The following is a 56,405-nucleotide window of genomic DNA, read 5'->3' on the forward strand; positions in this document are numbered from 1 at the left end:
CTGCAGCTTGGCGGTGATCGTCGACTGGACGTCGGCCGTGTCGGTGCCCTTGACGTAGATCTTCTCCGACTTGTCGAACGTGGAGGCGACGCCCTTGCAGCGGGCCTCGAGGCCGACGTGACCCTGCTCCTGGATGACGCAGAGGGTCTTGCCCGCCTTCTCCTCGGTGAGCCGCTCGCCTGCGGCCTCGCCGGCGAGCTCGTCGTCCTGCCCGAAGAAGGACAGCACGCCCATGTCCTTCCAGTCCTCCATGCCGGCGTTGAGGGCGACCACGGGGATGTCCGCGCCCACGGCGTTCTCGACATTGCCCTTCATCGCCTCGGGCTTGGCGAGGGTGACGGCGATGCCGTCGACCTTCTTGTCGACCGCCTGCTGCACGAGGGTCGCCTGGCGGGCCCCGTCCGGGTCGGCGGTGTACTCGAGCTTGATGTTGTCCTTCTTGGCCGCGTCCTCCGCGCCGGCCCGCACCTGGTCCCAGAAGGTGTCCCCGGGGGCGGCGTGGGTGACGAGGGCGACGGTCATCTCGGGGGTGTCGGCCTTGCCGCCGGCGGAGTCCCCGCCGGAGTCCGTCTGCTTGCCCCCCGAGGAGGAGCAGGCGGCGAGCGCGAGCGCAGCCATCGCCGAGGTCGTCATGACGCCGACGCGAGTGATGCGTGACATGGGATCTGCCTTTCTCTCGTCCGCCGCGCCGTTGCGGTGGACCGTGGAGGGAGGGGTGCCCGGGACGGGCACCTCGTTCAGCTGTGAGTCTGGCCGCTCTCGTCCGGGTGGTGTCGGAGATCGGCAGGTGCGAGATGTGTTCGTTGTGCGGTCTTGGCCTGCTCGTACCCGGTGCGCGCCCCCTGCGTGCTCGCCAGGTGGCTGACCTCCGCCACCGGCACGTCCCACCAGCTGGCGGAGTCCGGGCCGAAGACCATCGGGTCGGTCTCGACGTGGATGACCACCGGCCCGCCGTCGGCCGGCGCGGCCTTGGCCGCGCGGATGGCCGCGGCGAGGCCCTCGCGGTCGTGCACCTCGATGACGTGGCAGCCGAGCGATCGGGCGTTGGCGGCCAGGTCCACCGGCAGCACCTCCCCGTCGAGCCGACCCGACTGCGCACCCCGCGCCCGGTAGGCCGTGCCGTAGCGCTGGGACCCCAGCGACTCCGAGAGCGACCCGATGGAGTGGAACCCGTGGTTCTGCACGAGCACGACGATGACCTTGGTCCGCTCCTGGACGGCGGTGACGAGCTCGGTGGGCATCATGAGGTAGCCCCCGTCGCCGACCATCGCGAAGACGTCGCGCGTCGGGTCGGCCCAGCGGATGCCGATGGACGCGGGCACCTCGTAGCCCATGCAGGAGTAGCCGTACTCCACGTGGTACGCCCGCCGCTCGCGTACCCGCCACGCCTTGTGCAGGTCACCGGGCATCGACCCGGCCGCGCAGAGCAGGACGTCACGTGGGTCGCTCAGCTCGTTGACGAGCCCGAGGACGGTGCCCTGGGTGAGCCGGCCCTCGGCGAGCGCGTCGGTGACCCGGCGCGAAGGGTGGTGGCTCGCCTCGACCTGCACGTCCCAGTCCGCCCACAGGCGGGCCTGCTCCTCCCGGTACCCGTCGTCGACGGACCAGCCGTCCAGGGCGGCGGCGAGGGCGGTGAGGGCCTCGCGGGCATCACCGACGACACCCAGGCCGGAGTGCTTGGCCGCGTCGAAGGAGCCGATGTTGAGGTTGACGAACCGGACCCCCTCCGCCGCGAAGGCCGTGCGGGAGGCGGTCGTGAAGTCCTGGTAGCGCGTGCCGACGCCGATGACGACGTCCGCCTGCGCCGCGACGGCGTTGGCCGCGGTCGTCCCCGTGGAGCCGACGGCGCCGAGCAGCTGCGGGTTGCCGTGCAGCAGCGAGCCCTTGCCGGACTGGGTCTCGCCCACGGGGATGCCGGTGGCCGCGCAGAGGGCCGCGAGCGCGTCCTCCGCCCCCGAGTGGTGGACCCCGCCCCCGGCGACGATCATCGGCCGGCGGGACCCGCGGATGATCTGGGCGGCGGCGGCGATGCGCGCCGGCTCGGCCGGCGGCCGGGCGATGTGCCAAGCGCGGTCGGCGAAGAGCTCGACCGGCCAGTCGTGCGCCTCGGCCTGCACGTCCTGCGGCAGGGAGATCGTCACCGCACCCGTCTCGACGGGGTCGGTGAGCACCCGCATCGCCGCGAGCAGGATGCTCGGCAGCTGCTCGGGGCGGCGCACCTCGTCGTAGAACCGGGAGAGCGGGCGGAAGGCGTCGTTGACCGTGAGGTCCCCGCCGTGCGGCTGCTCGAGCTCCTGCAGCAGCGGGCCGGCCGCGCGGGTGGCGAAGGTCGAGCTCGGCAGGAGCAGCACCGGCAGCCGGTTGATCGTCGCGAGCGCCGCCCCGGTGAGCATGTTGGTGCTGCCGGGTCCCACGGAGGCGGTGCACGCCCACGTCTGCAGCCGGTCGCGCTGGCGGGCGTAGGCGACGGCGGTGTGGACCATCGCCTGCTCGTTGCGCGCCAGCACGTAGGGCAGGGGCGGCTCCCCGTCCGCCGCGAGCTCCTCCTGGAGGAGCGCCTGCCCGACGCCGGCGACGTTGCCGTGGCCGAAGATGCCGAGGCAGCCCTCGACGAGCCGCTGCCGCTGCCCGTCCCGCTCGCTCCACTGGTGCCCGAGGAAGCGCACCAGCGCCTGGGCCACCGTCAGCCGCACCGTCTCCCCACGCTCGCTGCTCATCGCTGCCCCTCCCAGGTCTCCCGGATCGCCCCGTGGGCGGGGTCGTCGCAGATCAGCCAGACCCGGTCGGGTCCGGGACCGGCCATGACGTTGAGGTAGTACAGGTCCGCGTCGGGCGCGGCCATCGCCGGGCCGTGCCAGCCGTGCGGGACGAGGACGGTGTCGCCGGTCGCGACCTCGACGAGGACGTCGATGTCGCGCCCCTGCGCGCCGTAGACCTGCTGGTACCCGACGGGCTGGCGGCCGTCCGCGCGGTCGGTGCCCCGGGTGACCGGCGCGGCCTGGTCCCCGGCGGTCTGCGTCTCGAAGTAGTAGATCTCCTCCAGCCGGCTCTCCTGCCCGGGCCGGTCGGTGTCGTGCTTGTGCGGCGGGTAGGAGCTCCATCCGCCGGCGGGCGTGACGACCTCGCAGGCGAGGACCTGCTCCGCACCGGGCAGCGTGCCCGGCATCGCGAAGCCGCGGACCTCGCGGCTGCACGCCCCGGCCCCGCGCAGCTCGACGGGCACGTCCGCGGCCGGCACGAGCACGATCTCGCGGCCGCCGCCGGTCGGGTCGTCGACCCGGGCACCGCACAGGGCGATCCGCGCGGGGGCGGCACCCGGGTTGGTCAGCGTGAGGGCGGTCCCGGCCGGCAGGTAGAGGGTGTCGCTCGGCCCGGCGAAGACGCTGGGGCGCCCTGCGAGCACGTGCTCGGCACCCCCGGCGGTCACGGTGACCCCGCCCACGAGGGGCACGACGACGCCCTCCTCGCCGACGAGCTCGTGGTCGAGGGTGGCGCCCGGCTCGAGCACGGCGACGCGCAGCGAGGTGTGCTGCCAGCCCTCGACGGCGTCGGTGATCTCGACGACCCAGGCTCCCCCCTTCGGCGCGAAGGGGTGGAACCAGCGCTCGTTGTCCGCTCCGGTGCGGGGGGTGTGGTTCACGCGGCACCCCCGTGGACGAGGCCGGCCGCGATGTCGACGGCGCCGGCGACATCGCCGTCCGGTGGGTAGAGCAGCGCGCGCCCGACGACGAGGCCGCGCACCTGCGGGAGGGCGAGCGAGCGGCCCCACGCGGCGTACGTGTCGTGCGGGTCGCCCTGCGGGTCACCGCCGAGGAGGAGCGAAGGGAGGGTCGTCGCGTCCATGACCCGCTCCAGCTCGTCGACGACGGGCAGCTTGAGCCAGGTGTGCGCGCTGCTCGCGCCCAGCCCGGAGGCGACCGCGATGGATCTGATCGTGGAGTCGGGGTCGAGCAGGTTGACCACCTTGCCGTCGCGGCGCGCGGACCAGAAGGGCTCGACCATGGCCATCGTCCGCCCGGCGGCCAGCTCGGTGACCGCCCGGGCGCTCGCCTCGAGCGTCGCGGCCGTGGCGGGGTCGTCGAGGGCGATGCGGGTGAGCATCTTGCCGCCGTCCAGCCCGCGGGCGACGATCTCGGCCGCCGTGTAGCCGGTGAAGCGGTCGTCGAGCTCGAACGAGGAGCCTTGCAGGCCACCGCGGTTCATCGAGCCGACGACGACCTTGCCCTCGAGCGCGCCCATGAGGAGCAGGTCGTCGAGGACGTCCGGCGTGCCGAGCACGCCGTCGATCCCGGGCCGCGAGAGGGCGGTCGCCAGTCGGGCGAGCAGGTCGGATCGGGAGCCCATCGCGAAGGCGTCGCCACGCACCCCGAGCGCCCCCCGGGCCGGGTGGTCGGCGGCGACGACGAGCATCCGACCGTCGTCGGCGAGGAGCGGGCGGCGGGTGCGGGCCGCCCAGCCGCGCTCGACGGCGCCCGGGTCGGCGGCACGGACGCCGGTGATCGCGGCCACGTCGACGAAGGGGGTGGTGGCGGAGGTCGGCGTGCTCATGCGGGCGCTCCCTCGGTGGTGCGTCGGGCGAGGGCGTCCTCGACCTCGGCGGTGGTCGGCATCGCGGTGCTGCACTCGAGCCGGGAGGCGACGAGGGCCCCCGCGACGTTGGCGAACTCGAGGATGCGTCGCAGCTCCCTCCCCGCGAGCAGCCCGTGGACGAGCGCCCCGCCGAAGGCGTCCCCCGCGCCCAGGCCGTTCACGACCTCGACGGGGAAGGGCGGCACCTCGACCCGCTCGTCGGCGGTGGCGGCGAGCACCCCCTTCGGTCCCTGCTTGACGACCGCCAGCTCCAGGCCGCGCTCGAGGAGGGCGTCGGCGGCGCGGTGCGGGTCGGTCTCGCCGACGGCGACCTCGCACTCCTCACGGTTGCCGACGGCGATCGTCACGTGCTCGAGGGCACGGCCGACCTCGGCGCTCGCCTCCTGGGGCGTGGACCAGAACATCGGCCGGTAGTCGAGGTCGAGCACGGTGTGGCGGGCTCGGCCCCGTGCCGCCCAGGCGACGTGGTGGGCCGCGCGGGAGGGCTCGGCGCACAGACCCGTGACGGTGGCCCAGAAGACCCGCGCCCCGCGGATCTCCTCGAGCGGCAGGTCGGCCTCGGTGAGCATGAGGTCCGGCGCGGTCGGCCAGCGGTAGAAGTACAGCGGGAAGTCGTCCGGCGGGTGCACCTCGCAGAAGGTCACCGGCGTCGGCGGGCCGTCACCCTCGATGGGGGTGATGAACTCGCCCGCGACACCGAGCCGCTCGGCCTCGGCGCGCACGTACCGCCCGAAGGCGTCGGCCCCCGTCTTGGTGACGAGCGCGGCCCGCAGCCCGTACCGCGCGGCAGCGACGGCGACATTGGTCGCGGACCCGCCGAGGAACTTCTCGAAGGTGCGCACCTCTTCCAGCGGCACCCCGTGGTCCAGGGGGTAGATGTCCACCCCGGTCCGGCCCATCGTCACGAGGTCGTACATCAGCGCGTCCCCTCCGCGATCGACGTCAGGTGCGCGACCGACTCCCGGACGTCCGCGACGGGGTCGGCGGCCCCCTTCGCCGTAGCGGGGTCGGCGGGGTCGCCCGCGAGGACCGTGTCCTGCTCGAGCACGTACCAGCCGTCGTACCCGGCCCCCTCGAGCGAGCGGACGATGGCGGCGATGTCGACGTCGCCGCGTCCGAGGGCCACGTACATGCCGGCCGCGACGGCCTCGGTGTAGCCGGCCGCGCCGTCCTGCACCTTGCGCGCCCAGGCGAGGTCGACGTCCTTGAGGTGGACGTGGGCGATCCGCTCGGGGTGCTCCTGCGCGACGCGGACCGGGTCGCCGCCGCCGATGAGGAGGTGCCCGGTGTCGAGGCACAGCCCGATGCGGGACCCGGCGAGCACGCGGTCGGTCTCCCAGCCGGACTCGACCATCGTGCCGACGTGCGGGTGGAGGGTGGCCGTGAGCCCTTGTGCCGCAGCGGCATCCGCGATCCGGTCGAGGTTGCGCAGCAGCGTCGCCCAGCCGGCGTCGTCGAGCTCGGGCCGGGCGTCGTACCCCTCCGCCCCCGTGGCGGCGGCGATGACGACGGTGGTGGCCCGGGCGGCGACGAGGCCCGCCATCGCGGTCTCCACGGTGGGAAGGGGGTCGACCCCCGGGTCGTGCAGGACGACGGGGACGAACTGGCCGACGGCGGCCAACCCGTACCGGGCGAGCGTCCCCGCCTTGTCGGCCGGCGAGTCGGGCAGGAAGCCGTCGGGGCCGAACTCGGTCGCGGCGATGCCGAGCTCGCGCATCTGCGCCAGGACGGTCGCCGGCTCGTGCTGCCAGCCCCAGCCGGGCACCTCGCAGACGCCCCAGGAGATGGGCGCGGCGGCGATGCGCTCGGTGAGTGGGGTGCGGGTCTGGGTCATCGTCACAGTCCTTCGATCTCGGTCAGGTCGACGGGGCGGCGCTGCGTGCGCGAGAGCTCGCAGGCCTCGGCGGTGCGGTACGCCGCGAGGGCGTCGGCGATGGTGCAGGGGCTCGGCACGCGACCGGCGGCCACCTCGCAGAAGGTCGCCAGCTCGGTCCGGTACGCGGGGCGGAAGCGGTCCATGAAGGACCAGTGCTGGGGGCCGCGGGGGAAGTCGACGTCCGCCTCGGCGCTGAACATCGGCAGCGAGTGGTCGAGGCCCACGGCGATCGTGCCGAGCTCCCCCATGACCTCCATGCGCACGTCGTGGCCGCCGCCGTTGTAGCGGGTCGTCGACATGAGCACGATCGTGTCGTCGTCGAGGGTGAGCACCGCGGCGCCGGTGTCGACGTCACCGGCGTCGGCGAAGAAGTCCGCGCCCTTGTTGGAGCCCACGGCGTACACCGAGGCGATCTCGCGCCCGGTGACGAAGCGGATCGCGTCGAAGTCGTGGACGCCGCAGTCGCGGAAGATGCCGCCCGAGGTCGGGATGAACTCCGCCGGCGGCGGGGCCTGGTCGTGGGTCGTGGCGCGGATGGTGTGGACGAAGCCCAGCTCGCCCGAGGCCACCGCCTCGCGCGCCCGGCGGAACCCCGCGTCGAGGCGCCGCTGGTGCCCGATGTGCACCGGGGTGGCGCTGTCGGCCTCCAGGCGGGCCAGCTCGATCGTCTCCACGAGCGAGGCCGCGACCGGCTTCTCGCAGAAGGTGGGGACGCCTGCGGCGATCCCGGCCCGGATCCACTCGGCGTGCCCCGGGGTCGCCGTCGCGATGACGAGCCCGTCGAGCCCGGCCCCCAGGAGCTCGCCCGGGGTCACGGTCTCCACCGTGGCGTCCGGGTGCCCGACCCGCAGGTCCTCCGCCACCCGCGCGACCGTCGCCGGCCGGGCGTCGCTGATGACGAGGCTCGTCAGGGCCGGGAGGCCGAGCAGGGTGTCGGCATGGAAGGCACCGATCCGGCCGAGGCCGATGAGACCGATCCGCATCGCGGGGGACGCTCCTTTGCGTAGGTGGCCGCGCACCGTGGCGCGAGGTTGCGCGCAACTCTTCCCCACCCTTCGTCCTGCTGTCAATGCTTTGTCAGGACATATGTACGTCATGCCTCGCTGACGTCCTGGGCGTATGCTCCCCGCATGCCAGCGCTGCAGCTCGACGTGGTCATCGACCGCGGGTCGCCCGTCCCGCTGTACCACCAGCTCGCGGAGCAGCTGACCGAGGCGATCGACGACGGCCGGCTCCAGCCCGGGGACCCCTTCGAGAACGAGATCGCCCTCGCCGGACGGCTGGGCCTCTCCCGCCCCACCGTGCGCCGCGCGATCCAGGAGATGGTCGACCAAGGGCTGCTCGTGCGGCGCCGGGGGCTCGGCACGACCGTCGCCAACCGCAAGGTGCACCGCCGCGCCCGGCTGTCCTCGCTCTACGACGACCTCGAGGCCGAGGGGCGCGAGCCGCGCACCGAGGTCGTCGAGATCGAGCTGCGCACCGACGAGCGGGCCGCCGCGGCGCTCGACCTCGACGCCGACACCGAGATGCTCTCGATCGTGCGGGTGCGCTCCGCCGGCGACCAGCCGCTCGCCCTCATGCACAACTGGCTGCCGCCGGCGCACGCGGACATCTCGCGGGAGGACCTGCAGGAGCAGGGCCTGTATGCGCTGCTGCGCCGCCGCGGCGTCAAGCCGGTCGTCGCCCGCCAGTCGATCGGGGCCCGGATGCCGACGGCCGCCGAGCGCCGCTCCCTCGGGATGCGCTCGGGCCAGCCGGTGATCACGATGACCCGGATGGCCTTCGACGCCTCCGGCGCCGCCATCGAGTTCGGCGACCACGCCTACCGGGCCGAGGACTACACGATCGACCTCATGCTCGACGAGCGCTGACCGCAGCCCCCTGCATTGCCCTAGGGGAATGCAACTTCTTGACGTCGAGAGAGTGCATTGCCGTAGGGGACTTCAGGTCACCAGGGCTTGTCGACGCCCCCGTCGTTGCCCTTGTCGCGGGCCTCCTTGTCGCGGCGGTTCTCTTCCGACTCCTGCTGGCCGTTCTGGTTGCGCTCCTGCAGCTCCTTCTTCTTCGGGTCCTCCTCCTCGCCCGAGCCGTCCTGCTCGTCCTCACCCTTCTTCGGGTCCTCGCCACCGCCGTCGTCCGGCTGCTTCTGGCCGGTCTGCTCCTCGAGCTTGTCCTTGGCCTCCTGCTGCTTGCGGCCCGCCTCGCCCTCGTTGCCGTCGTCGGACCCGTCGAGGCACCCTTCCGGTCCTTCCTCGATGAGCTTCAGCGCCTCCTGCGCGAAGGCCTTCTCGCCCGCCGGGTCGCCGGCCTCCTTGGCCTTGTCGGCCTGCGCGGAGACGGTCAGCACGAGGTTGGTCCGGACGGTGCAGTCGTCCTGCGGGTCGTCGGTGCGCGAGAGCGCCAGCTCGAGGTCCTCACGACCCCCTTCGAGGTCGCCCTGGACGGACCGTCCGGTGCCCTCGACGAAGGGGGCGCGCCACCGCTCGACGATGTTGAGCACGCCGAGCTTGTCGGCGGCGTCGCGCATGCCCTGCCCGTCGTCGCGGCCGTGGGCGTCCTGGGCCTGCCCGATGAAGACCGGCAGGGTGAGGAAGCGGATCGCGAGGACGATCAGGACGATGGCCGGGAGCACCGTCGCCCAGATGAGGCGCCGCCGTCGTCGCAGTCGGGGTTCGGTGGGTGTGCTCATGCCGTGGCCCTCCGCAGTCGGCCGATCTCACGGGTCGTGATGAAGAGGTCGACGAGGAGCAGCAGGGACATCACCGTGGCGAGGACCCACACGAGCGAGGTGTACGTCTCGATCGCCGCACCGGCGCCCTCGACGGTCGTGCCGGGGTCCGCGTCCTCCAGGGCCGGCCCGATGTCGCCGCCCGTGCGGTGCGTGTAGGGCACGCCGAGCTGGTCGGCGACCTCCTTCAGCCGCTGCTCGTCGATCGTGCTGACACCGGGGTTGCCCTGGGCGTCCTTGACGTCCTCGCCGGGGGTCCCGTCCGCGGACGTCGTCGCCATGCGGCCGCCCTTGTCGCTCCCGTACCCGAGCACGGCGCCACCGTCGACGAGGTCGGGCAGGTCGAAGGGGGCGGGCTCCTGCGCCGCGGTCTGCTCGCCGTCGCCGAGGTAGAAGACGATGCGCGAGCGCTCCGGCTGGCGCTCCTTGGCGCCCTCCAGGGTGGTGCGCAACCGCTCCTGGGCGATCGTGATCGAGGACCCGCCGGAGTACAGGCTGTTCTCCGGGCGCAGGTTCTCGGCGGCGGTCTTCAGCGCCTGGGTGTCCGTCGTGAGCGGCATGACCACGCGGGCCGTGTAGTCGAAGGTGATGATCGAGAAGCGCGCCCCCGGCATCTCCGCCTGGATCTTCGCGATGTCCTCGCGGTAGCCCTCGAGACGCGTGCGCTCGCCGTCGTGGTCGCGGGCCATCGACGAGGTCGTCGTGTCGACGACGAAGAAGACGTTGACGTCCGAGGAGGCCTGCCGCGCGATCGAGCCGCTGACCGCGGGTCCAAGGAGGGCGAGGACCATGACGAGGGCGGTGACCAGTCGCAGGACCCACCGCGGGCGGTGACGCCCGTCGGCGAGGACGCGCCAGCCGGTGAAGCCGACGAGCAGCAGGCCGGCGACCACGACCAGGGGCCACGGGATGACGGGGTGCAGGCTCATCGGCGCCACCACCACAGGAGCGGGTAGAGCACGACGAGGCCGAGGAGGCCGAAGCTCAACCAGAGCGTCGGCAGGTCGGTGCGCACGTGGACCGGTGCGACGTCGGGCAGGCGGGCAGCCTCGAGCTCCTCGATGTTGCTCGTGACCTCCTCGGTCGCACCGGCCTGGTCGAGCCCCCACGTGCGGCCGCCGGTCCGCTCCGTCGCCGCGGACAGCGTGGAGTGGTTGGCGCCGTAGGGCTGCGGGTTGAGGGCGTAGACGCGCACCTTGCGCTCGACGGCCAGGTCGGTCGCCTCGCCGAGCGAGTACACGCCGTCGCCGTGCACCTCGTTGTCCGTGCCGAGGATGATCGCCCGCGGTCGCTCCTGGTCGAGGTGGTCGAAGTTGAGCACGCAGCTGGCGAGACCGTCGCCGACGAGCGAGCTGGCGAGGATCTTCTGGTTGAAGGTGCCGTCGATCGGGTTGTACTCGCCCTCGCCGCCGAAGAGGCTGAACCCGTCGGCGTAGCCCTTGAGCTGCTCCTCGACGAGCTCGTAGTCGTCGGTGAGGGGGAAGGCGGTCACCGCCTGGTTGTTGAAGAGCACGAGGCCGATCCGCTCCCCGCGGAAGCGGCCGACGATCTCGGCGAAGTCGTTGAGCACCGCCTGGTCGGTCGTGAACATGGACCCGGAGACGTCGAGGCAGAGCATGATGTCGCGGTTGTTCTTCTCCGGGTCGATGGTCTCGGTCGTGCCGGGGCGACCGGCGGCGACGGCCAGGGGCAGGACGGTCAGCCCGATGACGGCGGCGATGCCGAGGAGGCGCACCCGTTGGCGCGAGATCGCGGCGCGGTAGGCCGGCAGGCGGGTGAGGCGGGCCGAGTGGGCGACGAGGACGGCGTCCTTGGCCGCTGTGTCGCGCCCGGCCAGCCACCAGCCGAGCCCGGCGACGACGAGCAGGACGAGGACGATGAGCAGGGTGAGCCACCACCAGGTCAGACCCATCACGACCACCCCCCGACGACGTCGCGGGCGGCGCCGGCCGAGCGGGTGAAGCTCGGCGGGTCGGCCTCGTCGGCACCGAACTGGCGCGGGTAGTACTCCTCGATGAGCGCCGCGAGATGGGCGGGGCCGCGCTCGCGCAGGTCGGCCGCGGTCATGATCTCGGCCTTGAGCCCGCTGGCCCTGCTGACGAATCCGCGCACGATCTTCGACAGCTCGTGGTGCCCCCTTCGTGCCGTGATGTCCTCGGCCCGCACCCTGGCCTCGACCTCGTCGATGCGGGTGAGCGCGTCGCGGCGCAGCTTGGCGAGCGCGGACGGCGGCAGGCTGCCGTGCAGCTCGGGGTCCTCCGGGCGGCGGGTGAGCAGCCAGATGGCGACGGCCCAGATCAGCAGGCCGAAGAGGATGAAGCCTCCGAGGACCGGCCAGGTGACCGCGTAGCCCTGGGGCGCGAGGTAGATCGGGTCAGCGTCCACGGCGTCTCTTCTCGAGCATGCGCACGATCATCGGCACGACCTCGTCGGTGTGGCCGGCGCGCGCGGAGGAGACGTCGGTGCGCCGCAGCATCGCGTCGACGTCGTGCCGACGGGTGCTCTCCGCCTGCCGGAAGGCGGTGGCGAGCGCGCGGTCGGCGGCGAGCAGGTCGGGCAGCGGGTGGTCGGACGCGACATCGCGCACGAGGGTCTCGGGGGCGAGGGCCAGCGGGTCGAGGTCGGCGATGTCGACCCACAGCACCTCGTGCCGCAGGCGGAGCGTGCGGAGGGTGTCCTCGACTGCGGCCGGCTCCACCCCGTCGTCGGCGATGACGAGCACGACCTTGCGCCCCTTGACGTTGCGGGTGATGTGCCGCAGCAGCCCCGGCAGGTCCGACGAAGGGGAGTCGGCCTGGGAGAGCGTCATCGCCTCCTGCAGGAGCAGCTCCAGGTGGCCCTCCGAGCTGCGCGCCCGGGTGGCGTGGATGCGCCCGGGAGCACCGCTGATCATCGACACGTCGTCGCCGTGCCGGACGGCGAGCCAGCCGAGCACCCCGGCGGCGAGGACCGCGACGTCGCGCTTGGGCTCGCCGCCCGCCGCGGTCGCGGCCATCTCGCGGCCGGCGGGCATGACGATGATGAGCGAGAAGTGCCGCTCGGCCACGTACCGCTTGATGAGCATCGAGCCGTGGCGGGCCGACGCCCGCCAGTCGATGTCGCGGATGTCGTCGCCGACGGCATAGGCGCGCAGGTCGTCGAAGTCCATCGAGCGACCCTTGTGGACCGAGGCGTAGCCGCCGTCGAGCAGCGCCACCGAGCGTCGCCGGACGTGGATCGACAGCTTGCCCTTGACCTTGTGGACGAGACGCGTCATGGCGTCCTAGGGGGTGCGGACGGCGCGCACGACGGCGTCGATGATCGTCTCGACGCGCACGTCGTCGGCGGTGGCCTCGTAGGTGAGCAGGACGCGGTGGCGCAGCACGCGATGGGCCAGGTGGCGCACGTCCTCGGGGATGACGTGGTCGCGCCCCTGCAGCAGCGCGGAGGCGCGGGCGGCCTTGGCGAAGGCGATCGAGGCGCGCGGGCTGGCCCCGATCTCGACGTAGCGGGCCAGCTCGGGTGGCATGACCTTGCCGGGGGTCCGGGTCGCCGCGACGATGAAGGTGATGTAGTCGAGGATCGCCTTGTCGAGATAGACCGACGCGGCCAGGCGCTGCAGTTCGCGAGCGTCGGCGATGTCGATCATCGCCCGCTCGGGCTGGTCGAAGACGCCGGCGTCGATGCGGCGCACGACCTCGACCTCCTCGGCCGGGCTGGGGTAGTCGAGCAGGTCCTTGAGCATGAACCGGTCGAGCTGGGCCTCGGGCAGGACGTAGGTGCCCTCCTGCTCGATGGGGTTCTGCGTCGCGAGGACGAGGAAGGGCTCCGGCACCTTGAAGACCTGGCCGCCGATGGAGGTCTGGCGCTCCTGCATCGCCTCGAGCATCGCCGACTGGGTCTTGGCCGAACTGCGGTTGATCTCGTCGAGCAGGACGAAGTTGGCGTGCACCGGTCCGAGCTGGGTGACGAACTTGCCCGTGCTCGCGTCGTACACCTGGGTGCCGACGATGTCGCTCGGCAGCAGGTCCGGGGTGCACTGGATGCGCTTGAACGACCCGCCGATCGCCGTCGCGAGCGCGTGCGCCGCGGTCGTCTTCGCCAGACCGGGGACCGACTCGAGCAGGACGTGGCCGCTCGTCAGCAGACCGATGAGCAGGGTCTCGCGCAGCCGACGCTGGCCGACGACCTTGGACTCGAAGCCCTTGTCGACCAGGGCGACGAGGCTGCGAGCCCGCTCGAGGTGGTCCTGGCTGATCCTGCTCGCTGGCGGCACGTACGTCCCCTTCGATCCTGTGGTCCTGATGTCGCGGTCACTCTACGGACCGCGGGCGGCCACGGCACCGGGGAGCACTCCCCCGAGACTCGGCCCATGGCCGCAATGTGGCCCCGATAGCCGACCTGGCCCGAGTCTCGCGGGGCGGGGCGACCTAGGGTCGGGGGCATGACCTCCGAGCCCGGCACCCCGATGACGGTGCGGGCCGGGCCGCGAGAGGTCCTCGCCCTGGCCGTGCCGGCCTTCCTCGCGCTCGTCGCCGAGCCGCTCTTCCTCATGGTCGACGCCGCGGTCGTCGGTCGTCTCGGCGTGATCCCGCTCGCCGGGCTCGGCACCGCGAGCTCCGTGCTCCTCACCGCGGCAGGCGTCTTCGTCTTCCTCGCGTACGGCACGACGAGCGTCGTCGCGCGGCAGTACGGCGCCGGGTCGACGCGCGGCGCGATCGAGCTCGGCACCGGCGGGATCTGGCTCGCGGGAGGCCTGGGGCTCGTCGTCGCGGCGGTCGTCGGCCTCGGGGCCCGGCCGCTCGCCGGTGCCTTCGGCTCGTCGCCGCAGGCGCTGGACCAGGCCGTCGTCTACCTGCGCGTCAGCGCGCTCGGCCTGCCCGCGATGCTCCTCGTGCTCGCGGCGACCGGCATCCTGCGCGGCCTGCAGGACACCCGGACCCCGCTCGTCGCCTCGGCGGCGGGCTTCGGCGCCAACGCCGTGCTGTCGGTGGTGCTCGTCCACGGCGTCGGCCTCGGGATCGCCGGCGCCGCGTGGGGCACGGTGATCGCCCAGTGGGGCATGGCCGTGGCGCTGCTCGCGGTCGTGGTGGGCCGGGGACGAGGCGTGGGGGCCTCCCTTCGCCCCCATGTCGGGCGGGTCGTCGACGCCGCGCTCGACGGCGCGCCCCTGCTGGTCCGCACGCTCGCGCTGCGCGCGATCCTGCTGCTCACGGTCTGGGTCGCGGCCGGCTTCGGTGACGTGCCGCTCGCCGCGTACCAGGTCACGACGACCGTCTGGTCGCTGCTCGTCTTCGCCCTCGACGCCCTGGCCATCGCCGGGCAGGCGCTCACCGGGGCCGCGCTCGGCAGCGGTGACGCGAAGGGGGCGCGCGCCGCCACCGCCTTCATGGTCCGGTGGGGCCTCTGGGGCGGGGTCGGCCTCGGGCTCGTCCTCGCCGCGCTGCACCGGGTGCTCCCCGCGCTCTTCACCGACGACCCGCAGGTGCGCGGCGCCATCGCCGCGGGGCTGCTCGTCGTCGCGCTCGCCCAGCCGCTGTCGGGCTACGTCTTCGTCGTCGACGGGGTGCTCATCGGCGCGGGCGACGGCCGCTGGCTCGCCGGGTCGATGGCCCTCGTCCTGCTCGCCTACCTCCCCGTCATCTGGTTGGCAAGGACCCTCGGCGACGGGCACGGGCCCGAGGCCGCCGTCGTCACCCTGTGGCTCGCGTTCACCGCGTTCATGGCGATCCGAGGTGGCTTCATGGCCTACCGGGTCCGCGGCGACGCCTGGGCGGTGACCGGCGCCCGCCGCTGAGTCGAGGTATCTCCGGTCGAGGTATCTCGGACCGGACAGACCGTCGCAGATACCTCGAACCGCGGGGTCAGGCGACCGAGGGCCGGGTGCTGTCGGCGTACGAGTACCAGCCGGCGTCGGCGAGCGCCTCGGCGATCCGGCGGCGGCCGGCCGCACCCTCGGCGGTGACGACCGCCAGCTCGGACGGACGAAGGGGGGTCAGCGCCAGCGCCCGGACCCGCCCGCCCTCGACGTCGAAGGCCTGGCCGCGGCCCGGTAGCTCGACGCCCACGAGGGCACCGAGGCGACCCTCGGCCACCCAGTCGGCGGGCGCGTCGCCGGCGGAGAGCTCGAGGGAGAGCAGGTCGTGGGAGGCGAGCGCCTCACCCAGGCTGGTGCCGGCACCGGCGATCGCGCCGGCCGCCTCCTCGAGCGCGGTGGCGAGCCACCGCCCTTCGCCCTCGGGCCCCTCGACCAGCTCGCGGCCCTCGACGTAGACCTCGACCCCGAGGCCGGGCGCGGCGGACTCCCCTTCGTCACCCGAGGGGTCGCTGAGGCCGTCGGTCGCGACGACACCCGAGTGCGCGGTGACGACGTGCAGGTAGGCAGAGGAACCGGTCGGCCACAGCGCCGGCTCGTCGGCGTCGCCCAGGGGACCGCGCTGCGCGCCCAGCTGGCCGACGCCGCGCCAGAACTCGTCGCGGCGCTCACGGATCCGGTCGGTCTGCTCCATCGAAGTCACCCCTGCATCCTGCCCGCTGCCCGGCACCGGTGGAAGACCGGGGCCGGGCAGCGGACGAGGTCGAGCGGGTCAGCTCGTCGTCAGGCGGAAGCGGAAGTCCGCGTGGTCGCCCTCGCCCCAGACGGCGAATCCGGCGGACTTCAACGCCCCGAGGTTGGCGCGCTCCTCGTCGCCGAGGTCCTCGCCGAAGAGCTCGACGGCCTTGGCGATGTCGAGGTACCCCACGCTGCCGGCCTTGTCGGCGTCCGGGACCGCGTCCCTGAAGGCGTCGGCGGCCGCGAGACCGGACCCGGTGGCGACCTGGTCGGCGTAGCCGGCATCGGTCGAGACGACCGTCCGGTTGCCGTCGGCATCCTTGACCGTCAGCTGGGGCGTGCCGCCCGTGCCGGTGGTGCTGCTGTTGACGGAGGCGACGAGCTTGTCGATGAGCCCGCGGTCACCGTTGGTCACCAGGGCGACCTTGGGGGTGTCCGCGTCCGGCCCGACAGCGAGGCTCGTCTCGCTCCCGACCGCCTTGGCGAGGTCATCGGGCACGGAGAGACCGGTCTCCTGGGTGAAGGAGTCGATCCCGTCCTGCCAGTCCTCGCCGAGGCTCCCCCTCGCGCCCTTGTCGAACTGGGGCCAGGCCTTGCGGATCGACTCGTCCAGGCCGGAGATCGACAGTGCGGCGAAGGTGTCGGCCGGCAGGTCGCCGACCGCGGTCCCGTCCCCGGCGGGGACGCTGCCGTCGGGCAGGCCGTTGGCGCGGCCGGCGATCTCGAGGGTCGGTCCGTCGAAGCGGATCGCGGCGGCGTAGCGGCCCACCGGCTCGGAGGTGGTGGAGACACCGGTGCCGAGGGCGCCCAGGAGCTGCTGCGCCCTGTTCGCGTCCATCCAGCCGGTGACGAGGCCGTCCTCGCCGAGGTCCTCCATGTCCTGGGTGAAGCGGTCGTCCTCGGCGAGCGGGCTGTCCTGGGCCTCGTCGACCGCCGTGTCGACGACCGACTGCTCCTCGCCGCAGATCGCGAAATCGGGCTGGACGGAGCAGTAGCCACCGGTGCCGGTCACCTTCGACAGGCCCCGGCGGGCGGCGTCCTCGTCGGTGCTCGCCAGTGCCACGACGACACCGGGCTCGCTCGAGCCGTCGGTGGGCGGGAGGACCGCGACGCCGAAGCGCTGGCCGAGCCAGGGCTCGACGTCCTGCGCGTAGTCGACGCCCTCGAGCCCGCCGTCCTCCTTGATGGCGTCGAAGAGCTCCTGGCGCAGGTCGCTGCCCTCGTCGATGTCGGCGAGCTCGTCGCGGGCGCCGGGGAACTTGCGGGCGAAGCGGAAGGCGTCGACCTTCTGGTCGGCGGACGGGTCGAGGTCGACCTTGGCGAAGGCGATGGCGGTCGCCGGCAGGGCCGTCTCCGGCTGGGGGCCGCCGCCGTTGATCTTGCCGTAGGCGAAGAGCGCGCCGCCGCCGAGGAGACCGAGGGAGAGGACACCCGCGACACCGAGGGCGCCCCACCTGAGGGCCCTGCGGGAGCTCGGGGCCGGCTGGGGCGGGGGCTGGTGCCCCCACTGGCCGGGCTGCTGCTGGACGCCGGGGTACTGCGGCGGGACGCCCGGGTACTGCCCGTGGACGGGCTGTCCGAACCCGGGCTGCCCGTACCCGGGAGGCGGTGGGGGTTGGCCGCCGGGCGCGGGTGGCTGGCCGAAGGGCGGCTGGGTCATGATCTCTCCCCGGGTCGTGACGAAGTCTTGGCATGAACCTTACGGTTCGATGACCCTCCGTGGACATGGGGAGGACTACCCACGACGACGGGGGGCCCACCGTGATGGTGGGCCCCCCGTCGGGATGTGACCGGACTCAGCCGGCGACGACGTCGAGGCTGACCTTCGCCTGGACCTCGGGGTGCAGGCGCACGAGCGCCTCGGCCGGGCCGACCGACTTGATCGGCGTCGGGATCTCGATCGTGCGACGGTCGAGCTCCGGGCCACCGCCGGCCTTGACGGCCTCGGCGACCTCGCGGCTCGTCACGGCGCCGAAGAGGCGACCGGACTCGCCGGCGTGGGCGGCGATGGTGACCTTCTGCGACTCGAGGTTGCCCTTGATCGAGGTCGCCTCCTCGAGGGACTTCACGGCGCGAGCGGCGCGGCCGGCGGCGAGCGCCTCGACCTGCTTCTGCGCACCCTTGGTCCACGCCTCGGCGAGGCCGCGACGGTAGAGGAAGTTGCGGGCGTAACCCGGCTTGACGTCGACGACGTCACCGGCGGTACCGAGGCCGGAGACCTCGTGGGTGAGGATGACCTTCATGTCTGCTCCTGGATTCTTCGCGGCCGCGGATCAGCGGTTGGACGAGGAGTAGGGCAGCAGGGCCATCTCCCGGGCGTTCTTGACAGCGGTCGCGATGCGGCGCTGCTCCTGGACGGACACGCCGGTGACGCGACGGGCACGGATCTTCCCGCGGTCGGAGATGAACTTGCGCAGCAGGTTCGCGTCCTTGTAGTCGATGTTCTCGACCTTCGCCGCCTTGAGCGGGTTGGCCTTCTTCTTGGGCTTGCGCACTACGGGCTTGGCCATCGTGGTGCTCTCCTTCGGTGTTCACGAGAGCCCGAGGTTGGTCCTCGGGATGGGGGTGTTGTCTGGTGCTCGGGCGGACCCGGGCGTGAGGGATCGATCAGAAGGGGGGCTCGTCGTAGCTGGGCGCGTTGCCCCAGCCACCGCCACCCTGGCCGCCGCCCTGCGGGGCGCCACCTTGGGCGGGAGCCTGCTGGCCGCCGAAGCCGCCACCCTGCGGGGCGCCCCCCTGCTGGCCGCCGGTCGCCCACGGGTCCTCCTGCTGGCCGCCGAAGCCGCCGCCGGAACCACCCTGCTGGCCACCGCCGCCCCAGGAACCGCCGCCGCCCTGGCCGCCGCCACCGCCGCGCTGGGTCTTCGTCACCTTGGCGGTGGCGTAGCGCAGCGACGGGCCGACCTCGTCGACCTGCATCTCCATGACGGAGCGCTTCTGGCCGGTCTCCTTGTCCTCCCACGAGCGGGAGATCAGGCGACCGGTCACGACGACCCGGGTGCCACGGGTCAGGGACTCCGCAACGTTCTCGGCGGCCTCGCGCCACACGGAGCAGCGCATGAAGAGCGTCTCCGCGTCCTTCCACTCGTTCGTCTGGCGATCGAACGTGCGGGGGGTCGAGGCAACGGTGAAGTTGGCCACTGCGGCGCCACTCGGGGTGAACCGGAGCTCCGGGTCAGCCGTGAGGTTGCCGATAACGGTGATGGGGGTCTCGCCTGCCATGGGTTTCCTTCTCGATCGGTGATCGTCTCAGGTGAGTCCGTCGGCATGCACCGACGGACCGGGGGTCGAGGCTGTCTCAGGCCTCGATGCGCATGAGCTTGGTCCGCAGGACCTGCTCGGAGAGACCCAGCTGGCGGTCGAGCTCCTTGCTCGTCGCCGGCGTGCAGGTCAGGTTGGCGACGGCGTAGAGGCCCTCTGCCTTCTTGTTGATCTCGTAGGCGAGACGACGACGGCCCCAGTGGTCGATCTTGTCCACGCTGCCGCCGTCCTTGGTGACGACGGTGAGGAACTTGTCGAACAGCGGCTGGACGGCCCGCTCGTCGGTCTCGGGGTCGAAGATGACCATGAGCTCGTACTGACGCATGCTGATAACCCGCCTCCTTCGGTCTGTGCGGTCACGGTCTCTCCGTGACAGGAGGGTTTGTGCATCGGTCCCCGGGCACGCCGTCAGGACGACGACGACACGGGAGACACCCGAGGGTATCGGCTGCACTCCCTTCGCACCAAAGCGTGCACCCGGGCGACGGGCCGCTCAGACGGTGACCGGCTCCTGTGGACGCTCGTCGTCGACCGTCGGGGTCTGGGGACGAAGGGAGGGCGCCGGGTTGTCGACCGGCGTGTACCAGACGCTCCACAGCAGGAAGCCCCACGCCATCGCCCGGCCGAGGACGATGACGGCGTACCACGGTGCGGGCAGGCCCGTGTCCGGGTCGGACGCCGCACCGATGTGCAGCCACAGCGCGGTGGCGTGGACCGCCTCGACGGCGACGAAGCCGAGGTGGGTGCGCCACGAGACGCCCGCGAGGATCGCCAGCGGCAGCACCCACAAGGCCGCCTGCACCGGCACCGAGGCTCCGGTGAGCGCCACGAGCGGGACCGTGAAGGCGGCGACCTGCGCCCACGTCGCCGGTCGCCAGGCGCGGCGGGCCATGAGCACACCCGCCCAGGTCGCCGCGGCCCAGCCGACGAGGGCGAAGAGGGGCGCGACCCGGCTCGGCAGGGGGTGGCCCGCGAGCTCGGGGATCATCAGGACCGAGCCGTAGCCGGGCTTGCCGCCCCACCACGCGCGCAGCGGTCCGGTGGCGATCTCCGGGGAGGCGAGCGCGAGGACGAGACCGACGGCCAGGGCGGTGCCGAGCGCCACCGCGACGGTGCGCACGGCGTCCTCGACGTGCCCGACGCGGCGCGCGGCGACGACCAGCGCGACGGCGACCATGCCGACCCAGGCGTGCCCGAGCAGGGCCACGCCCAGGAGGACGCCCGCGAGGACGGGGCGCCGCGTCCAGTCGGCGAGCATCGCGGCCAGCACGAGGGTGACGACGACCATGTCCGGCGAGAGCAGCGCCGCGACGACGTGGACCGGCGAGAGGGCCAGCTGGGTCGCCAGGTCGAGGCGCTGGGGGCGCATCCGCCCGAGGCACCACACGGCGACGACGAGGCAGATCGCGATGAGCAGCGTCCAGGTCGTCAGGTACCAGCGGGTGTCGGTCAGCCAGCCCCCGGTGTCGGGGATGAGCCCGCCGACGAGGGACATCAGCCCGGACAGGAGCGGCATCTGCTCGAGGCGGATCTCGCCGGCGAGCCACCCGCCGATGCCCCGTTCGAGCCCGCCGAGCTGGTACTGCGCCGGCAGGTCGGAGAAGCACCCGCGCCAGAACTGGTCGTCACCGTTCCAGCCGGTGCCGATGCAGTGGCCTTGGCGCAGCACGGCCCCGGCGAGCGGGACCATGCTCAGCGCCGCGACCAGCGGCAGCACCCGTCCCAGTGCGAGCTGCCGCGGAGCGACCCGGCGACCCATGGGCCCGCCGAGCAGCTCGCTCGCGTCCTCGGGCAGCAGGTCCCGCGGGGTCGACTCGCGGGGCACCTACTCCCCCTGCCCCGTCCCGCGGCCACCACCCGTGGGCCGCGGGATGGTCGGCAGCGACGTGGTCGTCGGCGTCGTCGTGGTCGTCGGCGGCGGTGGCGGCGGCGGCGTGGAGGTCGTCGTCGGCGGCGGCGGCGGCGGCGTGGAGGTCGTCGTCGGTGACGGCGGGGTGGTGCTCGTCGTCGTGCTCGAGGAGGTGCTGGACGAGGAGGAGGAGCTCGTGCTCGTCGAGGACGGCGTCGACGTGGTCGTCGTCGTGGTGGTGCGCGGCGTCTGGGAGGTCGTCGTCGGCACGGGCTCCGGGGCCTGCGTCGTCGTCGTGATCGGCGGCGGCGCGTCGGTGGGCCCGTCGGTCTGCGGCCGGTACTTGACGTTGCCCGGCGGTGGCAGCTTCCTGACCGGCTCGCCCTCGAGGGCGCCGATCATGAAGTCGGTCCACATGCGGGCCGGGACCGTGCCGCCGGTGATCTCGCCGTACCCGCCGAGGTTCACCAGCTGGTTCTTGTCGACGAGCCGCCCGTCGCCCTTGTACATGCCGACGGCAGTGGCCAGCTGCCCCGGGGTGAAGCCGTCGAACCAGGCGGCGTAGTTGTTGGACGTCGTGCCGGTCTTGCCCCCCACCGGGCGGCCCAGGTCGGCCACCGTCGGGTACCCGGTGCCCCCGGGCTGGCCCACCTGGCTCATCGCCTGGATCGCGTCGCGGGCGACGTCCTGCGGGAACGCGCGGCGCACGTCCTTCTTGACCTTGTAGTCCAGCTCGTACTCGCCGGTGCTCTTCACCGAGGAGATGTAGTACGGGGTGGCCCGTCGTCCCTCGGCCGCGATGGTCGCGTAGGCGTTGGCCATGTCGATGACCCGCACGGCGTCCGTGCCGAAGACATTGCCCGGCCCGGTGGAGATCCCGGTGCGCTTGTCACCGTTCCACGCGACGACGCCGGAGTCCTTGGCCGACTCGGCCGTCGACCTCGCCCCGGCGGCGAGGTTGAGCTGGGCGTAGTACGTGTTGACCGACTTCTGCGTCGCGGTGCGCATGTTGACCGGTCCGTACGACGTGTTGCCGTAGTTGACGACACCCCCGGCGCGCTGGATCGCGGTCGCGTCCTTGCCGTCGTAGATGAACGCCTTGTCGTAGTACGGGCTCGCCCCGCTGTACGTCGTGTAGAGCGGGATCCCCTTGCGCAGGGCGGCGATCATCGTGAAGGGCTTCATCGTCGAGCCGGCCTGCATCTTGCCGTCGACGGCGGAGTTGAAGTAGCCGTAGCGGCCCTTGCCGAAGCGGGAGCCGCCGTACATCGCGCGGATCGCGCCGTCGCCCGGCTGGATGGCCGCGAGGCCGATGTGCAGGTCGGAGGTCCGCTCGCCGGTCGGCCGGTTGTCCTCGACCGCCTCACGGGCGGCGCGCTGCGCCTTCTTGTCGATCGTCGTGACGATCTTGAACCCGCCCCGGTCGATGTCGGCGTCGGAGAGCTCGAGCTTGCTGCGCAGCTCGGTGCGCACCTCCTCGGTGATGAAACCGATGTCGCTCGAGGGCGACTGGGAGCGTTTGGGCGCCTTGACCTTCGGGAACTTCTGCTTCGCGCGCTCGGCGGGCGTCATCCAGCCCTTCTCGACCATGCCGTCGAGGACGTAGGCCCACCTCCCCTTCGCCAGGGTGGTCTGCTCCTGCCCGAGCGAGGGGTCGTAGAGCGAGGGACCGCGGATGACGCTGGCCAGCAGGGCGCCCTCGGAGGCCGAGAGGTCCTCGACGTCCTTGCCGAAGTAGGCCTGCGAGGCGGTCTGGATCCCGTCGGCCCCGCGGCCGAAGTAGATGGTGTTGAGGTAGTTGGCGAGGATCTCGTCCTTGCTCAGCTCGCCGTCGATCTTCACCGAGATGAGGATCTCGCGCGCCTTGCGCTCGATCGTCTGGTCCTGGGTGAGGAAGTAGTTCTTCACGTACTGCTGGGTGATCGTCGAGCCGCCACCGCGGTCCTCCCCGGCCAGGGCCCCGCTCACCGCGCGGAAGATGCCCTTGGGCGAGATGCCCCGGTTGTCGTAGAAGGAGCGGTCCTCGGCGGCGATGAACGCGTGCTGCACGTCGTCGGGGATCGCGTCGAGCTCGACGGCCTCGCGGTTGACGGTGGCGATCCGGTCCATCTCCGTCGTGCCGTCGGAGTAGTAGATGACCGAGGCCTGGGCGACCGCGCGGTCGTTCGGCTCGGGGATGTCGGTCATGAGGTACGCGATGACGACGGCGACGATCCCGAGGGCGACGAGGGCCGCGAGGCCCAGGAGCACCTTGTGCAGGAGCCCGCGGCCTCGTCGTCGTGGGCCGCCGCCACGCGCGGTCGACGAGCGCCGGCGGCGGACCTCGGCGCGGGTACGGGGGGAGTTGGACATGGGGACCTCGTGTACTGCGGGATCGGGGGGAGACGCGCCACCAGTATGGCTGCTGCTCACGGCGCGTCACGACGAAACTCGATGTATCTCCCCGATACATCGAGTACGATCAACGGGCACCACCCACCGAGCGGTGCACCGAGATCAGGGACGAAGGGAGGGCACGTGCGCCGCAGGGAGATGCTCGAGTTCGCCGTGCTCGGCCTCCTCCACGAGAGCCCCCTGCACGGGTACGAGCTGCGCCGGCGGCTCAACACCGGCCTCGGCGCCTTCCGTGCCCTGTCCTTCGGCACCCTCTACCCGTGCCTGGCCAGCCTGCAGGGCCAGGGCCTCGTGAGCGTCGACCGCGACGAGCCCCGCGCCACCAGCAGCCGTCGGCAGCGGATCACCTACACGATCACCGACGCCGGGCGCGAGGCCTTCGCCGCGCTCGCCGGCCGCACCGACCCCGGCAGCTGGGCCGACGAGGCCTTCGACGTGCGCGTCGCCTTCTTCGCCCGCACCGAGCGCGAGGTGCGCGTGCGCATCCTCGAGGGCCGCCGGGCGCGCCTCGCCGAGCAGCTCGCCGCGATGCGCGGCGCCGAGGGCCCGAGCCGCGGGGACCGCTGGACCGCCGCCCTTCGTGCCCATGACGAGGACGCCGTCGAGCGCGCGCTGCGCTGGCTCGACGACCTCCTCGACGCCGAGCGCCGCACGCCCCTCGTGCGCCCCGGCTCCCTGAGCGACCCGACCCACCCCGCCTTCAACCCGCCCCCCACCAAGGAGAACCCATGACCGCCATCCGCGTCGCCATCGTCGGCGTCGGCAACTGCGCGAGCTCGCTCGTCCAGGGTGTCGAGTACTACAAGGACGCCGACCCGCAGGGCACCGTCCCCGGTCTCATGCACGTGAAGTTCGGCGACTACCACGTCTCCGACGTCCAGTTCGTCGCCGCCTTCGACGTCGACGACAAGAAGGTCGGCAAGGACCTCTCCGAGGCGATCAACTCCTCGGAGAACAACACGATCAAGATCGCCGACGTCCCGACGTCCGGCGTCACGGTCCAGCGCGGCCCGACCCTCGACGGCATCGGCAAGTACTACGCCCTGACCATCGACGAGTCCCCCGCCGAGCCGGTCGACGTCGTCCAGGCGCTCAAGGACGCCGAGGTCGACGTCCTTGTCAGCTACCTGCCCGTGGGCTCGGAGGAGGCCGACAAGTTCTACGCGCAGTGCGCGATCGATGCGGGTGTCGCCTTCGTCAACGCCCTGCCCGTCTTCATCGCCTCCGACCCCGAGTGGGCCAAGAAGTTCGAGGACGCCGGCGTCCCGATCATCGGCGACGACATCAAGAGCCAGGTCGGCGCGACGATCACGCACCGCGTCATGGCCAAGCTCTTCGAGCAGCGCGGCGTGGTCCTCGACCGCACCTACCAGCTCAACGTCGGCGGCAACATGGACTTCAAGAACATGCTCGAGCGCGAGCGCCTGGAGTCGAAGAAGATCTCCAAGACGCAGGCCGTGACCTCCAACCTCGACGGCCCGCTGGCCGGCGTCGGTGCGGACGACCGCAACGTCCACATCGGCCCGTCCGACTACGTCGCGTGGCTCGACGACCGCAAGTGGGCGTACGTGCGCCTCGAGGGCCGCGCCTTCGGCGACGTCCCGCTCAACCTCGAGTACAAGCTCGAGGTCTGGGACTCGCCGAACAGCGCCGGCATCATCATCGACGCCATCCGCGCGGCCAAGATCGCCAAGGACCGTGGCATCGGGGGCGCCTTGCTCTCCGCGAGCAGCTACCTCATGAAGTCCCCGCCGGAGCAGCGCGAGGACACCGAGGGCCGCGTCAAGCTCGAGGCCTTCATCGCAGGCACCGAGGAGCGCTGATCCGGACCCGGGTACCTGCCGGCCGACCGCTCCACTAACCTCGGTGGCATGGGTCACAGAGTCGAGTCAGAGCTGGTCGCCAACGTCCTCGCCGTACAGGTCGCGGCCGACCAGGTCGTCGCGGTGGGCGACGAGCTCGTGCTCCTCGAGTCGATGAAGATGGAGATCCCCGTGCTGTCCGACCGCTCCGGCCGCGTCCTGGAGGTCAAGGTCTCCCCGGGGGACGTCGTCCAGGAGGGCGAGGTCCTCGTCGTCATCGACGACTGAGCTCGTCCGGGCATGACGAAGGGGGCGGGTCCGACCGCGTGGTCGGGCCCGCCCCCTCGCGTGCGCGTTACGGCGATCAGGCGCCCACGGACTTGGACTTGTCGTCCTGGCGGTCCGCGTTGTTGTTCGCCTTCTGCGAGTACTCCTCGAGCGACTGCTGGGCGTTCTGCAGCTGCCGCGCGGCGTCCTGCCAGTCCTGGCCGAACTGGTCGGAGTCGTGGCCGAGCCAGTTCTCCGCCAGCGTGCCGGCCTGGGTGGTGCCGTTGCTGATGATCTCGTTGACCTTGCCGGCCTCCGTCTTCAGCTTCGCGGCGATGTCCCTGATCCGCTCGACGTCCATCGCGTGATCCATGGCCATGTCAGTTCTCCTTCAAGTCTTGGTGTGTGGGGGGGGTGTGCTCGGGTGGGTCAGGCGTACTCGTTGGAGGCCGACTCCTGGCCCGCGATGTCCCGGTTGAGCTGCTGCTCCAGCGCCTCGAGGAGACCGACGATCTTCTCGAGGTTGGGACGGTGGTTGCTCTCCCACTCGGTGACGAACTGCTCGGAGTCCGGGCCGTTCCAGTTCTGGTCGGCCTCGTTGACCTGGGTGTTGACCGAGGTGATGACGTTGTTGAGGTCTTCCTTGAGCTGAACCCACTTCGGGAGCTCGCCCTTGACGGTGTCGAGGTTCATACCGAGCCAAGCCATGTTGTCCTCCTGCGATCGGGTGGTGCGTGGTCTGTGGTGGTTCGCGGGCCGTGTCCCTGCCCGACTGCTGCCAACACTAGGGAAGGAACCGCGCCGCGGTACATGGGGAGAACTCCCCCGGATCATCGCCGCCAGGCGGGCTCCTGCAGGGCGACCTGGACGATGGCGGCGCGTCCGCGACGGACGAGCACGCCCCGGCCCTCGGGCATGACGACACGCGCGAGCGGCGGGAAGTTGGTCTTGAAGACCATCGTCCCCTCGGACCCGTCCGGGGCCAGGGCCATGCCCGAACGCGAGGACTTGATGATCCCCGGCATGCCCATGCTCGAGCTGAAGGCCTGGGGGTCCGCCTCTCCGATGACGAAGTGGTCGTTGTCGACGAGCGGCTTGACGACGTCCTGCACCGGGGCCTGGAAGGGCGGCGCGTTGAGGTCGTCGACCTTCTCGAGCACGAGCACCTGCAGCGGCGAGGACTCGTCGAGCGCCCGTTCCTTGAGCCGGGCGCACAGCTCCTTGACCGCCTCCTCGCGTGTGGCCGTCGTGTCGAACTCGGGCATGTCCAGCAGCTCGGAGTTGCGCCGCGCGGTGATGAGGTGCGCCTGGGCCGCGGGGTTCCAGCGCTTGACCGCCCGCACCATCGCCGCGACCGTCGTCGTCCGGCCGCTGCCGGGCGGGCCGGTGACGACGAAGCCACCCCTGGGGTCGAAGGCGACCGGGGCCAGCTCGTCGGAGTCCATGCCGATCACCGGCAGGCCGCCGACCTCCGCCGGCAGGTCGCTCGCGGGGACGACCTCGGGCAGCGACGCGATCGGCGGTGCCGGCGTCCGTCCGGACTTGGCCATCGTCTCGGCGAAGCCGCGCACCATGCGCGACTGCTCGGACGCGTCCTGGCTCCCGCCGAGCACGGCCACCTGGACCTCGCGCTTCTTGAAGATGCCCCGCCCCGGGGGCGACTCGGGCGTCAGCACGTCCGAGGGCACACCGAGGAACCCGTAGTCCTCGTCCGTGGCCATGCGCAGCGCGAAGCGGGACTGCACCGACGAGCCCATCGACACCGGCAGGCCGTTGCGCGCGTCGACGGAGAGCACGAAGTGCACCCCCACGGGGCGGCCGTCCCCGAGCAGCGCGGTGAAGGCGTCGAGCCACCTCATGAGGGCACCGGAGGACTCGTAGGCGTTGCGGAAGGCGGTCAGGCCGTCGACGAGCACGAAGATGCGCGGCTCGTCGGTGTCGCCGGTGAGCCTGCGGTACTGCGTGATCGTCGTGGCGCTGCTCCTGGAGTAGCGGATCGCCCGCTCGTCGATGGTCTCGCGGAGCATCGTGATGAGCCGCTTGACCCGCTCCTCGTCCTGGCCCGAGATGATGCTGCCGACGTGCGGCAGGTCCTCGAGCATCGACAGGCCGCGGTTGCCGAAGTCGAGGCCGTAGACGTGGCAGGGGCCGCCGCGCACGGTGAACCCCGCGGTGATGGCGATCGTCCGCAGGAAGGAGCTCTTGCCCGCACCCGAGGCGCCGTAGACGGCGAGGTTGCCCTCGGCGTCGGGGCGGAAGCTGATCGTCGGCTGCGCCTGCCGGTCGGGGTCGTCGGCGACACCGATGACGAGCTCGTCGTCGCGACGCTCGGTCGGGAGCTTGGCCAGGTCGTACACCTCGCCGAGCTCGGGCAGCCAGGGCTTGCGCGGGAGGGGGATCTCGGACTCGACCCGCGCCCGCTCGACGGTCTCGACGACGCGCTGGATGTCGGTGGGCCCGAGGTCGGGGTCCTCGTCCCCCTTCGGCTTGGCGGGCAGCTCCCAGGTCACCGGTGCGCCGAAGGCGAGCGTCGAGACGAGCATGTCCGGCGGCGGGGGGGTGTCGCTCGTCCACCCACCGGCGTACCCGGTCTGGAAGGGCACCAGCCGGCCCGGGCCGGACTTGGCCATCGCGCGGCCGGGCAGGGCCGGGTCGAACCAGGCGGCGTCCTTGGTCCCGAGGACATCGCTCGAGTCGGCCTCGTCGGCCATGCGCAGCGCCATGCGCAGGTTGGTGTTGGCGCGCAGGTTGTCCTTGATGACACCCGCCGGACGCTGCGTCGCGAGGATCAGGTGGATCCCGAGCGAGCGACCCCGCTGGGCGATGTTGACGACCCCGTCGACGAAGTCGGGGACCTCCTGGACGAGGGCGGCGAACTCGTCGACGATGATGATCAGGCTCGGCGGTGCCTCGACCTCGCCGCGCCGCTCCAGCTCGACGAGGTCCTTGGCCTTGAAGCGCGCCAGCAGGTGCTCGCGGTAGTGCAGCTCGGCCGACAGCGAGGCCAGCGCGCGGCGCACGAGGTGCGGCGAGAGGTCGGTGACCATGCCGACGGTGTGCGGCAGCTGGACGCAGTCACGGAAGGCCGAGCCGCCCTTGTAGTCGACGAGCAGGAAGGTCACCCGCTGCGGGCTGTTGGCCGTGGCCATGCCGAGGATCCACGCCTGCAGCAGCTCGGACTTGCCGGCGCCGGTGGTGCCGCCGACGAGCGCGTGCGGCCCGTCGGAGCGCAGGTCGATGCTGTACGTGCCCATGGCGGACTGGCCGATGACGGCGCGAAGGGAGCCGGGCCGGCGGCTCGGGGTCGGGGGGGCATGGCGGCCGGTGAGGATGGAGCGGTTCTCGTTCCACCGCTCGATGACGGCCGTCTCGGAGGTGGCCAGCTCGGTGCCGACGAGCGCGAGGTAGGAGACCGAGCGCGGGATGTCGGAGTCGTCCTGGGAGAGGGCGCTCGAGTCGGTGATCGGGGCGAGCCGGCGCGCCGTCGTCGCTGCGTCGCTCGCCGGGAGCAGGTCGGCGGAGACATCGGTCGCGACCTGTGCCGGGGCGACCCAGCCGACCTGGCAGGCACCGGTCTCGGAGACCTCGACGAAGGTGCGGCACGCCGCGGGCAGCTGCTCGGTCACGGGGGCGACCCAGATGACGACGACGGCCTCCCTCCACCCGGCCTCGGCGAGCTGCACGAGCCGCGCCCGCTCGACGGGGGCGTCGTTCTCGACGAGCACGACGACGGCCGGGGCCTTCCTCGCCTTCTCCCCCTGCGCAGCGCGCGTGCTGACGAGCGTCTCGAGCTGCTCCATCATCGCCGAGCAGCCCGGCCCGGAGCTCGCCGTGTGCTGCACGTCCAGCGGGCTCTGCGGCGACGAGGTGTGCGGCGTCCACTTCAGCCAGTCCCAGTCGCGCCCGGACGTCGTCGACGCCAGGGCGCACAGGACGACCTCGGCGGGCGAGTGCGCGGCGATCGTCTGGGCGACGAGGGAGCGGGCCAGGCCCAGGGCCGCGTCGCGCGGACCGGAGACACCGATCGCGCCGTCGAGGAGCGGGTGGGCGGTGACCGGCACGTCGGCGACGACCCCGAGGCCCTGCATGAGCTTGGAGACCTCGAGCCAGGCCTCGGCGCGGGTGCGGCCCATCTTGGGCAGCTTGATCTCGCTGCGGCTCGGCCGCACCCCCAGGCCGAGGCGGTACTCGAGGAAGCCCGGCTCCCCCGGGCGGCGGGTCCACATGAGCGGGTGGTGCACGGCGACGGCCCGGGCGAACTCCGAGACCGCCGGGTGCTCCTGGCGCCGGATGTCGTGCTCGCGGTCCAGCTCGACCTCGATGTCCTCGACGAGGTAGCCGACGTCCTCGCGGAAGTCCGCCATCGCCTCCTCGAAGTCCAGCCGGACCCGACGCCGCGACTCCCACGCGTTGGCGAGCATCATCATCGGCATCATGAGCATGAACATGATGGTGAAGCGCGAGCGCGTGATGGCGAAGAGCGTCGCGCCCATGAAGATCGGCACGAGCATCATCGCGAGCGGCATCCGCTGGGGCTTGCCGCGCTCCGGGAGCTCGGGCACCTCGAACTGCAGCCCCTGGTAGACGGGCGCGATCCGCGGCGAGCGGGTGAAGGCCATGTCTCCCGCCTCGGTCGTCGTCACCCCCGCGGCACGGGTCCTGGCCGAGATCTCGAAGGTCGTGTCGCCGATCGTGAAGGTCTCGCCCTCGCGCAGGATCGCCCGGTCGACCTGCTCGTCGCCCACGACGACGCCGTTGGAGCTGCCGAGGTCGGTCACCTCGACGACGTCGGCCACGAGCAGCTTGGCGTGCCGGCGGGAGACCGACGCGTCGTTGATCTGCACCTCGCAGTCACGGCCGCGGCCGACGTGGGAGGTGCCCCGCTGCAGCGCGTACTCCCGGCCGGCGTCGGGCCCGGCGACGACCCGGGCCACGGCGACGGGCGCGGCGGTGTCCTTGTAGCCCGAGGAGCGCCGGGTCACCGCGAGGTGGGCACCGGAGCGCAGGCCGGACTCCTGGACCGTGGTGTTGGGGTCGACGGCGCGGTGGTTCTCGTCGACGAGGGCGAGGGTGTGCTCGCCGAGGTCGGAGCGGTCGTAGTGGCTGCCGCTGCGCTGGCGCTCGGGGTCGGCGAGGACGAGGTGCTCCGCGAGGTCACCGACCGTCGTGCGTCCGTCGACCGTGGCGACGAGGTCGGTGTCCTCGTTGCCGGAGCCTCGGAGGGTGAACATCAGCTTCATCGGAGCGCCTTCCGGGCGGGGGCGGTGGTGGAATCGTGCAGGCCGATGTCCTCCTGGTGGGAGAAGAGCGGCCGGGGGTCGAAGGTCGCACGCAGGCGCCTGCCGACGGGGGCCCGGCGGCGCAGCCGGCGACGGACCTGACGCAGCTCGCGCTGCCAGTCGGCGACGGCGGCCGGGTGGGGCGGGGCCTCGCCGAAGACGATCGCGTCGGCCCGCATCGCCGCGGGGACGGCGTCGACGGCCGGTCCGAGCGCGACCGCCTGCTCGAGGCGGGTCCCGCCGGCGGGGAGCACCAGGCCGAGGGCGCGGGCCTCCTCGACGAGGTCGTTCCACGCGCGACCGACCCGGCGGTCGGGGGTGCCCCCGCGCAGCCGCAGGGCCCGCCGCAGCATCGTGACGAAGGGAGTGAGCGCCAGCAGGAGCAGCGGCAGCGCCCCGAAGACGGCGAGCAGCTGGGCCCACAGCGGCCACGTCGAGGGGGCCGACCAGTCGACCACCTCCGCGGGCGGGGGCGGCGGCTCCGCCGGCGGGGGCGGGGGCGGCTCGGTCTCGGTCGGCGTCCAGGGCTGCGGCTCGGTGCCGGCCGGCGTCGCCCCGGTCGGGACGAAGGTCTGCGGGAGCACCTGGAACCAGCTGCCGTCGGCCTGCTGCACCTCGACCCAGGCGTGGATGTCGCGCCCGCGGACGATCCCGTCGTCGGTCGCGGTGGCGCCGACGACCACCCGGGTCGGGATGCCCAGCCGGTTGCCGATGAGCCCGAGGGTCGACGCGTACTGCTCGTCGTTGCCGGCGAGCGGCTGCGAGTTGAGGAAGCGGTCGAGCACGCCCAGGCCGTGCCCTGCGGGGAAGCGCTGCACGTCGGTGGCGGCGGCACTGCGCTCGGCCTCGGTCGGCGAGCGCCGACCGGTGGACGGGCTGCCGTCGGTGTAGGTGCCCTGCTCGCGCATCGTGGTCGCGATGGCACGGAACTGGCCCCACGGGTCGCGCGCCTCCCCCTTCCACGCGTTGATCCGACCGTCGACGAAGGAGGTGTCGCCCGGGATGGGCATGCTCCCCCGCGCCACCGGCAGCTGCTCCGGCAGTGCGCCCTCGCCCGGCGGGGGCAGCTCGGTGCGCAGCTCGTAGACGTCGCCGGGACGCAGCTCGGGCGGGGCGAGGACGGTGTTGGTGCTCAGGTTGAGCCAGACGCTCTCGTCGAGGCGCTCCCTCGCGTCACCCGTGAACTCGATGCCCTCGACCCGACCGGTCGTGAGCACCCAGGACCCCGAGTAGCCGCCCTCGGGGATCGTCACCGTGACCCGGCTCGGGTCGCTGCTCTCGAGCACCCCGACGCGCCGGCCGAACTGCTGGAAGGAGCGGCCGGCGTCGGCCCGGGAGTCGCCACGACCGGCGATGCCCCACGTCGAGCCGTCCCAGGTGTCGAGCGTCGCGAGCCGCATCGGGGTGGTCGGCGGGACCCCGTCGACCCGCATGAGCTCCTTGTCGTAGAGCCCGCTCGGGCTGGACTCGGTGAACTCGCGGTAGCGGCCGAGCGGCGAGGCCAGGACATTGGTGTCGTGCCCCGGGACGACCCCCGTGCGCGCGACCCGACGGTCGCTCTCGACCCCGGGCAGGTGCGGCCCGAGCAGGCCCCCGACGAGGGTCGCGACGCCGAGGAGTAGCAGCCCGGAGAGGACCCGCGACGGGGCCGGTCGCCGGGTGCCGGGACGGGCGATGCCGACGCCGGGGTCGAGGTGGTCGCGCACGACGAGCCAGGCGATGAGGAGGGTGCCGAGCAGCAGACCCTGCACCCAGCGGGCGGCCGGCTCCTGGGTGCCGAGCGCGATGGTCACCGCCAGCAGGACGAAGGGGGGCAGGACGAGCCGCAGCCGCGACCGGGTGACGCGGGCGGTCGCGTAGGTCACCGCGGTCCCCACGAGCGCGAGGAAGAGGGGGATCGCCAGGAAGCGGCCCCGGGCGTCGACCGGGGGCACGAGCGTCAGCAGGTCCATCCAGCCCGTGACCGGACCGGCGACGAGGTCCTTGAAGGTCTGCCCCACGGGCAGGAAGCCCCACCTCACGTCGTCGCGGACCGCGAGCGGACCGCCGAGGAGCAGGTGGAGCACGGCCCCGAGGGCGGTGATCGCCACGAGCGGCCAGCGGTAGGTGCCCTGGACGTGCCCCACGACGAGGCCGAGGACGATGCCGACCGCCGCGGCCCGCCAGGCCTCCCAGCCGAAGAGCGCGGTCCGCAGCCCGACGAGCGCACAGGCCACGACCGCCACGGTGAAGACGATGTCGACCCAGTGCCCGGTCCCCGGGCGCATCCGGCCGAGCGTCGCGCGGACCTTGTCCCGCCCGGTGAGCTCGGGCTTGATCATCCCCGGCCGGGGTGCGCCGACGAGGCTCATCGCGTGCTCCCCTCGTGGCTCATGCGGGCACCAGACCCGCGCGCACGCGCGCGAGGTCGGCGAGGTCCGTGATCGTCACGATGCTCAGGCCGCGCACGCGCCGCAGGCCGGTCCGGGCGCGGGGGTCGACGACGACCGCCACCTTGTGCACCTCGGTCTCGAACTCGCCGAGGCACTGCTGGATCTCGAGGAAGGCGCGGCCGGGCCCGGTGCACAGGACCGCGACCGAGGAGTCCGGCGCGGCGGTCACGACCGCGCGGGCCGAGCGCACGAGGTCGGTGCGCCCCGTGCCCGCCGTCGTCAGGGTGTCGAGCACGAGCGGCACGGTCGTGCGGGTGGCGAAGGCGTCCTTGCACACGACCGTGGCCTCCTGCTCGTCCTTGATCGAGGCGACCATGAGCGACGCCGCGACGGCGATGGCGGTCTCCACGTCCCCTTCGCCCCCCGGGTACATCGCCGGGTCGGGGTCGACGACGACGCCGAGGTGCGAGCGCCGCGTCTCCTGGAACTGCCGCACGAGGAGGCGGCCGTGCTTGGCCGAGGAGCGCCAGTGCACGTAGCGCCGGTCGTCGCCGGGCTCGTACTCGCGCAGCGCGTGGAAGGAGATGTCGGCCATCGACAGCTCGGGCGTCACCTCGCCCTCGAGGTCACGCAGCAGGCCGTGGGCGCCGGACTCGAGCGCGACGTGCCGCGGGTGCACATGCATGAGCTGCTGCCCGCCGAAGGTCGCCGTGCGACGGGTGATGCCGAGCGGGTCACCGACGACCGTCGTCGGGGGGCCGACCGGGATGACGCCGCGCCTCGGCGTGCCGATCGGGAAGGAGATCCGGTGCTGGGCGCCCTTGCGCAGCAACGGAACCGCGATGACCTCTTCGGCGTCCCCGACCGGCAGGCGCACGAGCGAAGGGAGCATCGTGCGCCTCGACGCATTGGTCAGGACGACGTGGCCCTGGGCGAGGTCACCGATCTCCGCCCGCAGCGGCTCGACGACCAGGTCGACGTCCGCACGGTGCCGGCCGAGGGAGACCAGGACACCGAGCGCGACGAGCACGAGGGCGGTGACCGCCATGATCGCCAGCTCGACCCAGCCGAGCAGCACGGCGAGCACCCCGAGCAGCACGCCGACGCCCAGGAGGCTCCAGCCGAGCGAGGTCACCCAGTCAAGCCGGCCGCCGAACCACCGGCGGCGCAGCCGCTCGTCGCTCGCGTGGGCCCCCCTGCGCACGGCGCGGGTGGCTCCCTTCGACGCCTCGAGGACGGCGGCGCCGGGCAGGGTGACGGTCCGACGGTTGCCGGACGCCCGCTGCTGGCTGGCCTGCGCCATCCGCTCCAGCCGCGCGTCGCTCGACGGGACGTCGGGTGCGGCCGTGGAGGCGCCCACGCGGCCGCGCCCGCGGGGGCGCTCCGGCGGGGGTGTGGGCAGTCCTGTCGTCATCGTCGGCTCGTCCTCGCGGTCAGGCGACCCGCTCGGTCGGCGGGGCGACCTCGCCGAGGATGCGGCCGATGACGTCGCTCGTGCGGACCCCGGCGAACTCGGCCTCGGCGGTGAGCAGGAGCCGGTGGCTCATCACCGGCTCGGCGAGCGCCTTGATGTCGTCGGGCACGACGTGGGCACGCCCCTGGGACACCGCCCAGGTCTTGGCGCAACGGACGAAGGCGAGGCAGCCGCGGACGGACAGCCCGAGGCGCACGTCGGAGTGCCGGCGCGACTCCTCGGCGAGGCGCGAGACGTAGGCGAGGATCGCGGCGTCGACGTGGACCTGGTCGGCGAGCCCGGCCATGTCGCTCACGACCTGCGCGGTGACGACGGGCCGCAGACCCTTCGTGCGGTCGCGGCGGGCCGCGTCGGACAGGACGGCGACGGTGGCCTCGTGGTCGGGGTAGCCGATCGAGGTCTTCATGAGGAAGCGGTCGAGCTGGGCCTCCGGCAGGCGGTAGGTGCCGGCCTGCTCGATGGGGTTCTGCGTCGCGACGACCATGAAGGGCCGCCCGACGTCGTGGGTCGTGCCGTCGACGGTGACCCGCCCCTCCTCCATGACCTCCAGGAGCGCGGACTGCGTCTTGGGCGAGGCCCGGTTGATCTCGTCCGCGAGCACGATGGTCGCGAAGACCGGGCCCCGGTGGAAGTCGAAGGTCTTGGTGCGCTCGTCGTAGATCGTCACGCCCGTGACATCGCTCGGCAGCAGGTCGGGGGTGAACTGGATGCGGCTGCTGCTGCCCTGCACGGTCGCGGCGAGCGCGCGGGCGAGCTGGGTCTTGCCGGTGCCCGGGTAGTCCTCGAGCAGGAGGTGTCCCTCGGAGAGCAGGCAGGTGATAGCCAGCCGCACCACGTGCTGCTTGCCGAGGATGACCTGGTCGATGTTGCCGACCATCTGCTGGAAGGCCTGGTTGAACCAACCGGCCTGCTCCTGGGAGATGCTCATCTGTCCTGCTTCCTCATCCGGTCTTCGTTGTCGAGGTGGTCGTGGGCGGCGTCGGGCGGTCCCGCTGCACCGGGGAGATCCACCGCTCCGGCTCGCTGCGCGGGGCGCCGCCGGGCCAGGTGTCGATGCGCACGTCCCCGGTGAGGGCGATGTCGAAGACCCGCCCCGTGTCGAGGTCGTTGAGGAGGATCTGCCCCCGGTTGGTCCGGAAGACGACGCCCTCCCTGCGGGTGGTGTTGCCGACGAGCTCCAGCGCCGAGGTGCCCTCCGCCCTGCCACCGCAGGAGCGACCCCACCGGATGGTGCTGCGGTCCCCCCAGGCGGCGTAGAGGCAGTCGCCGTTGATCGCGGGACGGGAGATCTTCTGGAAGCGGTCCCGCGTGCGCTTCTGGTCGATGCCCGACACGACCTGGTCCTGGGGCACCTGGTCGAGGTCGTCACGGATCGGCACGAGGCCGGCGTCATCGATCGTCTGGTAGGCGACGACATCGGCCTCGGGCCCGGCCTGCTGGAGCAGCGCCAGCGACAGGGTGACACCCGGCGTCTCCTGGGTGCCGTCGGGCAGGGACTGCGGCTCGGGCAGGCCCTCGGCGTGGATCCGGCCGGTCTCGAGGTCGAGGACGACCCAGGTGTCGCCGACCGCGGTGATGTCCGCGGCCCGGCTGCCGGAGAAGCCGGCGTCGGCGCGCCTCGGGGGGCCGAAGCCCTCCCCCTTCGCCGGGATCTCGACGACCGTGCCGCTCTCCGCCGAGACGGCCATGATGTCGCCGTCCACGGAGACGGTGATCGCGGCCCCGGGGCCGACGGTGTCGACGAGGCCCGTCTCGAGCAGGTCGGTGATCGGGGTGCCGCCCTTGGGGTCGAGCCGCTTGGCCCAGATGCGGCCGGTGTCGTGGTCGACGGCCGCGATCGTGTTGCCCTGCAGGGCGACGAGGTCGGGACGCTCGAACGGGGTCCCGGACGGGTAGTGCGGCTGCGGCAGCTGGACCTCTCCCTCCAGGGGCTCGCCGGTGCGCGAGTCGACGGCGACGAGGCGGCGGTCCCCGGTGATGCCGACCGCGTTGCGCCCGTCCTGGAGGATGTCCGGGCGCAGGTCCTCGGCGTCCTTCTCCCCCGCGCCGTGGAGGATGAGGTCGAGGCTGTGGGCCCCGGTGTTGACCCGGCCCCAGTACCCCGTCGTGCCGCCGGAGACCCAGACGCTGCCGTCGGTGAGGGCCACGTCGTGCACGGGGCGGCCCTCGGCCCGCAGGGCGAAGATCCCGGCGACGGCGAGCGCGAGCGCGACGACGCCGCCGGAGACGACGCGCAGCCACGTCGCTCGACGACGTGGCTCGCTCCCGGCAGTCCCCTCGGCCGCTCCTGCCCCCTGCTCGGTCATCCGGGCTCAGGCCTCGATGCTCTCCGGGTCGTCCAGCAGCACGAGGTCGTCCTCGGTCACCATGCGCGTCGACAGCGCGTGCTCGACGAGCCGCGACTTGCGGTTGCTCGCGAGCTTGCCCGGTCCGCCGTGGAGCCCGCGGATCCCCGCGTCGGCGAGCTTCTGGCAGACGTTGTCGAGCTTGCGGTTGAACTTCGTGACCTTCCAGCCGAGCCGCTGCGCGGCCACGGCCGAGCTCGGGATGGCGCCCTGCCCCGCGCCCGCGCGGCGCAGGAAGTCCTCGCACAGGGCGACGACGAGCAGCTTCTGGTCGGGGGTGAAGGCGACGCGCCCGACGGTGGTCTCGCCGCCCTGCTGCGGCAGCAGCACCTCGTGGTCGACGGAGGTGAAGCTCGGGTTGCCGACGAGGACGTCGAAGTCGTACGTCGTCGGGCCGGCCGTGAACCACACGGTGACCTTCTCGAAGGCGAGCGGGATGCGCGCGCCGGGGTTGAGCCAGGCCTGGAAGAGGCCCTTCTTGTCGGCGACGGTCGCCGTGAGGGTGGAGCCGATGTTGGTCAGCCACCACCAGCCGCCCTCGTGGCTGATCTGGAGGAAGTGCCGGTGGAGGAAGGGGTTGTCGTCGATCTCGACGTCACCCTCGCGCCCGATGGTGAGCGTGCCCTCCGTCGGTGCCTCGTGCAGCTCACCGCAGAAGTCGACCGTCACCACGCTGTCACTCATTGCTGTCCCACCCTCTCGCACTGGACGTCGGACCACCCGGATCGTTGGGAGCCTCGCACGACCTGGACCATCCCACACCGCTGCTCGCCCGGCGAGACGCCCTGCTCGAGGGTCGTGCCGTCGACGCGTACCGGTTCCCCGGTCACCGCGTCGGGGTCGGGGCCGGTGGAGAGCATGAAGACGTCCCCTTCCTGCAGCCCCTCGAAGTCCATGGTCCACACCAGTGTCGTGCCGTCCGGCTCGACCTGCAGCGTGGGGCGCCCGGAGAGTGCCCCGCCGGGCTGCGTCGGGTCGGTGTGCGTGGTCGCGACGGGGTCGGCACCGTCGCGGGTGGCCCACAGCACCCCGCCGATGATCCCGGCGACGAGGAGGATCCCGATGATGCTCGCGACGAAGGGGAGGAGCCCCACCTCGATCCCCCGGCGCGGCGGCTCGGGCGGGTCAGGGTGCTGGCGGGTCGGCGGCACGTGGTGGCTCATCAGCCCTCCTTGTCCATGCACTTCGTCTCGCTCCAGGGCCCGTACTGGTCGCCGCGCTGGATGCGCACGTGGGCACACAGCCGCGTCGCGCTGCCGAACTCCTGCTCGAAGGTCCCCGTCCTGGTCTCCGGGTCGACCTTGACCCCGGAGGGGGTGACCCGCGAGAGCTCCTCGGCGACGGGCGTGGAGCTGATCTGGTAGTAGTCGCCGTCCTGGTAGGCGTCCGAGGTGATCGTGTACTGCGCCGAGGTTCCCACGACCTTGCTCGTGAAGGTCGGTGCCTCGAGGGGGGCACCGTTCCCGCCGCTCGAGGTCGACGCCGAGCCGCTGCCGCCGTCGAGGGAGAGGGCGACACCGACCACGGCGACGACAAGCAGGATGCCGACGATGCCGGCCGCGATCGGCCACCAGGTGCGCTTGGCCGTCGAGGGCGCGGCGCTCGGCCGGGGCCCGGAGGCCTGCGGCAGTCGGGGCCCGGAGACCTGCGGCGGGCGCGGCCCGGAGGCCTGCGGCGGGCGCGGCCCGGTCGACTGCGGCGGGCGCGGACCGGTCGACTGCGGCGGTGGCGGGCCCGAGGGGCCGGTGGCGGTCCGGGCGGAGATTCCTTGCGCGATGGGGACGGCTCCGGCGGCACCGATCCCCCGACCGCCGCTCAGCTGGCCGCCGATGACGGGCTGGCCAAGCGGTGGCGGGGGGGCGCCCGTGGTCGGGCGCGGACCGGAGCCGGAGGCCGGGCCGGAGTTCGCGCGCAGCCGCGTGCGGTCCTGGGTGTGGGCGGGCAGCGACCTCGAGTCGCCGGTGTGGCCGAGCTCGTCGAGCACGACGATGGCGGTGCGGGAGAAGCGCTCGTCCTGCTCGATGGCTTGCAGGCTGCGCGCGAACTCGATGGCGCTGGCGGGGCGGGCGAGCGGGTTCTTGCTCATCGCCTGGGCGAGCAACCGCTCCAGCGACTGCGGCACGTCCGCGCGGCCGGTGCTCGGCGGCGGGTTGGAGCGGATGCGCGGCATGAGCGCGTACGCGGAGTTTTCGCCCCCCGGCACCTCGAAGGGGGACCGGCCGACGAGCAGCTGCCACAGCGTCGCCGAGAGCGCGTAGACGTCGGCGCGGGCGTCGCCGTTGCTCTGGCCGAAGAGCACCTCGGGCGGCGCCCACGGGATCGAGACGCCGATGTCGTCGTCGAGCTCCTCGAGCGCCCCGCCGCGGCCGGCGATGCCGAAGTCGGTCAGGCCCGGCGAGCCGTACTGGCTGACGAGCACGTTGGCGGGCTTGATGTCGCGGTGGATGACGCCGGCACGGTGGGCGGTCTCGACGGCGCTCGAGAGCTGGATGCCGGTGCGCAGCACCTCCTCGACGGAGAAGCGCGCCGTCCGCGCCCGCTGGGCGAGGTTGGGCGGCGGGTAGTACTTCATGACGAGGAAGGGACGACCGTCCTCGCTCGTGCCCGACCGGAAGACCTGGACGATGTAGGGGTGGTCGGCGAGCTGGGCCATGGTGTTGGCCTCGTCGATGAACTGCTGCTTGATCGCCGGCGTGAGCCCCTCGGTCCTCAGCACCTTGACCGCGACCTTCATCCGCGGCATCTGCTGCTCGTAGAGGAAGACGTCGGCGTAGCCACCGGAGCCGAGCGGTTGGACGTAGTCGAGACCATCGAGGTCGGGAGGGAGGGTGGTGCTCACTCAGGCATCATCCCGTGACCTCGAAGACCATCGAGACCTGGTCGGCGAGGGTGATCGTCGTGCCGGGCTCGATCGTCTGCTGGTCACCGGGCCGCACCCGCACGGGCGATGACCCGGGCAGCGCGACGGTCGTGCCGTTGGTGGAGCCCAGGTCGCGCACGAGGACGTGCCACCCGTCGAGCACGATCTCGACGTGGTTGCGCGAGATCTCGTTGTCGGGGCTGGAGATGCGCACGAGGTGCGGTGCGCGCGCCCCGCTGGCCCCGGTGGCCGCGCGGGGCGCACGGCCGATGAGGACCCCTCGGTCGAGGGTGACGACGTCGCCCGTGGACAGGCGCAGCAGGCCGAGCGCGGGGCGCGGGGTCTGCTCGGGCTGCTGGGTCGGCAGGTCCTGGCCGCACACCCGGCACCGGGTCGCGTGCGGCGGGTTGTGGTGGCCGACGCTGCACCGCACCGCGAGCACCATCGGGCCGGCCGGGACCTCCCCGGTGTCCGCGGCGGGCTCCTCGCGGTCGTCCACCGGCTGGGCCGGACCGAGGTCCTGCACCGGCAGGCCGGGCAGGCCGCCCGGCAGCCCCGGGAGGCCTCCGATCGACGGCCCGACGGGCGCACCCGGGCCCCACGGCACGGCGGAGATGATCCCGGGGTCCTGGTCCGCGGACGAAGGGGGCTCCCCGCCGGTGCCCGCTCCGGCACCCGCCTCGTCGGGCACCGCACGCAGCACGCGCGAGCCGACGAGGTGGCCGTCGGCGAACTGCGGTCGCCCGCCTCCCGGCTCGTGACCGGGGGCGTCGTCGCGGGCGGCCTGCACCCGCAGGGCAGGGCCGTCGGCGGGCGGGGTGGAGTACGAGGGACCCGGCATCGAGGGCGCCGCCGGTGCCTGCTCCGGGTCGGCCGCGGGCACGCTGCCGGGCATCGGCGGCAGGCCGCCCGGCAGGGCGCCGAGGCTCGGACCGGACGGGGCCGGGTCGACGGGCGCGTGCTCCTCGTCGTCCGAGGGCGGCGCGAGGGTGGCGCCCGCCCGGTCCTGCGACGGCTGGAAGCCCCCGGCAGCGGCGACCGGACCTGAGTCGATCTGCTCCTGGTGCTCGTGGTCCTCGAGGGCGGAGACCAGCGAGCTGCGGTGGTGGCTGGTGTTGCCGAAGAGGAAGTCGAAGCTCGGCAGCTCCTCGTCCTCGCCCTCGTCGGCCTCGCCCTCGCCGGCCACGTCCTCGTCGACGAGGTCCTGGCCCTGCGGGGCCGGGGTCTCGACGACCCGGCCCTCCTCGATCGGCTGCGCCGGGTCGGGCACGACGCTCAGGACGGGGCGCTCGGCCGCGGGCGCACCGAAGACCGACGGGACGGCCCAGCCGCCCGCCGCCGGGGGCGTCGCGGGCGCAGCCGGCGCCTCGGACTCGGGCTCGGGCTCGGGTTGCTGCTCGGGCTCGGCAGCCGGCTCGGCCTCGCCGGTCACGAGCACCACCTCGTCGGCCTCGTCGAGGTCCTCGTCGGCCCACGGCCCACGGCGGGGCGCGAGGACCTCGCGGGTCCCCCCTTCGCCGTCGACGAGACGGACCACGGCGGTGCCGCGCACGAGGACGCGACCGGCGGCCGTGTCGACCAGGGCGAAGTCCGGCGCACGGCGCACGCCGTCCGCGCTCAGCTCGTCCGTGACGACGTCGGCGAGCTCCTCGCCCTCCTCGGCGGAGTCGAGCGCCGTGGTGAGGCGCGCGGCGAGGTCCGGGTCGCCCTTCGCGAGCACGGTCAGCCCGTCACGGGTGACCTCGACCCAGCCGGCGTGGCCCTCGATCCTCGTGCGCATGGTCACTCCTTCTCGTCCAGGCCGCCCCGGGGCGAGGTGACCTCCCCCGACTCCCGCGGACTCGTCTCCGACAGGTCGTCGCCCACGTCGCCGTCGAGGTTGACGACGACGACCGTCACATTGTCACGCCCGCCGGCCTCCACGGCCGCGCGGACGAGCTCCTCGGCGGCGACCTGCGGATCACCGTGGGCCTGCAGGATCTCATGCAGCCGCTCGTCGTCGATCTCGTTGGTCAGACCGTCGCTGCAGATGACGAAGCGCTCCCCCGCGTACGGCGGCAGCACCCAGATGTCGGACTGGTAGGCGTAGTCGGTGCCGAGCGATCGGGTGACGACATTGCGCGAGGGGTGGACCCGCGCCTCCGCGGCCGTGATGACTCTCGCGTCGACGAGCTCCTGGACCTCCGAGTGGTCGACGGTGACCTGCGTGAGCGTCCCGTTGATGTGCCGGTAGACGCGCGAGTCGCCGACGTTGAAGACGGCCCAGTGGTCGGCTCCGCCGGCCGTGACGAGCGCGATGCCGGTCGCGGTCGTGCCCATGCCCCGCTGGTCGGGGTGGGCGGCGACGGCGTCGAGGATCCGCTGGTTGGCGGCGAGCAGCTGCTTGCCGACGTCGTCGGAGGTGAGGTCCCGGACGGCCACGAGCTCCCGCATCGTCTCCACGACGATGCCGCTCGCGACCTCTCCCGCGGCGTGCCCGCCCATGCCGTCGGCCACGACGAAGATGCCGCCCTCGGCGAGCGCGGAGTCCTCGTTGTGCTCACGCACGCGACCGGTGTCGGTGGCGGCGCCGACGCGCAGCACGAGTCGGGGGATCTGGTCGGGGTCGGCCACGGCGGTCACTTCGTCACTCGGAGGGTCTGGAGGATCTGCTGCACCTCGGCGTAGGAGCTCTGCGCGTCGTCGCCGCCGACGGAGCCCGTCGCCTGGACCAGGTCGACGATGCGGCCGCGCCGGGAGCCGGCGAAGAGGTGGATCTGCACGACGGTCCCGATCTCGGGGTCCTTCCACGAGACGTTGACCCCGAGGAAGGGGACCCCCGCGAGCTCGAGCTCGAAGGGCTCGTCCACGTGCCCCTCGGCCTGGTCCGCGACGAAGCGGCGCAGCTCCTCGAGGGCGTGGCGCATGGTGAAGTCGGAGGTGCGCTGGAACCCGCGGACGACGACATTGGGCGCGAAGTCCTGCTCGCTCTCCACGCGCCGGCAGGACAGCAGCGTCCCCCCGACCCGCACCGGTGCCCAGGTGTCGGGCACGTCGATCGTCACTCCGGGAGGTCCCGGGAAGACCTCACTCGGATAGGTCAGCTCTGGCATGTGTGGTGGTACCTCCCTGGTCCACGTCCATCATGTCCGATCCGTCAGGGGTTGACCCGGATGGAGTCGACGACGCGGTCGATGATGGCGTAGTCGGTCTCCCGGCGCGAGCCCGCGTACGAGCCGGTCACCTGGATGACGTCGAGCACGTCGTGGGTCTGCTGGGCGGTGAACCAGTGCGCCTGCCCGACGGTCCCCGCCTGGTCGTCGACGAAGGCGAGCTCGGCACCGAGCCACTCGCGGTCCCCGACGGTCTGCGACCTGAGCGGGCCGAGCTCGCCGTCGCGGCGCGCGTCGACGTACTCCTGCAGCTCGGCGTGGATCTCCTCGCCGCCGAAGGGAGCCATCCGCTGGTAGTAGCGGACGACGACGTTGGCGAGGAAGTGGTCGACGCCCTGCGCGTCGTCGCGGATGGCGATCAGCGTCTCGGGTGCCCACACGTGGGTCCAGCCGTCCGGCATCTCGAGCCGGATCGGCGGCGGGCCGGGGACGACCTCGCTCGGGTAGGTGACGGTCGTGGTCATGCTGCACTCCTGGGGTTCATGGGGTGGTCATGGGCGAGCAGGTCCGGTGCCAGCCTGCCACCCGGTGGACGAAGGGGGGGTCACCACCAGTTGGCGGGGTTGAGCTCGGAGTCGGCGATGGCCTGGCCGGCGTCCCCGAGGCCGTCGACGATCTCCTTCGGCGAGACGGAGACGTCGAACTTCACGCCGCCACCGATGCCGAGGGTGGCGCCCACGTCGACCTCGACGCCGACCTTGTCCCAGCCCGCCTCCGCGTCGATGTCGGCGTGGGCCCCGATGCCGTACGACAGCTCGCCGGCCACACCGACCTCCGCGGGCCCGAGGTCCTGGCTGACGCCCCCTTCGATCTTGCCGCCGGCGAAGGCCGCGACGCCGAGGTCGACCTTCGCGCCGCCCGGGCCGATCTGCGCGGTGCCGCTCGCCTCGGCCTCCGCGCCGGCGACGTAGCCCTCGACCTGGGCCTGGGTGCCGTGCTCGTTGCCGTAGTGGGCCTCACCCTTGCCGAGGTAGACGCCCGCCTCCGCGGCCGCCTCCACGTAGGCGCCGCGCGTCGCGTCGATGCCGGCCGTGCCCTCGGTCCTGGCCTTGGCCTCGGCGAGCGCGATGCTGGCACCGGTCTGCTCGTCACCGGCCCGGGCGGAGACCCACTGCTTCTCCCCGCCCTCCTCCCAGAGCTTCTGCTCGACGATCGGCTCGCTGCGGACGCTGTCCGTGACCTTCTTGACGTCCTGTCCGATGTTGTCGTCGAAGGACTTCTCCTTCGACCACTTCTCGCCGTACTCACGGTGCCCGCCCCCGTCGCCGCGGGTGGACTCGCGATCCCAGCCGGTGTCGCCGACCGGGCCCTTGCGGGTGTCGCTGTCGTGCCCGAAGCGGTCCTGCGAGGACTCGTAGGTCCCACCCGGCGACTCCTGCCACCGCTTGCCGGTCACCGGGTCGTAGTAGTGCTTGCCGCCGGACCCGTCCGTGTTGACCTTGACCCAGGGCGCGTCCCTGCCGGGGTACTCGATGTTGCCCTTGGTGACCTTGGTCTCCTCGGTGGGGTCCCCGCCGGGACCGCCGGGGCTCTCACCGGGTCCACCGGGTCCACCAGGTCCTGCGGGACCGCCCGGGCCACCGGACCCGCCCCCGACGACGTCCGAGGTGTCGTCCTGGTCGTCGGCGTTGCGCACCAGGGCCCGGGAGGCCTGGCGCACCGTGTCCGAGGCAGCGGTCAGCTGCCGGCTCGCCTCGTCCTGCCAGGTGGTGAGCATCCGGCGCACGTCCGCCCCCGCCCAGTTGGCCGAGAGGACGTTGGCGCTGGTGCCCCCGCGCGCGACGATGTCGGCGAGCTTGTCCGCCTGCGTCTCCAGCCGGCTCGCGATCTGCCGGATCCTGGCAGTGTCCATGCCCTGCTGCACGGCCATGTCGTCTCCCTGGTGGGCCCGGAGGCCGTCGTCATCGGTGTCGCGACAAACCTAGGGCGAGCAGGGTCGGGGAGGACATGGGGAGCACTCCCCGCCGGCTCCCCCGCCGGGTCAGCCGCGCTGCGCCCACCAGGTCCGCAGCCGCTGCGCCGCGGCGTCCTCGCCGATCGGGCCCTCGTCGAGGCGCACCTGCAGCAGGTACCGGTAGGCCTCCCCGAGGACCGGCCCCGGCGGGATCCCGAGGACCTCGGCGATCTGGTTGCCGTCGAGCTCGGGACGGATCGAGTCCAGCTCCTCCTGCTCACGGATGACCGCGATGCGCTGCTCGAGGTCGTCGTAGGCACGGCGCAGCCGGGTCGCCTTGCGCTGGTTGCGGGTGGTGCAGTCCGCCCGGGTCAGCCGGTGGAGCCGCTCGAGGAGGGGACCGGCGTCCGTGACATAGCGGCGCACCGCGGAGTCGGTCCACTGCCCGTCCCCGTACCCGTGGAAGCGCAGGTGCAGCTCGACGAGGCGGGCGACCCCCTTCGTCGTCTCCTTGTCGAACCGCAGCGCCCGCATCCGCTTGGCCGTGAGCTTGGCACCGACGACGTCGTGGTGGTGGAAGGAGACGCCGCCGTCGGGCTCGAAGCGCCGCGTGCGGGGCTTGCCGATGTCGTGCATGAGGGCGGCGAGGCGCAGGACGAGGTCGGGCGCGGGGACGGCACCCTCGTCGTCGGTCTCCAGGTCGATCGCCTGCTGGAGGACGGTGAGGGAGTGCTCGTAGACGTCCTTGTGCCGGTGGTGCTCGTCGATCTCCAGACGCAGGGCGGGCAGCTCGGGGAGCACCTCGTCGGCCAGACCGGTGTCGACGAGGACGCGCAGGCCCGCGACCGGGTCGGCGCCGAGCAGGAGCTTGACCAGCTCGTCCCGGATGCGCTCGGCCGAGACGATCTGCAGGGTCGACGCGGACTCGGTCATCGCCGCGAGGACCTCCGGCGCGGGCACCAGCCCGAGCTGGGCGACGAACCGGGCCGCGCGCATCATCCGCAGCGGGTCGTCGGAGAAGGAGACCTCGGGGGCCGACGGGGTGCGCAGCCGCCCCGCGGCGAGGTCGATCATCCCGCCGTGCGGGTCGACGAGCTCGAGGTCGGGCAGCCGCAGCGCCATGGAGTTGACGGTGAAGTCCCGCCGGACGAGGTCGTCCTCGAGGTTGTCGCCGAAGGCGACGACCGGCTTGCGGGTCACGCCGTCGTACGCGTCGGCGCGATAGGTCGTCACCTCGACGGTGTCGGAGCCACGTCGCGCGCCGATCGTGCCGAACTCGCGGCCCATGTCCCAGTGCGCGTCGCCCCAGTCCGCGAGGATGGACTCCGTCTCCTCCGGCGACGCGGAGGTCGTGAAGTCGAGATCACCGCTGGTGCGCCCGAGGAAGGCGTCGCGCACGGGTCCGCCGACGAGGGCCAGCTCGTGGCCGTCCTGCGCGAAGCGCTGCCCGAGGTCCGTGAGCAGCGGCACGACCGGGGCCAGGTGGGCCACCGCGGCACGCAGGATCTCGGGCGGCAGGGCAGGGGAGGACATGGGCCCCAAGGTTACTGCCGCGCCACCGGGCGGTCTCGGACGGGATGGCTACAGTGACCACATGACGCACCCCGCCCACGCCTCCGGTTCGCAGCGTCGGCTGCCTGCCGTCGAGGAGCGGAGCGCCGGCGGTGTCGTCGTCGACGTGCACGAAGGGGAGGCCCGCATCGCCGTCATCGCCCGCCGCAACCGCGCCGGGCGCCTCGAGTGGTGCCTGCCCAAGGGGCACATCGAGGGCGAGGAGACCCTCGTCGAGACCGCGGCCCGCGAGGTCGCCGAGGAGACCGGCATCGAGGCCCGCGTCCTCGTCGAGCTCGGCACCATCGACTACTGGTTCGCCACGTCCGACCGGCGGATCCACAAGTTCGTGCACCACTACCTGCTCGAGGCCATCGGCGGGTACCTGACGATCGACAACGACCCCGACCACGAGGCCGTCGACGTCGCCTGGCTGCCGCTGCGCGAGGCGCACCGGCACCTGACCTTCCCCAACGAACGACGCATCGCGAGGGAGGCGTGGCAGCGGCTCGCCGGCGACGCCTGACGCGCGGGGGCGCCGCGCTCCTGCTCGCCGCGCCCGTCCTGCTGCCCGGCCTTGCCGTACCCACGTCCGCCATGTCGGCCGGACGCGCCGCGGAGCCCGGGGACGCCCGCATCACGATCACCTCGATCACCCCCGTCGTCGACGGCGACGGCACCGCCACCGTCCGGGGACGCGTGACCAACACCGGCAACGGCACCCTCGAGGACCAGCGCATGGCCCTCGTCGTGCAGCCCGGGGAGACCGACCGCGCCGGGCTGGACGCCTGGGCCGAGGGCGAGGAACCCGTCCTCGGTACGGCCCTGGACACCACGTCACGCCTCGACGTCCCGTCGGGTGGGTCCACCCCCTTCGCCCTGACCGTGGACGGTGCCGACCTCCTGCCCGGGACCGCGGCCGGAGCCGTCCGGCTCAGCGTGCAGACCGAGGCGACCGCGGTGCACACCTTCCTCGGGGTGCACCGGGCCAAGGAGTACGAGCCGCTGCGCATGGTCTGGGGTCTGCCGCTGCTGCTGCCCGGCGACCGCGAGCTCTTCGGCGAGTCCGGCACGACCCGCACGCAGACCTGGCAGGAGGCGGTCGGACCGGACTCGCGGCTGGCCCGGCTCACCGCCGACCCGCCCGGCGAGGACGAGGCGTGGCTGCTCGACCCCGCCCTGCTCGACGTCCCCCAGCCGTCCGAGGACTCGGGCGTGGAGGACACCGGCATCAGCGAGGAGGAGCGCACGGTCCGGGCCGAGCGGGCGGCCACCCTGCGACGTCGCCTCGTCGCGAGCCGCACCCTCGTCCTGCCCGACGCCGACGCGGACGTCGCCGCCGGCGCCGCCTCCCCCGAGGCCCACCGGCTCGTCGGGCCCCGCGTCAAGCGCGGCGCGAGCGTGGCCCGCGGCCTGGGCGCGCGCAGCGACGTCTTGTGGCCCGCCGACGGGCTCGTGACGAGCGAGCGGGCGAGCGCCCTCTACCAGCTGCGGCCCTCGGGCAACCGGCCGACGGTGCTCGTGCCCGACACGAGCCTGCAGCCCGGCGGCTTCACGCCGACCGGTGGCACGCGCACGAGCGACGGGACCCCGCTCGTCGTCAGCGACAGCGTCCTGTCCGACCTCGTCTCCGACCTCGAGTCCACCGACGACGTGCCCCTGGCGCGGCAGCGGCTCGTCGCCGAGACCGCGGAGCTGCTCGGCGAGCGGCCCGGGACGAGCCGCACCGTGCTCGTCGTCCCGGACCGGGACAGCCAGCCAGAGGTCGACGCCTGGCAGCTGCTGCGCGACGGGGCCGGTCGCATCCCGTGGCTGGAGCCGGGCAGCCTCTCCTCGGTGCTGGCGGAGTCCGCGCAGGCCGACCCCACCTTCCTCGCGCGCACGCCGGGACAGATCGCCGAGGCGACGAAGGGGGACCCCGCCCCCGCCCCGCTCCTCACCCCGGAGCGGGCGCGCCGCGTCCAGCGCGACGAGCGGGCGATGGCGACCTTCGCCTCCGTCCGCTCCGACGGCACGTCGTGGCGGCGGGTCGTGCAGCCGGCGCTCCACCAGCTGACGTCCACGCGGTGGCGCTCGGACTCCTACGACTTCATCCGGCTGCACCGTCACCTGCACGACGCCGTGACCCTGGCCCGCGACGACCTCGTCGTCTCCTCCGGTGACGTCAACTTCTTCGCCGACACCGGGCGGCTGCAGATCACCGTCATCAACAACACCGACGTCGAGCTGTCCAACCTCGTGGTGCGGCTCACCCCGCGCAACCCCTCGCTGCGCATCGACGCGCCACCGGACCCGGTGACCATCGGCCCGGGGGGGCGCCAGACCGTCACCGTGCAGGCCTCCGCCCTCGCCGCCGGGCAGGTGCCGGTCGACGTGGGCGTCACGACGCCGGCCGGGCACCGGCTCTCCGCCCCGGCGACGCTCCACGTGCGGGTGCGGCCGACGGGTGACTCGATCTACTGGCTGGTCGGCGGCGCGGCCGTCCTGCTCCTCGCGGCCGGCACCTGGCGTAGCGTGCGGGGCGGTCGCCGCTCGCCGGCGGCCACCGCCAGGACCACCGAGCCCGAGGGACACGACGCATGAGCGAGGCCGCCACGCCGGACGAGGCGCTCGGCGACGGTGGGCGCAGCGCGCCGGACATCGGCCGCTCGAGCGCCGTCATGGCCGCCGGCACCCTCTTCTCCCGCGTCCTGGGCTTCGCCCGCAACAGCCTCACGGCCTACGTCGTCGGCCTGACGATCATCGCCGCCGACGCGTGGAACGCCGCCAACACGCTGCCCAACATCTTCCACCTGCTCATCGCCGGCGGCGTGCTCAACGCCGTGATCGTCCCGCAGATCACCCGGGCGATGCGGGATGCCGACGGTGGCGAGACCTACATCAACCGGCTGCTCACCATCTCCGTCGCGGCCCTGGCGGGCGTGACGGTCCTGCTGACGCTCGCGGCACCGCTGCTCGTCTCGCTCGTCGTCTCCAGCAGCTGGCCGCCGGAGGCGCGCACCCTCGCGACCGCCTTCGCGGTGCTGTGCCTGCCGCAGGTTTTCTTCTACGGGCTGTACACGCTGCTCGGCCAGGTCCTGACGGCGCACCACCGCTTCGGGGCCTTCATGTGGGCGCCCGCGCTGGCCAATGTTGTGGCGATCGGTGGTCTGCTGTGGTTCGTCCTGGCCGACCAGCCGAGGCAGGGGCCGGTCTCCTCGTGGGACCCGACGATGATCGCCGTGCTCGGTGGGACGGCGACGCTGTCGATCGCCCTGCAGGCGCTCGCCCTCGTCCCGGCCCTGCGGCGCACCGGGCTGCGGTTCCGGCCGGTGTGGGGGCTGCGTGGCAGCGGCCTGCGGGGCGCCTCGCGGATGGCGATGTGGGCCTTCGCCGCCGTGGCCGTCGGCCAGCTCGCCTACCTCGTCAACTCCCGCGTGCTGACGGGCGCGCTGCACGCCGCACAAGCGGAAGGGGTCGAGGGCGCCGGCCTCACCGCCTACGCCAACGCCTTCCTCCTCTTCATGCTGCCGCACGGGATCATCACCGTCTCGCTCGTCACCGCGCTCTTCACCCGCATCTCGCACGCCGCGCACGACGACGACACCGTGGCCGTCACGGCGGACCTGCGGCGCGGGCTGACGATGCCCGGCGTCCTGCTCGTCCCCGGCACGGCCGCCATCCTGCTCGTCGCCCCGCACCTGCTGGCAGCGGTCCTGCCCGGCACGCCGCGCGTGCAGACCGACGCGTCCGTGGGGGTGCTCTTCGCGATGATGCTCGGCCTCGTCCCGTACGGGTGGTTCTTCCTCGTGCAGCGGGCCTACTACGCCTACGAGGACGGACGCACCCCCTTCGTCCTGCAGCTCGTGGTCACGGGCATCGCGCTGACCTTCACGGTCATCGGCAGCATCGGGCCACCGACCCACGCCGCGACCTGGGTGGGCCTGGGCCAGACCGTGTCCAACCTCGTCGCGGCCGTCATCGGCCTGTGGCTGCTGCGCCACCGCCTCGGCTCGCTGGGCCTGTCCTCGGTCGTGCGCACCCTCGTGCGGCTCGCACTGGCGACCGCGGTCGGGACCGCGATCGGGTACGGCGTCCTGCGCGGGCTGGCGCTCGTCGTCGACGAGGGGACCTGGCTCGGCTCCGTCGTCATCACCACGGTCGTCGGGCTCGTCGTGCTCGGCGTGGCGCTCGTGCTCGCTGCCCGCCTGCGGGTCCGCGAGGTCGACGAGGTCCTCGGGCCGCTCACCCGACGGCTGCGACGGGGCTGATCGGGCCGGCCGTCCGGCCCAGCGGCTGACGCGCCCCGGGTGCGGCTCCCGGACGCAGCCCACGCGTCCACCTAGGATGGCGCGGCAGGCAACCACCGACGAGAGGGACAGCGTGCACGGGGTGAACCCGGGGACGGAGCTCGGTCGATACACGGTCGGCAGCAGGATCGAGACGATTGCTGGTGCCGAGCGCTGGAGCGCCCGGGACACGACGCTCGACCGCGACGTCACCCTGCTCGTCATGGCCGCCGACGCACCGCAGACGGCGGCCGGGCTCGACGCCGCACGGCGCGCGGCCGGGGTGGAGGCCTCACAGCTGGTCCGCATCCTCGACGTCGGCACGGAGGGCGGGCTGTCCTTCGTCGCCGAGGACGGCGTCGGCGACGGCGCGCGCACCTACGCCGACCTGATCGGGGGCGACGGCCTGCCCGCCGAGGAGGTCCGTCGGATCACCGGCGAGGTCGCCACCGGACTCGAGGCCGCCCGCAGCCGCGGCCTGCACCACCTCGCCCTGGGCCCGGACCTCGTCCTGCTCACCTCCGACGGACGCGTCAAGGTGCGCGGCCTGGCCACGATCGCCGCGCTGTCCGGGATCGAGTCCGAGGGCGAGGACGCCGACCGCGACGACGCCGTGGGGGTCGTGGCCCTGGCCTACGCCGGCCTGACCGCGACCTGGCCCCTCCAGCGCCCGTCGAGCCTGCCGAGCGCCGCCACCGGAGGCGACGGCCCGCCCGCCCCCTCCCGGGTCGCCGTGGGCGTCCCGGGCGATCTGGACACGATCTGCCGCGAGACCCTCGCCGAGGGCACCGGGCCCGACTCACCCGGGGACTACGCCGCCCAGATCGCCCCGTGGTCGCGCATCCCGCTCGCCGGCGCCGTGCGCACGAGCCCCGGGGCCCGGTCCGCGGCGACCACGCCTGCCGTGCCGGGCCATGCCGCCGACAGCCGCGCCGACGACGACACACCGACGACCGCCATCCGGGTGGTCGGTGCAACCCCCCGTGCGGAGGAGACCGCCCTCCCCGAGGACCAGGTGACGCGGGAGATCGCGCTCGACGCGGACGACGAGCCCACCGCGGTCATCCCCCGGGCCGCCGGTGGTGAGCGCGAAGACGCACCGGAGGACGGTGACGACACGCAGGCCGGTCGGGCTGCGGCTGCTGCCGCCGCCGCGGCAGCAGCGGCGGCCGCAGCCGCAGCGGGTGCCGTGGGCACCGGCGGCAAGGTCATCGGTGACCGGCTGGGTCGTGTCGCCAAGACGGCGAGCGGGCGCTCCAAGGAGGCCCTGCAGGACGCCCGCGCCCGCCGTGAGGCGATCCGCGCCGACCAGCGCACCCGCAGCTCCCTGGGGTCGGCCGCCGTGACCGCCGACCTGGAGGCCCCGGCCCCCCTGCTGCCGGCCGAGGCCGGCGCACCGCCGAGCCGCAGCCAGTCCAACCTCGTCCTGGTGCTCATGGCCGGCCTCGTGCTCATCGCCTGCGTCATCGGCGGCATCGGCGTCTCCCACATCGGTGAGGGCAGCGACCTGGGCAAGATCCTCGGGGGCGACGAGACCACGGCCGTGGCCACCAGCGAGGTCTCGAGCAGCACCCGCTCCAACCGTGGCGCCACCGGTGACGAGCCGTTGGGCATCCTCAACGCGGCCGGCTTCGACCCCCCGCCGGGGGACGGTGTCGAGCACAATGCCGAGGTCCAGCGGGTCTACGACGGTGACCCCTCGACCACCTGGACGACCGAGGGGTACGGCAGCGAGGCCTTCGGGGGCGTCAAGCAGGGCGTGGGCATCACCGTCGACCTCGGACAGGCCCAGGACGTCTCGTCGGTGACCCTCCAGCTCCCGACCACCGCCCAGGCCACCGTCTACGGCGGCGACCAGGCGACCAGCTCCGGCGACGAGATCGGCCGGACGCAGGGACGGACCGGTGAGGTCACCCTCCAGCCGGCGTTCCCGGTCCGAGCCCAGTACGTCACCGTGTGGTTCACCTCGCTGGCGCCCAGCGACGACGGCCGCTTCCGTGCCGCGCTCGGCGAGATCACGGTCCGCTGAGAGCCGGGCCCGATGACCGACACCGCCCTGGCCGAGGTCGACGACCGGCTCCTCCTGCGACGTCACGTCGAGGGGGACCCGGACGCCTTCGCCGAGATCTACCGGCGGCACCGGGACCGCATGTGGGCCGTCGCGGTCGGCGTCTGCGGTGACCGAGAGCTCGCCGCCGAGGCAGTGCAGGAGGGCTTCGTCTCCGCCTTCCGCAGGGCGAGCTCCTACCGGGGCGACTCTGCGGTCACCACCTGGCTGCACCGCATCGTCGTCAACGCCTGCATCGACCTGACGCGACGGGCCCGTCCCTCGAGCGAGCTCACCGACGAGGTCATCGCGCGCGCGCCCACGGCCCCGGACGCCACGGCCGGCGTGGACACCCGGCTCGCCGTCCACGAGGCGCTCCGCGCCCTCCCCGAGGCGCAACGGCTGGCCCTCGTCCTCGTCGACATGCACGGCGTCCCGGTGGCCGAGGCCGCCGAGATCCTCGAGGTCGCACCCGGCACGATCAAGTCCCGCTGCTCGCGCGGCCGGGAGGCCCTCGCCCGCGCCCTCGGGTCGACCGAGGGAACCTCGCGGGCCGCTGGCTCGTCAGACACATCAGGCCACTCGCAGACGAAGGGAGGTGGCCATGACTGACGACCAGGACCCCACCGGCATGCGTCACCTGCTCTCCGGCCTGAAGGAGAAGGGACCCATGCCCGCCGACCTCGCCGAGCGCATCCGCGCCACGCTCGAGGACGAGCACGCCCAGCGGGTCGCGTCTGCGGGCGAGGACGACACCTCGACCTTCTTCAGCGAGATGGACGACCCCGACGAGGCACGGCCGCGTCGCCGCTACCGTTCGGCGCCCCTGGTGCTCGCGGCCGCCGCGGCCCTCGTCATGGTCCTCGGCGTGGGTGGGCTCATCCTGGAGCGCAGCGCCGGGGGCTCCGACGAGGCAGGCTCGTCCGCGCAGACGGCCCAGCAGGAGTCCCGTCAGGGCAGCGATGCCGCTGCCCCGCGGGAGGGCAAGGACTCGTCCACCGCCTCGGCGTCGGAGGCGCCCGCCTTCGCCATCACCGCTTCGGGCAGGGACTACACCCGGGGCACCGCCGGCGACGACGCCGCCCGGCTCCTGGAGGACCCCGGCTCGGTCAAGGCCAACGAGGACGACGACGTCCTCGGGACCCTCACCACCGCCGCCGGCGCCACCGACTGCCTCGCGCGGCTGGGCCAGCCCCAGATGACCGCCGTCGTCGTCGACGTGGCCACCTTCGACGGGGCTCCGGGTCTGCTGCTCATCGCGCAGGCGCTCCCCGACGGGGGGGCCCGGGCGTGGGCCGTCACCGAGGGGTGCGCGCCGATCTGGTCCGACCCGGTCGACGTCCCCGTCCGCTGACCGAGCAGCGTCGCCGGCCGGTCGACCTGCGACCCGCTGGAACAGACGCACCTACGATGGCGTTGTCACCGTCAGACCCCGCGCCCCCCGGCGCCCCAACGACGCAAGGACTTCACCCGTGGCCGACGCCAGCACCGACATCCACGACGTCATCATCATCGGTTCGGGCCCAGCGGGCTACACGGCAGCCGTGTACGCCGCCCGCGCCAACCTCGAGCCACTGCTCTTCGAGGGCTCCGTCACCGCAGGTGGCGCCCTGATGAACACGACGGACGTCGAGAACTTCCCCGGCTTCGTCGAGGGCATCATGGGCCCCGACCTCATGCTCAACATGCGCGCCCAGGCGGAGCGGTTCGGTGCGCAGATCGTCACCGACGACGTCTCCTCGGTCGACCTCCTCGGTGACGTCAAGGTCGTCACCGACGGTGAGGGGACCACCCACCGCGCGCACGCCGTGATCCTCGCGATGGGCTCCGCCTACCGTGAGCTCGGGCTGCCCGACGAGAAGCGCCTGTCCGGCCACGGCGTCAGCTGGTGCGCCACCTGCGACGGCTTCTTCTTCCGCGAGCAGGACATCGTCGTCGTCGGCGGTGGGGACTCGGCCGTCGAGGAAGCGACCTTCCTGACGAAGTTCGCCCGCTCCGTGACGATCGTCCACCGCCGCGACGAGCTGCGGGCCAGCAAGATCATGGCCGAGCGCGCCCACTCCAACGACAAGATCCGCTTCGCGTGGAACTCCGAGGTCACCGCGATCCACGGCGAGGACAAGGTGACCGGGGTGACACTGCGCGACACCGTGACGGGTGAGAGCCGCGAGCTGGCGGCGACCGGTCTGTTCGTCGCCATCGGCCACGACCCGCGCAACGAGCTCGTCCAAGGGGTCGTCGACCTCGACGACGAGGGTTACGTCCTCGTCGACGGCCGCTCGACGCGTACCAACGTCGACGGCGTCTTCGCCGCCGGTGACCTCGTCGACCACACCTACCGGCAGGCGATCACCGCCGCCGGCTCCGGCTGCTCCGCCGCGCTGGACGCCGAGCGCTGGCTCGCCGCCCGCGAGGGCGCGGCCGCTCCGGCGCAGGACCAGGCCCTCATCGCCCAGGACTACCCCGTCGCCGGCACCGTCGGCGCCCGCTGACCACCGAACCACCCCGAGAGAGGAAGACTCACCCATGGCCACCACCCCCACCACCGACGCCACCTTCGACCAGGACGTCCTCAGCAGCGAGACCCCCGTGCTCGTCGACTTCTGGGCCACCTGGTGCGGCCCGTGCCGCGCGGTCGCCCCGGTCCTCGAGGAGCTGTCCGGTCAGTACGACGGCAAGCTGAAGATCGTCAAGCTCGACACCGACGCCAACCCGCAGATCACCGCGCGCTACGGGATCACCTCGATCCCGACGATGCACGTCTTCCAGGGTGGCGAGATCGTCAAGACGATCGTCGGTGCCATGCCGAAGCCCAAGCTGGTCAAGGAGCTTGAGCCCTTCGTCGGCTGAGTTCACCTGCGCTGCAACGGGTTTCGTCCCGTCGCCGTCAACGAGAGGGCCCCGAGGCGATTGCGTCGGGGCCCTCTCGCACGTGGCCACACCATCGCGGCTCAGCCGTGGTCGGGGTCAACGCCCATCTGGCCGAGGACACGGTGCAGGTCCTCGATCGACGCGAACTCGATCGTCATCCGCCCCTTGCGCTGACCGAGGTTGATCTTGACCCGCGTGTCGAGCCGGTCGCTGATCCGGCCCGCGAGGTCGTCGAGCTGGGGATGGTGCGCGCCGGCACGCGGCCCCGCACGCCTCTCCTTCTCCGGCTCCATGCCCAGGGCGACGATCTCCTCGACCGTGCGCACCGAGAGCCCCTCGGCGACGATGCGCTGGGCCAGCCGCTCCATCTGCTCGCCGTCGTCGAGGGTGAGGAGCGCGCGCGCGTGGCCCGCGCTCAGGACCCCGGCCGCCACGCGACGAGCCACCATGGGTGGCAGGCGCAGGAGGCGCAGGGTGTTGGAGATCTGCGGTCGGGAGCGGCCGATCCGCCCGGCGAGCTCCTCCTTGGTGCACCCGAAGTCGTCCAGCAGCTGCTGGTAGGCCGCGGCCTCCTCGAGGACGTTGAGGTTGCTCCGGTGCAGGTTCTCCAGGAGGGCGTCCCGCAGGAGCTCGTCGTCCTCGGTGGCCTTGATGATCGCCGGCACGGTCTCCCTGCCGGCCTCGCGGCTGGCGCGCCAACGGCGCTCACCCATGATCAGCTCGTAGGCGATGTCGTCGTCGCCCGTGACCGGCCGGACGACGATCGGCTGGAGGACGCCGATCTCTTGGATCGAGTGGACCAGCTCGGCCATGTCGTCCTCGTCGAAGACGCTGCGCGGTTGCTTCGGGTTGGGTCGGATGGCTGCGACGGGGACCTCGGCAAAGCTGGCCCCGGGGACGGGCGCCAGCCCTCCGGGCTGGGCGTCGGCAGCCCCGGGGCCGCCCTCGAGCGTCCCCGCGGCCGACCCCGGCGAGGTTCCCTCCTGCGACTGG

51 protein-coding genes (2 of these 51 running past the window's edge) are annotated in these 56,405 nt (G+C 72.9%); 13 read left to right on the forward strand and 38 right to left on the reverse strand.

The window, feature by feature from the left end; genetic code table 11:
- The 7 genes from V3C34_RS01970 to V3C34_RS02000 form a co-directional block, all read right to left on the reverse strand.
- Positions 1–660, reverse strand: the 5' portion of a protein-coding gene (locus V3C34_RS01970) for a substrate-binding domain-containing protein (protein WP_068425954.1). It extends 312 nt beyond the left edge of the window; the window shows 660 of its 972 coding nt (coding positions 1–660); the start codon lies at positions 658–660; the stop codon falls past the left edge of the window.
- 77 nt (positions 661–737) lie between these two features.
- On the reverse strand, positions 738–2,717 hold the full coding sequence (gene iolD, locus V3C34_RS01975) for a 3D-(3,5/4)-trihydroxycyclohexane-1,2-dione acylhydrolase (decyclizing) (RefSeq protein ID WP_346007933.1): 1,980 nt from the start codon (positions 2,715–2,717) through the stop codon (positions 738–740).
- The gene (gene iolB / locus V3C34_RS01980) at positions 2,714–3,640 is read right to left on the reverse strand and encodes a 5-deoxy-glucuronate isomerase (RefSeq protein WP_068327800.1); all 927 of its coding nucleotides are present in this window, start codon (positions 3,638–3,640) and stop codon (positions 2,714–2,716) included. Before iolB ends, iolD begins: the two co-directional genes overlap by 4 nt.
- Positions 3,637–4,548, reverse strand: coding sequence for a Cgl0159 family (beta/alpha)8-fold protein (locus V3C34_RS01985; RefSeq protein WP_346007934.1), 912 nt, complete (start codon positions 4,546–4,548; stop codon positions 3,637–3,639). Before V3C34_RS01985 ends, iolB begins: the two co-directional genes overlap by 4 nt.
- Positions 4,545–5,507 (reverse strand): 5-dehydro-2-deoxygluconokinase, encoded by a 963-nt coding sequence (gene iolC / locus V3C34_RS01990; RefSeq protein ID WP_346007935.1) that lies wholly within the window; start codon positions 5,505–5,507, stop codon positions 4,545–4,547. Before iolC ends, V3C34_RS01985 begins: the two co-directional genes overlap by 4 nt.
- Positions 5,507–6,424: a TIM barrel protein gene (locus tag V3C34_RS01995; protein ID WP_346007936.1), complete on the reverse strand. Its 918-nt coding sequence runs from the start codon at positions 6,422–6,424 to the stop codon at positions 5,507–5,509. The genes iolC and V3C34_RS01995 overlap by 1 nt, the downstream gene beginning before the upstream one ends.
- Before the next feature lie 2 nt (positions 6,425–6,426).
- On the reverse strand, positions 6,427–7,449 hold the full coding sequence (locus tag V3C34_RS02000; protein WP_346007937.1) for a Gfo/Idh/MocA family protein: 1,023 nt from the start codon (positions 7,447–7,449) through the stop codon (positions 6,427–6,429).
- Positions 7,450–7,596: 147 nt separating this feature from the next.
- Between V3C34_RS02000 and V3C34_RS02005 the strand changes: the two genes are divergently transcribed.
- Positions 7,597–8,337: a GntR family transcriptional regulator gene (locus tag V3C34_RS02005; RefSeq protein ID WP_068425932.1), complete on the forward strand. Its 741-nt coding sequence runs from the start codon at positions 7,597–7,599 to the stop codon at positions 8,335–8,337.
- Positions 8,338–8,414: 77 nt separating this feature from the next.
- Here V3C34_RS02005 and V3C34_RS02010 read toward each other — a convergent pair whose 3' ends face one another.
- The 6 genes from V3C34_RS02010 to V3C34_RS02035 are packed head-to-tail and all read right to left on the reverse strand — an operon-like array spanning position 8,415 to position 13,449.
- Entirely contained in the window at positions 8,415–9,155 is a 741-nt protein-coding gene (locus V3C34_RS02010) for a hypothetical protein (RefSeq protein WP_338539119.1), read from the reverse strand.
- Positions 9,152–10,123: a vWA domain-containing protein gene (locus V3C34_RS02015; protein ID WP_082817270.1), complete on the reverse strand. Its 972-nt coding sequence runs from the start codon at positions 10,121–10,123 to the stop codon at positions 9,152–9,154. The genes V3C34_RS02010 and V3C34_RS02015 overlap by 4 nt, the downstream gene beginning before the upstream one ends.
- On the reverse strand, positions 10,120–11,106 hold the full coding sequence (locus V3C34_RS02020; RefSeq protein ID WP_170307643.1) for a VWA domain-containing protein: 987 nt from the start codon (positions 11,104–11,106) through the stop codon (positions 10,120–10,122). Before V3C34_RS02020 ends, V3C34_RS02015 begins: the two co-directional genes overlap by 4 nt.
- The gene (locus tag V3C34_RS02025) at positions 11,106–11,579 is read right to left on the reverse strand and encodes a hypothetical protein (RefSeq protein ID WP_346007938.1); all 474 of its coding nucleotides are present in this window, start codon (positions 11,577–11,579) and stop codon (positions 11,106–11,108) included. The genes V3C34_RS02020 and V3C34_RS02025 overlap by 1 nt, the downstream gene beginning before the upstream one ends.
- Positions 11,569–12,450, reverse strand: a complete 882-nt coding sequence (locus V3C34_RS02030; protein WP_068327769.1) for a DUF58 domain-containing protein — start codon at positions 12,448–12,450, stop codon at positions 11,569–11,571. The genes V3C34_RS02025 and V3C34_RS02030 overlap by 11 nt, the downstream gene beginning before the upstream one ends.
- A gap of 6 nt (positions 12,451–12,456) precedes the next feature.
- Positions 12,457–13,449 (reverse strand): AAA family ATPase, encoded by a 993-nt coding sequence (locus V3C34_RS02035; RefSeq protein ID WP_068327766.1) that lies wholly within the window; start codon positions 13,447–13,449, stop codon positions 12,457–12,459.
- 168 nt (positions 13,450–13,617) lie between these two features.
- Between V3C34_RS02035 and V3C34_RS02040 the strand changes: the two genes are divergently transcribed.
- Positions 13,618–14,970 (forward strand): MATE family efflux transporter, encoded by a 1,353-nt coding sequence (locus V3C34_RS02040; RefSeq protein WP_346007939.1) that lies wholly within the window; start codon positions 13,618–13,620, stop codon positions 14,968–14,970.
- A 67-nt stretch (positions 14,971–15,037) separates the two neighbouring features.
- Here V3C34_RS02040 and V3C34_RS02045 read toward each other — a convergent pair whose 3' ends face one another.
- From V3C34_RS02045 to V3C34_RS02080, 8 genes are all read right to left on the reverse strand, one after another.
- Complete coding sequence (locus V3C34_RS02045; protein WP_346007940.1) at positions 15,038–15,682, reverse strand: hypothetical protein; 645 nt, start codon at positions 15,680–15,682, stop codon at positions 15,038–15,040.
- Positions 15,683–15,760: 78 nt separating this feature from the next.
- A complete protein-coding gene (locus V3C34_RS02050) occupies positions 15,761–17,386 on the reverse strand; it encodes a DUF3352 domain-containing protein (RefSeq protein WP_346007941.1) in 1,626 nt (541 codons plus the stop codon).
- Positions 17,387–17,522: 136 nt separating this feature from the next.
- A complete protein-coding gene (gene rplI, locus V3C34_RS02055) occupies positions 17,523–17,969 on the reverse strand; it encodes a 50S ribosomal protein L9 (protein WP_068327754.1) in 447 nt (148 codons plus the stop codon).
- Positions 17,970–17,999: 30 nt separating this feature from the next.
- Entirely contained in the window at positions 18,000–18,236 is a 237-nt protein-coding gene (gene rpsR, locus V3C34_RS02060) for a 30S ribosomal protein S18 (protein WP_007925814.1), read from the reverse strand.
- Positions 18,237–18,333: 97 nt separating this feature from the next.
- Complete coding sequence (locus tag V3C34_RS02065) at positions 18,334–18,948, reverse strand: single-stranded DNA-binding protein (protein WP_068327750.1); 615 nt, start codon at positions 18,946–18,948, stop codon at positions 18,334–18,336.
- 76 nt (positions 18,949–19,024) lie between these two features.
- Positions 19,025–19,312, reverse strand: coding sequence for a 30S ribosomal protein S6 (gene rpsF / locus V3C34_RS02070; RefSeq protein ID WP_068327747.1), 288 nt, complete (start codon positions 19,310–19,312; stop codon positions 19,025–19,027).
- A 168-nt stretch (positions 19,313–19,480) separates the two neighbouring features.
- Positions 19,481–20,812, reverse strand: a complete 1,332-nt coding sequence (locus V3C34_RS02075; protein ID WP_346007942.1) for a hypothetical protein — start codon at positions 20,810–20,812, stop codon at positions 19,481–19,483.
- Positions 20,813–23,188 carry a transglycosylase domain-containing protein gene (locus V3C34_RS02080; protein ID WP_346007943.1) on the reverse strand — a complete coding sequence of 792 codons (2,376 nt, stop codon included), beginning with the start codon at positions 23,186–23,188 and terminating at the stop codon, positions 20,813–20,815.
- Positions 23,189–23,353: 165 nt separating this feature from the next.
- On the opposite strand from V3C34_RS02080, the gene V3C34_RS02085 reads away from it, so the two are divergent.
- Genes V3C34_RS02085 through V3C34_RS02095 form a run of 3 tightly spaced genes read left to right on the forward strand, consistent with a single transcriptional unit; the run spans position 23,354 to position 25,320 of the window.
- Positions 23,354–23,962: a PadR family transcriptional regulator gene (locus V3C34_RS02085; RefSeq protein ID WP_245634838.1), complete on the forward strand. Its 609-nt coding sequence runs from the start codon at positions 23,354–23,356 to the stop codon at positions 23,960–23,962.
- Positions 23,959–25,053 (forward strand): inositol-3-phosphate synthase, encoded by a 1,095-nt coding sequence (locus V3C34_RS02090; protein WP_068425903.1) that lies wholly within the window; start codon positions 23,959–23,961, stop codon positions 25,051–25,053. Before V3C34_RS02085 ends, V3C34_RS02090 begins: the two co-directional genes overlap by 4 nt.
- 48 nt (positions 25,054–25,101) lie before the next feature.
- The gene (locus tag V3C34_RS02095; protein WP_068327732.1) at positions 25,102–25,320 is read left to right on the forward strand and encodes a biotin/lipoyl-binding carrier protein; all 219 of its coding nucleotides are present in this window, start codon (positions 25,102–25,104) and stop codon (positions 25,318–25,320) included.
- A gap of 76 nt (positions 25,321–25,396) precedes the next feature.
- On the opposite strand, the gene V3C34_RS02100 is transcribed toward V3C34_RS02095, so the two are convergent.
- The 16 genes from V3C34_RS02100 to V3C34_RS02175 all read right to left on the reverse strand — a co-directional run bounded on the left by V3C34_RS02100 (position 25,397) and on the right by V3C34_RS02175 (position 46,208).
- On the reverse strand, positions 25,397–25,678 hold the full coding sequence (locus tag V3C34_RS02100; protein WP_068327729.1) for a WXG100 family type VII secretion target: 282 nt from the start codon (positions 25,676–25,678) through the stop codon (positions 25,397–25,399).
- 50 nt (positions 25,679–25,728) lie between these two features.
- The gene (locus V3C34_RS02105; protein WP_169702017.1) at positions 25,729–26,007 is read right to left on the reverse strand and encodes a WXG100 family type VII secretion target; all 279 of its coding nucleotides are present in this window, start codon (positions 26,005–26,007) and stop codon (positions 25,729–25,731) included.
- 122 nt (positions 26,008–26,129) lie between these two features.
- Positions 26,130–30,530, reverse strand: coding sequence for an FtsK/SpoIIIE domain-containing protein (locus V3C34_RS02110; protein WP_170307642.1), 4,401 nt, complete (start codon positions 30,528–30,530; stop codon positions 26,130–26,132).
- A gap of 5 nt (positions 30,531–30,535) precedes the next feature.
- Complete coding sequence (locus V3C34_RS02115; protein WP_346007944.1) at positions 30,536–32,929, reverse strand: transglutaminaseTgpA domain-containing protein; 2,394 nt, start codon at positions 32,927–32,929, stop codon at positions 30,536–30,538.
- Positions 32,930–32,948: 19 nt separating this feature from the next.
- A complete protein-coding gene (locus V3C34_RS02120; protein WP_169702015.1) occupies positions 32,949–34,364 on the reverse strand; it encodes a DUF58 domain-containing protein in 1,416 nt (471 codons plus the stop codon).
- 19 nt (positions 34,365–34,383) lie between these two features.
- A complete protein-coding gene (locus V3C34_RS02125; protein ID WP_346007945.1) occupies positions 34,384–35,352 on the reverse strand; it encodes a MoxR family ATPase in 969 nt (322 codons plus the stop codon).
- Positions 35,353–35,365: 13 nt separating this feature from the next.
- Positions 35,366–36,730 (reverse strand): hypothetical protein, encoded by a 1,365-nt coding sequence (locus V3C34_RS02130; RefSeq protein ID WP_346007946.1) that lies wholly within the window; start codon positions 36,728–36,730, stop codon positions 35,366–35,368.
- Between the two features lie 6 nt (positions 36,731–36,736).
- Entirely contained in the window at positions 36,737–37,453 is a 717-nt protein-coding gene (locus V3C34_RS02135) for a hypothetical protein (RefSeq protein ID WP_068327706.1), read from the reverse strand.
- A complete protein-coding gene (locus tag V3C34_RS02140) occupies positions 37,450–37,932 on the reverse strand; it encodes a hypothetical protein (RefSeq protein ID WP_068425888.1) in 483 nt (160 codons plus the stop codon). Before V3C34_RS02140 ends, V3C34_RS02135 begins: the two co-directional genes overlap by 4 nt.
- A complete protein-coding gene (locus V3C34_RS02145; protein WP_346007947.1) occupies positions 37,932–39,608 on the reverse strand; it encodes a serine/threonine-protein kinase in 1,677 nt (558 codons plus the stop codon). The genes V3C34_RS02140 and V3C34_RS02145 overlap by 1 nt, the downstream gene beginning before the upstream one ends.
- Before the next feature lie 7 nt (positions 39,609–39,615).
- Positions 39,616–41,409 (reverse strand): FHA domain-containing protein, encoded by a 1,794-nt coding sequence (locus V3C34_RS02150; protein WP_346007948.1) that lies wholly within the window; start codon positions 41,407–41,409, stop codon positions 39,616–39,618.
- A 2-nt stretch (positions 41,410–41,411) separates the two neighbouring features.
- Positions 41,412–42,242 carry a PP2C family protein-serine/threonine phosphatase gene (locus V3C34_RS02155; protein ID WP_346007949.1) on the reverse strand — a complete coding sequence of 277 codons (831 nt, stop codon included), beginning with the start codon at positions 42,240–42,242 and terminating at the stop codon, positions 41,412–41,414.
- A 5-nt stretch (positions 42,243–42,247) separates the two neighbouring features.
- Complete coding sequence (locus tag V3C34_RS02160; protein WP_346007950.1) at positions 42,248–42,721, reverse strand: hypothetical protein; 474 nt, start codon at positions 42,719–42,721, stop codon at positions 42,248–42,250.
- Between the two features lie 44 nt (positions 42,722–42,765).
- Entirely contained in the window at positions 42,766–43,245 is a 480-nt protein-coding gene (locus tag V3C34_RS02165; protein ID WP_346007951.1) for a hypothetical protein, read from the reverse strand.
- Positions 43,246–43,325: 80 nt separating this feature from the next.
- Positions 43,326–44,651: a hypothetical protein gene (locus tag V3C34_RS02170; protein ID WP_346007952.1), complete on the reverse strand. Its 1,326-nt coding sequence runs from the start codon at positions 44,649–44,651 to the stop codon at positions 43,326–43,328.
- 111 nt (positions 44,652–44,762) lie between these two features.
- A complete protein-coding gene (locus tag V3C34_RS02175) occupies positions 44,763–46,208 on the reverse strand; it encodes a CCA tRNA nucleotidyltransferase (protein WP_068425877.1) in 1,446 nt (481 codons plus the stop codon).
- 61 nt (positions 46,209–46,269) lie between these two features.
- Between V3C34_RS02175 and V3C34_RS02180 the strand changes: the two genes are divergently transcribed.
- The 8 genes from V3C34_RS02180 (at position 46,270) to trxA (ending at position 55,391) form a co-directional block, all read left to right on the forward strand.
- Positions 46,270–46,752, forward strand: a complete 483-nt coding sequence (locus V3C34_RS02180; RefSeq protein WP_068327685.1) for an NUDIX hydrolase — start codon at positions 46,270–46,272, stop codon at positions 46,750–46,752.
- The gene (locus tag V3C34_RS02185; protein ID WP_346007953.1) at positions 46,725–48,809 is read left to right on the forward strand and encodes a DUF6049 family protein; all 2,085 of its coding nucleotides are present in this window, start codon (positions 46,725–46,727) and stop codon (positions 48,807–48,809) included. Before V3C34_RS02180 ends, V3C34_RS02185 begins: the two co-directional genes overlap by 28 nt.
- Complete coding sequence (gene murJ, locus V3C34_RS02190; RefSeq protein ID WP_338539100.1) at positions 48,806–50,476, forward strand: murein biosynthesis integral membrane protein MurJ; 1,671 nt, start codon at positions 48,806–48,808, stop codon at positions 50,474–50,476. The genes V3C34_RS02185 and murJ overlap by 4 nt, the downstream gene beginning before the upstream one ends.
- Before the next feature lie 121 nt (positions 50,477–50,597).
- Positions 50,598–52,523 carry a hypothetical protein gene (locus V3C34_RS02195; protein WP_346007954.1) on the forward strand — a complete coding sequence of 642 codons (1,926 nt, stop codon included), beginning with the start codon at positions 50,598–50,600 and terminating at the stop codon, positions 52,521–52,523.
- Positions 52,524–52,535: 12 nt separating this feature from the next.
- Positions 52,536–53,153, forward strand: a complete 618-nt coding sequence (sigM, locus tag V3C34_RS02200; RefSeq protein ID WP_068327676.1) for an RNA polymerase sigma factor SigM — start codon at positions 52,536–52,538, stop codon at positions 53,151–53,153.
- Positions 53,146–53,895, forward strand: coding sequence for a hypothetical protein (locus tag V3C34_RS02205; RefSeq protein WP_068327673.1), 750 nt, complete (start codon positions 53,146–53,148; stop codon positions 53,893–53,895). The genes sigM and V3C34_RS02205 overlap by 8 nt, the downstream gene beginning before the upstream one ends.
- Before the next feature lie 118 nt (positions 53,896–54,013).
- A complete protein-coding gene (trxB, locus tag V3C34_RS02210; RefSeq protein WP_068425860.1) occupies positions 54,014–55,033 on the forward strand; it encodes a thioredoxin-disulfide reductase in 1,020 nt (339 codons plus the stop codon).
- Between the two features lie 34 nt (positions 55,034–55,067).
- Positions 55,068–55,391, forward strand: coding sequence for a thioredoxin (gene trxA / locus V3C34_RS02215; protein WP_068327668.1), 324 nt, complete (start codon positions 55,068–55,070; stop codon positions 55,389–55,391).
- A 101-nt stretch (positions 55,392–55,492) separates the two neighbouring features.
- Here trxA and V3C34_RS02220 read toward each other — a convergent pair whose 3' ends face one another.
- Positions 55,493–56,405, reverse strand: partial view of a ParB/RepB/Spo0J family partition protein gene (locus V3C34_RS02220; protein ID WP_346007955.1) — the 3' portion only. Its footprint extends 230 nt past the window's final position; 913 of the gene's 1,143 nt are visible here — the last part of the coding sequence; its start codon lies beyond the right edge, outside the window; it ends in the stop codon at positions 55,493–55,495.

Origin of the sequence: Janibacter terrae (assembly GCF_039636765.1) — a bacterium.
Lineage (GTDB): Bacteria > Actinomycetota > Actinomycetes > Actinomycetales > Dermatophilaceae > Janibacter > Janibacter terrae.

Excerpts from the sequence above, each read along its gene's own strand:
- V3C34_RS02040 (WP_346007939.1), top strand. The coding sequence starts at position 13,618 with ATGACCTCCGAGCCCGGCACCCCGATGACGGTGCGGGCCGGGCCGCGA.
- V3C34_RS02090 (WP_068425903.1), top strand. The coding sequence starts at position 23,959 with ATGACCGCCATCCGCGTCGCCATCGTCGGCGTCGGCAACTGCGCGAGC.
- rpsF (WP_068327747.1), bottom strand. The coding sequence starts at position 19,312 with ATGCGTCAGTACGAGCTCATGGTCATCTTCGACCCCGAGACCGACGAG.
- V3C34_RS02125 (WP_346007945.1), bottom strand. The coding sequence starts at position 35,352 with ATGAGCATCTCCCAGGAGCAGGCCGGTTGGTTCAACCAGGCCTTCCAG.
- murJ (WP_338539100.1), top strand. The coding sequence starts at position 48,806 with ATGAGCGAGGCCGCCACGCCGGACGAGGCGCTCGGCGACGGTGGGCGC.
- V3C34_RS02015 (WP_082817270.1), bottom strand. The coding sequence starts at position 10,123 with ATGAGCCTGCACCCCGTCATCCCGTGGCCCCTGGTCGTGGTCGCCGGC.
- V3C34_RS01995 (WP_346007936.1), bottom strand. The coding sequence starts at position 6,424 with ATGACCCAGACCCGCACCCCACTCACCGAGCGCATCGCCGCCGCGCCC.
- V3C34_RS02065 (WP_068327750.1), bottom strand. The coding sequence starts at position 18,948 with ATGGCAGGCGAGACCCCCATCACCGTTATCGGCAACCTCACGGCTGAC.
- V3C34_RS02205 (WP_068327673.1), top strand. The coding sequence starts at position 53,146 with ATGACTGACGACCAGGACCCCACCGGCATGCGTCACCTGCTCTCCGGC.
- V3C34_RS02175 (WP_068425877.1), bottom strand. The coding sequence starts at position 46,208 with ATGTCCTCCCCTGCCCTGCCGCCCGAGATCCTGCGTGCCGCGGTGGCC.
- rplI (WP_068327754.1), bottom strand. The coding sequence starts at position 17,969 with ATGAAGGTCATCCTCACCCACGAGGTCTCCGGCCTCGGTACCGCCGGT.
- V3C34_RS02150 (WP_346007948.1), bottom strand. The coding sequence starts at position 41,409 with ATGCGCACGAGGATCGAGGGCCACGCCGGCTGGGTCGAGGTCACCCGT.
- sigM (WP_068327676.1), top strand. The coding sequence starts at position 52,536 with ATGACCGACACCGCCCTGGCCGAGGTCGACGACCGGCTCCTCCTGCGA.
- V3C34_RS02030 (WP_068327769.1), bottom strand. The coding sequence starts at position 12,450 with ATGACGCGTCTCGTCCACAAGGTCAAGGGCAAGCTGTCGATCCACGTC.
- V3C34_RS01985 (WP_346007934.1), bottom strand. The coding sequence starts at position 4,548 with ATGAGCACGCCGACCTCCGCCACCACCCCCTTCGTCGACGTGGCCGCG.
- V3C34_RS02115 (WP_346007944.1), bottom strand. The coding sequence starts at position 32,929 with ATGAGCCTCGTCGGCGCACCCCGGCCGGGGATGATCAAGCCCGAGCTC.
- V3C34_RS02160 (WP_346007950.1), bottom strand. The coding sequence starts at position 42,721 with ATGCCAGAGCTGACCTATCCGAGTGAGGTCTTCCCGGGACCTCCCGGA.
- V3C34_RS02010 (WP_338539119.1), bottom strand. The coding sequence starts at position 9,155 with ATGAGCACACCCACCGAACCCCGACTGCGACGACGGCGGCGCCTCATC.
- V3C34_RS02080 (WP_346007943.1), bottom strand. The coding sequence starts at position 23,188 with ATGTCCAACTCCCCCCGTACCCGCGCCGAGGTCCGCCGCCGGCGCTCG.
- iolC (WP_346007935.1), bottom strand. The coding sequence starts at position 5,507 with ATGTACGACCTCGTGACGATGGGCCGGACCGGGGTGGACATCTACCCC.
- V3C34_RS02170 (WP_346007952.1), bottom strand. The coding sequence starts at position 44,651 with ATGGCCGTGCAGCAGGGCATGGACACTGCCAGGATCCGGCAGATCGCG.
- V3C34_RS02165 (WP_346007951.1), bottom strand. The coding sequence starts at position 43,245 with ATGACCACGACCGTCACCTACCCGAGCGAGGTCGTCCCCGGCCCGCCG.
- V3C34_RS02095 (WP_068327732.1), top strand. The coding sequence starts at position 25,102 with ATGGGTCACAGAGTCGAGTCAGAGCTGGTCGCCAACGTCCTCGCCGTA.
- V3C34_RS02020 (WP_170307643.1), bottom strand. The coding sequence starts at position 11,106 with ATGGGTCTGACCTGGTGGTGGCTCACCCTGCTCATCGTCCTCGTCCTG.
- V3C34_RS02100 (WP_068327729.1), bottom strand. The coding sequence starts at position 25,678 with ATGGCCATGGATCACGCGATGGACGTCGAGCGGATCAGGGACATCGCC.
- V3C34_RS02005 (WP_068425932.1), top strand. The coding sequence starts at position 7,597 with ATGCCAGCGCTGCAGCTCGACGTGGTCATCGACCGCGGGTCGCCCGTC.
- rpsR (WP_007925814.1), bottom strand. The coding sequence starts at position 18,236 with ATGGCCAAGCCCGTAGTGCGCAAGCCCAAGAAGAAGGCCAACCCGCTC.
- V3C34_RS02135 (WP_068327706.1), bottom strand. The coding sequence starts at position 37,453 with ATGAGTGACAGCGTGGTGACGGTCGACTTCTGCGGTGAGCTGCACGAG.
- V3C34_RS02180 (WP_068327685.1), top strand. The coding sequence starts at position 46,270 with ATGACGCACCCCGCCCACGCCTCCGGTTCGCAGCGTCGGCTGCCTGCC.
- V3C34_RS02000 (WP_346007937.1), bottom strand. The coding sequence starts at position 7,449 with ATGCGGATCGGTCTCATCGGCCTCGGCCGGATCGGTGCCTTCCATGCC.
- V3C34_RS02045 (WP_346007940.1), bottom strand. The coding sequence starts at position 15,682 with ATGGAGCAGACCGACCGGATCCGTGAGCGCCGCGACGAGTTCTGGCGC.
- V3C34_RS02110 (WP_170307642.1), bottom strand. The coding sequence starts at position 30,530 with ATGTTCACCCTCCGAGGCTCCGGCAACGAGGACACCGACCTCGTCGCC.
- V3C34_RS02105 (WP_169702017.1), bottom strand. The coding sequence starts at position 26,007 with ATGGCTTGGCTCGGTATGAACCTCGACACCGTCAAGGGCGAGCTCCCG.
- V3C34_RS02140 (WP_068425888.1), bottom strand. The coding sequence starts at position 37,932 with ATGAGCCACCACGTGCCGCCGACCCGCCAGCACCCTGACCCGCCCGAG.
- V3C34_RS02120 (WP_169702015.1), bottom strand. The coding sequence starts at position 34,364 with ATGACGACAGGACTGCCCACACCCCCGCCGGAGCGCCCCCGCGGGCGC.
- trxA (WP_068327668.1), top strand. The coding sequence starts at position 55,068 with ATGGCCACCACCCCCACCACCGACGCCACCTTCGACCAGGACGTCCTC.
- V3C34_RS02130 (WP_346007946.1), bottom strand. The coding sequence starts at position 36,730 with ATGACCGAGCAGGGGGCAGGAGCGGCCGAGGGGACTGCCGGGAGCGAG.
- iolD (WP_346007933.1), bottom strand. The coding sequence starts at position 2,717 with ATGAGCAGCGAGCGTGGGGAGACGGTGCGGCTGACGGTGGCCCAGGCG.
- V3C34_RS02050 (WP_346007941.1), bottom strand. The coding sequence starts at position 17,386 with ATGACCCAGCCGCCCTTCGGCCAGCCACCCGCGCCCGGCGGCCAACCC.